At 34.7% G+C, this 50,953-nt stretch carries 53 protein-coding genes and 2 riboswitches; of the genes, 8 read left to right on the top strand and 45 right to left on the bottom strand.

Going from position 1 to position 50,953, the window contains the following annotated elements; translation table 11 throughout:
- Positions 1–194 (top strand): hypothetical protein (locus CWS01_RS22795; RefSeq protein ID WP_205161147.1); only part of this gene is annotated, 194 nt, incomplete at its 5' end.
- An 82-nt stretch (positions 195–276) separates the two neighbouring features.
- On the opposite strand, the gene CWS01_RS10790 is transcribed toward CWS01_RS22795, so the two are convergent.
- Positions 277–744 (bottom strand): SprT family protein, encoded by a 468-nt coding sequence (locus CWS01_RS10790; protein ID WP_101177207.1) that lies wholly within the window; start codon positions 742–744, stop codon positions 277–279.
- Positions 745–1,368: 624 nt separating this feature from the next.
- On the opposite strand from CWS01_RS10790, the gene cmpA reads away from it, so the two are divergent.
- Entirely contained in the window at positions 1,369–1,482 is a 114-nt protein-coding gene (gene cmpA / locus CWS01_RS10785) for a cortex morphogenetic protein CmpA (RefSeq protein WP_101177206.1), read from the top strand.
- A gap of 203 nt (positions 1,483–1,685) precedes the next feature.
- On the opposite strand, the gene CWS01_RS10780 is transcribed toward cmpA, so the two are convergent.
- The 14 genes from CWS01_RS10780 to acpS all read right to left on the bottom strand — a co-directional run bounded on the left by CWS01_RS10780 (position 1,686) and on the right by acpS (position 12,978).
- On the bottom strand, positions 1,686–3,869 hold the full coding sequence (locus tag CWS01_RS10780) for a Tex family protein (protein WP_101177205.1): 2,184 nt from the start codon (positions 3,867–3,869) through the stop codon (positions 1,686–1,688).
- A gap of 170 nt (positions 3,870–4,039) precedes the next feature.
- Complete coding sequence (locus CWS01_RS10775) at positions 4,040–4,636, bottom strand: PP2C family serine/threonine-protein phosphatase (RefSeq protein WP_101177204.1); 597 nt, start codon at positions 4,634–4,636, stop codon at positions 4,040–4,042.
- The gene (gene sigB, locus CWS01_RS10770) at positions 4,633–5,430 is read right to left on the bottom strand and encodes an RNA polymerase sigma factor SigB (RefSeq protein WP_101177203.1); all 798 of its coding nucleotides are present in this window, start codon (positions 5,428–5,430) and stop codon (positions 4,633–4,635) included. Before sigB ends, CWS01_RS10775 begins: the two co-directional genes overlap by 4 nt.
- Entirely contained in the window at positions 5,408–5,881 is a 474-nt protein-coding gene (gene rsbW / locus CWS01_RS10765; RefSeq protein ID WP_101177202.1) for an anti-sigma B factor RsbW, read from the bottom strand. Before rsbW ends, sigB begins: the two co-directional genes overlap by 23 nt.
- The gene (locus CWS01_RS10760) at positions 5,881–6,210 is read right to left on the bottom strand and encodes an anti-sigma factor antagonist (protein ID WP_101177201.1); all 330 of its coding nucleotides are present in this window, start codon (positions 6,208–6,210) and stop codon (positions 5,881–5,883) included. The genes rsbW and CWS01_RS10760 overlap by 1 nt, the downstream gene beginning before the upstream one ends.
- 61 nt (positions 6,211–6,271) lie before the next feature.
- Positions 6,272–7,282, bottom strand: coding sequence for a PP2C family protein-serine/threonine phosphatase (locus CWS01_RS10755; protein ID WP_101177200.1), 1,011 nt, complete (start codon positions 7,280–7,282; stop codon positions 6,272–6,274).
- An 11-nt stretch (positions 7,283–7,293) separates the two neighbouring features.
- Positions 7,294–7,695: an anti-sigma regulatory factor gene (locus tag CWS01_RS10750; protein ID WP_101177199.1), complete on the bottom strand. Its 402-nt coding sequence runs from the start codon at positions 7,693–7,695 to the stop codon at positions 7,294–7,296.
- 3 nt (positions 7,696–7,698) lie between these two features.
- A complete protein-coding gene (locus CWS01_RS10745; protein WP_101177198.1) occupies positions 7,699–8,055 on the bottom strand; it encodes an STAS domain-containing protein in 357 nt (118 codons plus the stop codon).
- Between the two features lie 5 nt (positions 8,056–8,060).
- Entirely contained in the window at positions 8,061–8,885 is an 825-nt protein-coding gene (locus CWS01_RS10740) for an STAS domain-containing protein (protein WP_101177197.1), read from the bottom strand.
- 287 nt (positions 8,886–9,172) lie between these two features.
- Entirely contained in the window at positions 9,173–9,523 is a 351-nt protein-coding gene (gene ndoA / locus CWS01_RS10735) for a type II toxin-antitoxin system endoribonuclease NdoA (RefSeq protein ID WP_019156408.1), read from the bottom strand.
- Positions 9,524–9,527: 4 nt separating this feature from the next.
- Positions 9,528–9,809, bottom strand: a complete 282-nt coding sequence (locus CWS01_RS10730) for a CopG family ribbon-helix-helix protein (RefSeq protein WP_101177210.1) — start codon at positions 9,807–9,809, stop codon at positions 9,528–9,530.
- A 295-nt stretch (positions 9,810–10,104) separates the two neighbouring features.
- The gene (alr, locus tag CWS01_RS10725) at positions 10,105–11,262 is read right to left on the bottom strand and encodes an alanine racemase (RefSeq protein ID WP_101177196.1); all 1,158 of its coding nucleotides are present in this window, start codon (positions 11,260–11,262) and stop codon (positions 10,105–10,107) included.
- Positions 11,263–11,419: 157 nt separating this feature from the next.
- Positions 11,420–12,433, bottom strand: coding sequence for a LolA family protein (locus CWS01_RS10720; protein WP_101177195.1), 1,014 nt, complete (start codon positions 12,431–12,433; stop codon positions 11,420–11,422).
- A 191-nt stretch (positions 12,434–12,624) separates the two neighbouring features.
- On the bottom strand, positions 12,625–12,978 hold the full coding sequence (gene acpS / locus CWS01_RS10715) for a holo-ACP synthase (protein WP_101177194.1): 354 nt from the start codon (positions 12,976–12,978) through the stop codon (positions 12,625–12,627).
- A gap of 103 nt (positions 12,979–13,081) precedes the next feature.
- Here acpS and CWS01_RS10710 point away from each other — a divergent pair, with 103 nt between their 5' ends.
- Positions 13,082–13,804, top strand: coding sequence for a rhomboid family intramembrane serine protease (locus CWS01_RS10710; protein WP_101177193.1), 723 nt, complete (start codon positions 13,082–13,084; stop codon positions 13,802–13,804).
- A 242-nt stretch (positions 13,805–14,046) separates the two neighbouring features.
- Here CWS01_RS10710 and CWS01_RS10705 read toward each other — a convergent pair whose 3' ends face one another.
- From CWS01_RS10705 to CWS01_RS10600, 22 genes are all read right to left on the bottom strand, one after another.
- Complete coding sequence (locus tag CWS01_RS10705) at positions 14,047–15,480, bottom strand: PH domain-containing protein (protein ID WP_101177192.1); 1,434 nt, start codon at positions 15,478–15,480, stop codon at positions 14,047–14,049.
- Positions 15,473–15,952, bottom strand: a complete 480-nt coding sequence (locus tag CWS01_RS10700; RefSeq protein WP_101177191.1) for a PH domain-containing protein — start codon at positions 15,950–15,952, stop codon at positions 15,473–15,475. The genes CWS01_RS10705 and CWS01_RS10700 overlap by 8 nt, the downstream gene beginning before the upstream one ends.
- Positions 15,953–16,092: 140 nt before the next feature.
- Positions 16,093–17,061: a UV DNA damage repair endonuclease UvsE gene (uvsE, locus tag CWS01_RS10695; protein WP_101177190.1), complete on the bottom strand. Its 969-nt coding sequence runs from the start codon at positions 17,059–17,061 to the stop codon at positions 16,093–16,095.
- A gap of 251 nt (positions 17,062–17,312) precedes the next feature.
- Complete coding sequence (locus CWS01_RS10690; RefSeq protein WP_101177189.1) at positions 17,313–18,800, bottom strand: DEAD/DEAH box helicase; 1,488 nt, start codon at positions 18,798–18,800, stop codon at positions 17,313–17,315.
- Positions 18,801–19,765: 965 nt separating this feature from the next.
- Positions 19,766–21,136: a UDP-N-acetylmuramoyl-tripeptide--D-alanyl-D-alanine ligase gene (locus CWS01_RS10685; RefSeq protein WP_101177188.1), complete on the bottom strand. Its 1,371-nt coding sequence runs from the start codon at positions 21,134–21,136 to the stop codon at positions 19,766–19,768.
- A 270-nt stretch (positions 21,137–21,406) separates the two neighbouring features.
- Positions 21,407–22,480 carry a D-alanine--D-alanine ligase gene (locus CWS01_RS10680; RefSeq protein ID WP_101177187.1) on the bottom strand — a complete coding sequence of 358 codons (1,074 nt, stop codon included), beginning with the start codon at positions 22,478–22,480 and terminating at the stop codon, positions 21,407–21,409.
- A 234-nt stretch (positions 22,481–22,714) separates the two neighbouring features.
- Positions 22,715–23,422 carry an ATP-binding protein gene (locus tag CWS01_RS10675; RefSeq protein WP_101177186.1) on the bottom strand — a complete coding sequence of 236 codons (708 nt, stop codon included), beginning with the start codon at positions 23,420–23,422 and terminating at the stop codon, positions 22,715–22,717.
- Positions 23,419–23,901, bottom strand: a complete 483-nt coding sequence (locus CWS01_RS10670) for an ECF transporter S component (protein WP_101177185.1) — start codon at positions 23,899–23,901, stop codon at positions 23,419–23,421. Before CWS01_RS10670 ends, CWS01_RS10675 begins: the two co-directional genes overlap by 4 nt.
- The gene (locus tag CWS01_RS10665; RefSeq protein WP_101177184.1) at positions 23,882–24,487 is read right to left on the bottom strand and encodes a cob(I)yrinic acid a,c-diamide adenosyltransferase; all 606 of its coding nucleotides are present in this window, start codon (positions 24,485–24,487) and stop codon (positions 23,882–23,884) included. Before CWS01_RS10665 ends, CWS01_RS10670 begins: the two co-directional genes overlap by 20 nt.
- Positions 24,488–24,949, bottom strand: coding sequence for a bifunctional adenosylcobinamide kinase/adenosylcobinamide-phosphate guanylyltransferase (locus CWS01_RS10660; protein ID WP_101177183.1), 462 nt, complete (start codon positions 24,947–24,949; stop codon positions 24,488–24,490).
- Positions 24,898–25,524, bottom strand: a complete 627-nt coding sequence (locus tag CWS01_RS10655) for a histidine phosphatase family protein (protein WP_101177209.1) — start codon at positions 25,522–25,524, stop codon at positions 24,898–24,900. Before CWS01_RS10655 ends, CWS01_RS10660 begins: the two co-directional genes overlap by 52 nt.
- Positions 25,482–26,276, bottom strand: coding sequence for an adenosylcobinamide-GDP ribazoletransferase (gene cobS, locus CWS01_RS10650; RefSeq protein WP_101177182.1), 795 nt, complete (start codon positions 26,274–26,276; stop codon positions 25,482–25,484). The genes CWS01_RS10655 and cobS overlap by 43 nt, the downstream gene beginning before the upstream one ends.
- A complete protein-coding gene (locus tag CWS01_RS10645) occupies positions 26,273–27,781 on the bottom strand; it encodes a cobyric acid synthase (protein ID WP_101177181.1) in 1,509 nt (502 codons plus the stop codon). The genes cobS and CWS01_RS10645 overlap by 4 nt, the downstream gene beginning before the upstream one ends.
- Positions 27,778–28,350 (bottom strand): bifunctional adenosylcobinamide kinase/adenosylcobinamide-phosphate guanylyltransferase, encoded by a 573-nt coding sequence (locus tag CWS01_RS10640; protein ID WP_101177180.1) that lies wholly within the window; start codon positions 28,348–28,350, stop codon positions 27,778–27,780. The genes CWS01_RS10645 and CWS01_RS10640 overlap by 4 nt, the downstream gene beginning before the upstream one ends.
- The gene (gene cobD, locus CWS01_RS10635) at positions 28,329–29,408 is read right to left on the bottom strand and encodes a threonine-phosphate decarboxylase CobD (RefSeq protein ID WP_101177179.1); all 1,080 of its coding nucleotides are present in this window, start codon (positions 29,406–29,408) and stop codon (positions 28,329–28,331) included. The genes CWS01_RS10640 and cobD overlap by 22 nt, the downstream gene beginning before the upstream one ends.
- A complete protein-coding gene (gene cbiB / locus CWS01_RS10630) occupies positions 29,383–30,345 on the bottom strand; it encodes an adenosylcobinamide-phosphate synthase CbiB (protein WP_328588907.1) in 963 nt (320 codons plus the stop codon). Before cbiB ends, cobD begins: the two co-directional genes overlap by 26 nt.
- Complete coding sequence (locus CWS01_RS10625) at positions 30,345–31,811, bottom strand: heme ABC transporter ATP-binding protein (RefSeq protein WP_101177177.1); 1,467 nt, start codon at positions 31,809–31,811, stop codon at positions 30,345–30,347. The genes cbiB and CWS01_RS10625 overlap by 1 nt, the downstream gene beginning before the upstream one ends.
- On the bottom strand, positions 31,804–32,871 hold the full coding sequence (locus tag CWS01_RS10620) for a FecCD family ABC transporter permease (protein ID WP_407938558.1): 1,068 nt from the start codon (positions 32,869–32,871) through the stop codon (positions 31,804–31,806). Before CWS01_RS10620 ends, CWS01_RS10625 begins: the two co-directional genes overlap by 8 nt.
- Positions 32,837–33,790: an ABC transporter substrate-binding protein gene (locus CWS01_RS10615; protein ID WP_101177176.1), complete on the bottom strand. Its 954-nt coding sequence runs from the start codon at positions 33,788–33,790 to the stop codon at positions 32,837–32,839. The genes CWS01_RS10620 and CWS01_RS10615 overlap by 35 nt, the downstream gene beginning before the upstream one ends.
- A 127-nt stretch (positions 33,791–33,917) precedes the next feature.
- Positions 33,918–34,123, bottom strand: a riboswitch (cobalamin riboswitch).
- 58 nt (positions 34,124–34,181) lie between these two features.
- Complete coding sequence (gene sfsA / locus CWS01_RS10610; protein ID WP_101177175.1) at positions 34,182–34,913, bottom strand: DNA/RNA nuclease SfsA; 732 nt, start codon at positions 34,911–34,913, stop codon at positions 34,182–34,184.
- Positions 34,914–34,935: 22 nt separating this feature from the next.
- Positions 34,936–35,712 carry a hypothetical protein gene (locus CWS01_RS10605; protein ID WP_101177174.1) on the bottom strand — a complete coding sequence of 259 codons (777 nt, stop codon included), beginning with the start codon at positions 35,710–35,712 and terminating at the stop codon, positions 34,936–34,938.
- A gap of 606 nt (positions 35,713–36,318) precedes the next feature.
- A complete protein-coding gene (locus CWS01_RS10600) occupies positions 36,319–37,653 on the bottom strand; it encodes a 5'-deoxyadenosine deaminase (RefSeq protein WP_101177173.1) in 1,335 nt (444 codons plus the stop codon).
- A gap of 71 nt (positions 37,654–37,724) precedes the next feature.
- Positions 37,725–37,824: riboswitch (purine riboswitch) on the bottom strand.
- Positions 37,825–38,011: 187 nt separating this feature from the next.
- Between CWS01_RS10600 and mgtE the strand changes: the two genes are divergently transcribed.
- The 3 genes from mgtE (at position 38,012) to CWS01_RS10585 (ending at position 41,647) form a co-directional block, all read left to right on the top strand.
- Positions 38,012–39,370: a magnesium transporter gene (mgtE, locus tag CWS01_RS10595; RefSeq protein WP_101177172.1), complete on the top strand. Its 1,359-nt coding sequence runs from the start codon at positions 38,012–38,014 to the stop codon at positions 39,368–39,370.
- A gap of 257 nt (positions 39,371–39,627) precedes the next feature.
- The gene (locus CWS01_RS10590) at positions 39,628–40,794 is read left to right on the top strand and encodes an FtsW/RodA/SpoVE family cell cycle protein (protein ID WP_101177171.1); all 1,167 of its coding nucleotides are present in this window, start codon (positions 39,628–39,630) and stop codon (positions 40,792–40,794) included.
- Positions 40,795–41,194: 400 nt separating this feature from the next.
- Positions 41,195–41,647, top strand: coding sequence for a Dps family protein (locus tag CWS01_RS10585; RefSeq protein ID WP_101177170.1), 453 nt, complete (start codon positions 41,195–41,197; stop codon positions 41,645–41,647).
- A gap of 50 nt (positions 41,648–41,697) precedes the next feature.
- Here CWS01_RS10585 and CWS01_RS10580 read toward each other — a convergent pair whose 3' ends face one another.
- Entirely contained in the window at positions 41,698–42,597 is a 900-nt protein-coding gene (locus CWS01_RS10580) for a diacylglycerol/lipid kinase family protein (RefSeq protein ID WP_157827628.1), read from the bottom strand.
- 161 nt (positions 42,598–42,758) lie between these two features.
- Here CWS01_RS10580 and CWS01_RS10575 point away from each other — a divergent pair, with 161 nt between their 5' ends.
- Positions 42,759–43,415 (top strand): potassium channel family protein, encoded by a 657-nt coding sequence (locus CWS01_RS10575; protein WP_101177168.1) that lies wholly within the window; start codon positions 42,759–42,761, stop codon positions 43,413–43,415.
- A 165-nt stretch (positions 43,416–43,580) separates the two neighbouring features.
- On the top strand, positions 43,581–45,095 hold the full coding sequence (locus tag CWS01_RS10570) for a mechanosensitive ion channel (protein ID WP_101177167.1): 1,515 nt from the start codon (positions 43,581–43,583) through the stop codon (positions 45,093–45,095).
- A gap of 177 nt (positions 45,096–45,272) precedes the next feature.
- On the opposite strand, the gene CWS01_RS10565 is transcribed toward CWS01_RS10570, so the two are convergent.
- From CWS01_RS10565 to CWS01_RS10535, 7 genes are all read right to left on the bottom strand, one after another.
- Positions 45,273–46,043: a divergent polysaccharide deacetylase family protein gene (locus tag CWS01_RS10565; RefSeq protein WP_101177166.1), complete on the bottom strand. Its 771-nt coding sequence runs from the start codon at positions 46,041–46,043 to the stop codon at positions 45,273–45,275.
- A gap of 102 nt (positions 46,044–46,145) precedes the next feature.
- On the bottom strand, positions 46,146–47,219 hold the full coding sequence (locus tag CWS01_RS10560) for an ABC transporter substrate-binding protein (protein ID WP_101177165.1): 1,074 nt from the start codon (positions 47,217–47,219) through the stop codon (positions 46,146–46,148).
- Positions 47,216–48,019 carry an ABC transporter permease gene (locus tag CWS01_RS10555; RefSeq protein ID WP_101177164.1) on the bottom strand — a complete coding sequence of 268 codons (804 nt, stop codon included), beginning with the start codon at positions 48,017–48,019 and terminating at the stop codon, positions 47,216–47,218. Before CWS01_RS10555 ends, CWS01_RS10560 begins: the two co-directional genes overlap by 4 nt.
- The gene (locus CWS01_RS10550; protein WP_101177163.1) at positions 48,019–48,819 is read right to left on the bottom strand and encodes an ABC transporter permease; all 801 of its coding nucleotides are present in this window, start codon (positions 48,817–48,819) and stop codon (positions 48,019–48,021) included. The genes CWS01_RS10555 and CWS01_RS10550 overlap by 1 nt, the downstream gene beginning before the upstream one ends.
- Complete coding sequence (locus CWS01_RS10545; protein ID WP_101177162.1) at positions 48,816–49,916, bottom strand: ABC transporter ATP-binding protein; 1,101 nt, start codon at positions 49,914–49,916, stop codon at positions 48,816–48,818. The genes CWS01_RS10550 and CWS01_RS10545 overlap by 4 nt, the downstream gene beginning before the upstream one ends.
- Before the next feature lie 58 nt (positions 49,917–49,974).
- Positions 49,975–50,514, bottom strand: a complete 540-nt coding sequence (locus CWS01_RS10540; RefSeq protein WP_101177161.1) for a helix-turn-helix domain-containing protein — start codon at positions 50,512–50,514, stop codon at positions 49,975–49,977.
- Positions 50,515–50,701: 187 nt separating this feature from the next.
- Positions 50,702–50,953 (bottom strand): IS3 family transposase (locus CWS01_RS10535; RefSeq protein ID WP_157827627.1); only part of this gene is annotated, 252 nt, incomplete at its 5' end.

Below are 50,953 nucleotides of genomic sequence, written 5' to 3'. Positions count from 1 at the left end.
CACTGAGCTACTGCGGAATAATAGAATTTGTCCATCGAACATTCAAAGCATTTCATCTAGCGCTTTTGTCGACTCTTATTATTATAGGCATCTCTCATAAAAAAGTCAACATACTTTCAAAAAAAATATTCATTTCTTTAAAGGCTAAATTTATTCATTATAAAACAAGTCAGAACCTCTCTTCCTTTGCATAAAATAGAAACATCGCGCATCTATTTATATAGAGAAATACTAACCTTCTTTCGGACCTATCACATTGTCAAATAAATAAATAAGTCAAATCATTTTTATATCATATAGACTTAACTTCCCTCTGCATTTACCGCAAACATACTTTTCTGTATTGACCCTTTTGCTCCTATAAAAAAGCTGAAAGCATGACTGACATTTATAAATGATTACTTTTTTTGTTTTGGACAGTTGCTTTTGTGGTAAATGAGAACAGTAGCGGGGAGCACCTACTTTTTCCAGTAATTGTTTAAAATCCTTATCCCGATGCTGATATCCCATATTTCTCAAATGAAGATGATAATGACATAACTCATGTTTAATAATACCAATCAGTTCATTCATACCAAACTCATCCAAATATGTTTTATTTATTTCTATATTATGGCTCTTTAATAGATATCTTCCGCCGGTCGTTCTCAGCCTGGCATTAAACATTGCATAATGTAAAAACTCTACCCCAAAATGTTCCCTAGAAATATCCTCGACAAGCAGTTGCAGCTCTTTATCTGTCATACTTCTCCTCCTAAACAAGACAAACCATATCAGCATATATTAATATTTGAATAGTATTATTCTTTATTTTATCTTGCTCAACCTCAATATAATACACTTTATAAAAACAGCTTTACGAATGAAGCTTTTACAAACAGCAACTGACCACTAAGAGTTTTTATAGAAAAATCGTTTTCGCTTCACTTATAACTGTCAATCAAACAGCAATAATCCTTTATTATTTATACATGAATAAAAACACACTACTTTTTTATCTGCCTATTATTAAATCCGCCGCTTATTTCTTCAATACATCATTTTATACCATCCTAAAAGCAGCGTCGTCTATTTTCACTCGGCTTGATTCATGAATTTTGCCTATCTATTCATTTTTTTAACCTTAAACAAATAGGACATAAAAAAACTAACCATCAGGGGGGATTGCTGTATCCCCCTAACAGTTAGTTAAAAACTAATCTTTAGCAACTAATTTTCTCTCTGTATCTTAAGAAGTTGGTCTATCTGTCATGGATAGGAATAAATCCTAAAGTAAAATAATCCAACTAAAAATCAACTATGAAATCAGTTGCTTATCTAACAGTAATTCCCTTTAGCAAATTTACTATTTATAAAGGAGGATGACTAATGCCTAGTTGGCTGCAAAATCAAATTAAAAGAGCTTTCTATGAAAAAGACAGATACCAAATAAAGATACTGAATCAATGTTGGTACTATTATAGAAATAAACACTCCTCTTAAATAATCTCAAATATTATTTATGGAAAAAAAGGCAATAAATGATCGTTGTCTCCAATAATATCTCACCTTCTGCATTTTACCACTCATTAGCAGACTTTTGACCCACACCTCAAGGCTATAAGAGAAAACAAAAAATCTAGGTGGGGGATAGCCCCCCACTGATTGAAGTTTCACTTTACTGGAGACAACTTTAACTTTCTTAATTACAATTGTTCACTAGGCTGAAGCATAGTAAGAGACACTCTTCCTTTATTATGATCGACTCCATCGACCCAGACAGTTACTACATCTCCAACACTAACAATGTCTAAAGGGTGCTTCACAAATTTATTACTTAACTTCGAAATATGAACGAGTCCATCTTGTTTTACCCCAATATCAACAAATGCACCGAAATCAACAACATTACGAACCGTTCCTTGCAGTTCCATTCCTTTTTGTAGATCTTCTAGTTTAAGCACGTCTTTTCTTAATAATGGTGCTGGAACTTCATCACGAGGGTCTCTTGAAGGACGAACTAGTGCATCTACTATATCTTTAAGTGTTAATTCACCAATACCTAATTCTTCTGAAGCTGATTTTAAATCGATAGCTGCAAGAGCCTCTTTTAATTCTCTTGTACCAATATCATTAGATGACGATCCCAACTTTTTCAATAGATTTTTTACTTCTTCATAGTTTTCCGGATGAATTCCCGTTCTATCTAATGGCTCTTCGCCATCGAGCACACGCAAAAATCCTATTGCCTGTTCATATGTTTTCGCCCCAAGTCTTGGGATTTTCTTTAGTTGTTTGCGGCTGATAAATTTCCCTTCTTCTTCCCTCTTTTTTACAATATTATTTGCAACCGCCTTAGATAATCCTGCTACATATTGCAAAAGAGAAGGGGATGCTGTATTAACATTCACCCCAACTTTATTTACCGTTGTTTCAACTACAAAAGTTAGAGATTCTGATAACTTTTTTTGTGACACATCATGTTGGTATTGACCCACACCAACAGATTTCGGATCAATTTTTACTAATTCAGCTAACGGGTCTTGAAGTCTTCTAGCAATAGAGACAGCACTTCTTTCTTCTACTTGGAAATTTGGAAACTCTTCCCTTGCAATTTCAGAAGCAGAGTAAACACTTGCCCCAGCTTCGTTTACAATTAAATAGAAGATCTCCCTATTTTGCTGTTTAATCATATCCACTACGAATTGTTCTGTTTCCCTTGATGCTGTACCATTGCCTACCGCAACCATTTCAATTTGATATTTTTGCAGCAGATTTTGAAAAGCAATAGACGCATCTTTTGTTTTAGAGACAGGAGCATGAGGGTATATAACACCTATCTCTAATACTTTTCCTGTTTCATCTACAACAGCTAATTTACAACCTGTTCGATAAGCAGGATCAACACCTAAAACCATCTTTCCTTTTAACGGCGGCTGCAAAAGCAAGTTCCTCAAATTCTCTGAAAAAATATGAATGGCCTGTTCCTCAGCTTTTTCTGTTAATTCACTCCGAATTTCTCTTTCAATGGAGGGCTGTATTAATCGTTTATAGCCGTCTTCAATAGCTTCCTTAATAATTACATAGGATTGCGCTCCCTCTTTAGAAATCCATTTTTTCTCTAAATACTGTATAATTGTTTCACTAGGAACCTTAATCGCTACCTTTAAGATATCTTCCTTTTCTCCGCGATTTAGCGCTAACGTTCGATGTGGCACAACCTTATTCACTGGTTCATCATATTCGTAATACATTTCATATATATTTTTTTCATCTTTTTCTCTATCCTTCACTTGTGAAGAAATAATTCCTAAAGAAAATGTTTTATTGCGAATCCATTTTCTGCTTTCCGCGTTATCGGAAACACGTTCTGCTATAATATCTCTACTGCCATCGATAACTTCTTCTACTGATAATAGTTTCTTTTCTTCTGAAATATACTTTTGGGCTTCCTCTTTTATTGATGATATAACTTTGTTTTCTAGTAGCCAATCAGCAAAAGGTTCCAACCCTTTTTCTTTAGCAATAGTAGCCTTTGTTCGTCTTTTCTGTTTATAAGGACGATAAAGATCTTCTACTTCTTGCAATTTAATTGATTTTAAAATACTTTTATGTAAATCATCTGTTAATTTCCCTTGTTCTTCTATAAGTCTAATTACTTCTTCTTTTCTCTGCTCTAAATTTTGTATATAGTGATAACGATCCATAATTGCTTTTATTTGCACTTCATCTAAAGCGCTAGTTTGCTCTTTACGATAACGGGCAATAAATGGAACTGTATTTCCTTCATCTAATAATGAAATAACATTTTTTACTTGCTTTGCGCTAATAGCTAGCTCATTTGCAATAATAGTTAAATATTCTTGTTTTTTTTCTAATACCTTCTCCATAATAGCCTTTCCCACCCTTTCATAGTCTTTATTCTATTACATTACACTTTCGCTTTAAACTTTTCCAATTTCTAACCAACTAAAATAATAAATCGTAAACTCGCGCTTCCCTATTATTGTATCAAACTCATCTAGTTTATTAATAAAGACAAAAAGAAAAAGCTTACTTTTTAGAGCAAGCTTCCAAGAATGAAGGTAGAATCATCATCATTATTTTTATATTTCGTTATAATAGTATCAGCAATTGTTTCAATGGGAATATAACCTTTGAGCAACGCCTTTACTCCTTGTATGTTAAATCCATCAGAAAAAACAAGGAATTTGGAGTTTGCTTCATATGTAAAACATTGAGTATGGTAAGTTTGAGGTCTGCCTGACAAATAACCAGTAACCGGTAATGGATAAGTTAATTTGCCAGTAGGAGAATATAAAAAGAATCTAATATTGCCTACACTGCTATAGATAACGTTCTTGGACTCATAATCCACTTTAAAAACACAAACAGCCGCGCCTCTTTTTTTCACTAAAACTTTATTACAAAGCTCCATCAATTCCTCTACTGGGGCACCATGAAACTCCTCAATAACATTAATCACAGCAACTGATGCTTCATTAGCAAATTCACCACTTCCAAGCCCATCTGCTAATACACATATAAAGTATTGATCGGTTGATGTGAAAAAGTAGCTATCTCCGCAAAGCAATTTTCCCTTTTTTATCGTTTGATGTGCAAGTACGTGGACATTATTATTTATTAAGGTTGTCATAAAATAATCTCCGAATTATTTGCTTCCGCATGTATAGCTTCTTGCAGTTTTTTTATAGCTCTTCGCTGTAGCCGAGACACATGCATTTGCGAGATGCCCAACTTATCTCCAGCGTCTTTTTGACTCATATTATCTAAATAAGTATATTGAATAATACTTCTTTCTCTTTCTGTTAATACATGAAGAACCTTCTCTAATACTAGCTTTTGATTTACCCGTTCAAAGCCTTTATCCACATCTCCTACAATATCTAAAAGTGTTACCGTTCCACCTTCTGAATCCGCTTCAATAGAATGATCGACCGACAATGCTTGATAACTTTTTCCCATTTCCATTGCTTCAAGCACTTCTTCTTCTGAGACATTGATATAATCTGCAATTTCATCTACACGAGGAGAACGCTGTAATTCCGTTGTTAACTCTTCTACCGTTTTCTTGATTTTCGGGCCTAATTCTTTAATTCTTCTTGGAACATGTACACTCCATGTTTTATCACGCAGAAAACGTTTAATTTCTCCAATTATCGTTGGTACCGCAAAGGCCTCAAAACTTTTTCCAAAACTCTCGTCATATCGCCTTATCGCTCCTAATAGCCCAATAACCCCTACCTGGCTAATATCTTCATGAAACATTCTTCCTTTAGAGTATTTTCGAGCAAGCGTTTCGACTAAACGACGGTAATTTTTGACTAGTTTATCTTGTGCTGTTTCATCTTGGTTTAATTGGTATGCTTTAATTAACTCATGAACTTCTTCTCTGGTTAATTGGTGCTTAGGTTGAGATTGTTTCTGCATCCCTCTCCACCCGCTCTCCTTCAAGGTATTTCGTCATAGAGACAGTTACACCGTCATTATGATAAATTTTAACCTCATCCATTAATGTTTCAATTAAATATAAACCTAATCCGCCTTCACGTAGGAACTCAATAGACTCATCCTGTTCATACGGACCTAGCTCTTTAATAGTAGAATCAAAGTCGAAGCTTTTGCCATCATCTGATACCATTACTTCTAATCGATCACTAAATAATCGAAAACCAATTAAAACTTCCCCAGCTTCGCGATTTTTATAAGCATGTTGTACAGCATTAGTACATGCCTCGCTTGTAGCTATTTTTAAATCTTCAATTTCATCATAGCTAAAACCCATTCGGCTAGCAATTCCAGATAAAGTCAAACGAATTATGCCTACATATTCTGGTTTAGACGGAATTTTCATTTCGATGTATTCAAAATGCTGGCTCATTAAATTCCACCTTCTATCTTACTAGTAATATCAATAATATCTGCTAATCCCGTAATTTCAAAAAGTCTTTTTAAGCGATCTGATAAATTGATCAACTTTAATTCCCCATTATTAGCACGAATATTCTTAAAGACTCCAACAAATACACCTAAACCAGTACTGTCCATATAGTTTACATCTGATAAGTCTACAACCATCTTAATGCTCTGTTTTTCAGAGTAACTATAAATCCTTTCTTTTAGCTTTGGAGCAGTATATGCATCTATTTCCCCACATACCTTTACTTCTATATTTAATTCTTGTTCTTTCACATCTATTATTATATTCATACACGTCCCACCTTTCCCCTTCTTACGTACGTCTATGTTCAATACCCACTATGTAAACTGATTAAACCTCTCTTTTAAAAATAATTAATGTAAAGTCATCTCGAAGCTGAAAATCTTGGACTTTTTCCAATTCCTTATAAATATTTTGCACGATTTCTTGAGCATTTAAATGCATATATTTTTTTATATAGCCAATTAACTTCTCTTTTTCAATGAACCCCTCTTCTGTTCTGCATTCTGTCACACCATCAGACATAAGAATAATCATATCCCCTGTATTTATATGTTGCATGACTTGTTCATATTTTGTTTTTTGATCCACACCCAATAATAACCCTTTTGCAACCAACTCACTGAATTCACCTGATGCTGCATCATAAAATAAGCCAGGCTCATGTCCTGCAGAAGAATAATGAAATGTATGTGACTGAATATCATACATTCCATAAAACATGGTAATAAACATGCTTGGATCTACATTTTGCTCCACCACACGATTTAAATTTTCCAACACATTGCTTGGAAACTTCCTGTTTTCCGGCAGACTATCCATCGCATATTTTATCATGGACATACACAGCGCAGCTGGAATCCCTTTTCCAATTACATCAGCTATTGCAATACTAACTGTTTGAGCCTCATCTTGAACAAAATGAAAATAATCGCCATTCATCATTTTTGCCGGGACACTTATTGCACCAATATCCAGTTCTTTTACATTAGGAATTTCCGTGCTTAAAAGCGTTTGTTGCACATTGGAAGCTATTTCCATTTCGCTTCTCAATTCTTGCTGTACATGGCGTAAGCTCTGGTGTTCTCGGTAAGCAAGTCCATAACCAATCATTACCTCCAGTAAAATGTCGAAGGATTTTATTACATATTCTGGGATATCCGGATATAAATCCACTATTAAGTTTTTATGTAAACTGATAATATCTTCCGGTGACACCTTATGCTCAATTGATTTCCTGCTAAACTTCTGCCCCTGGTAAAGAGCTTGTTCAGATTCATCCTTGATATAACTCACTAGAAGATCCCGATACTTAGAATCCATCATTTCTCGGAAATCCATCTATTCCCCCCCTATCTGAGCCATTTTATTGCCTTTATATCTGTCCCGACACCCACAGAAGTTTCGATATTAAATTCATCCATTAATCGTTTAACACCAGGCAGTCCAGCACCTAAACCACCGGATGTCGAAAATCCATCTTGCATAACTTGCCTTAAATCTTTAATTCCCGGCCCGCTGTCTACCGCACTTAGCTTTAAACCGACTTTTCCATTTTCCATTAGTTTCTCTATACATATTTGTCCTTGCCCAGCATACAAGTATATATTTCTTGCTAATTCGCTTATTGCTGTAGTAATTCGCGCCTGATCAACTGTACCGAATCCTAGTTCTTTTGCAACGTTTCTTCCCAACTGTCGTGCTGCAACTATATCCCATTCATTTACAATTTTTACACAGGATTGGTGTCCCATCGGTCAATCCCCCAATTCCTGTTGTAATTTCTCCAGACCTTTTTCCAAATCTAAGGCTGTTAATACATCATCCAAGCTAATGCCAAGTTCAACTAAGGTAATAGCAACCGCTGGCTGAATTCCTGTTAATACAACCTTTGCTCCCATTAGTTTAGACATACCAATGACATCTCCTAAGACTTTCGCAATAAAGGAGTCAATAAAATCAATAGATGTTAAATCGATTACCACACCATTTGCACTTGTTTCATGTATTTTATTTAATAAGTCTTCTTGAAATTTCAACGCTGTCTGATCGTCCAATTCCCATTGAATAGAGACAAGCAAACAATCATGAAGTTTTAAAATTGGTATTCTCACTTTATTCACCCCAATCCAACCAACTTTCTATTTGTATATTCCAACGCACTTTCCATCCCTTTTTTCAGTGTGTTTTTTGTTTCAAACTGATCTAAATTTATGCCTAGGTTTACAATTGTTTGAGCAATTTCTGGCCTTATGCCAACAATCATGCTTTTTGTTCCCACTAATCGCACCGCATTAGTCGCTTGGATAATATGGTGTGCAACCATCGTATCCACCACAGGGACACCTGTTATATCTATTAACACAACTTCTGATCTATGCTTTACAACACCATTCAGTAAATTTTCCATAATCTGTTTTGCTCTTTGTGTATCTATCGTACCCACTAATGGCATAATTGTTATGCCCTCAAAAACTGGAATTAACGGCGCAGATAATTCTTGCAAAGCAACTTTTTGTATAGAAACCGTTCGTTCCCAAACATTTGAATACATTCGAATAATTTTGTTGCATAAAGGATGCAGCCAACTATGGAAATTTTCTACATATTGTAATTGTTTATTATCATAAAAGGCTTTTTCCTTTTCCATTCCTTGAAAAATAATTTCTTCAAAGATTTGCAAACCTGTTACTAACATGTTTAAATGCCAATTTAAACTAACCGCTTTTTCAATAAATACAATTAGTTGATTATCGGAATCATCCATCAAGCCAAGCGATTCGTTGATAAGTAGATCAATATATTCTTGTGCAGCCGAAGAAATCAAATGATCTTCTTCTAACTTTTTAGCCATCTCCGCTGTCTTCTCGTCAATACGCTGTAGCCAACTAGCTATAATATCTTCACGATGATTCTGAATATAGGTCAAAAATTCCTTTTGCATGGCCTGCCTCCATTTTACCATATTAAAAACATAATTTATTTTATGATTGCTCTTTATATAAAAATCTTTGTTTACTTGCAAAGAATTGTTCTATGACTTTTTTATATACCCTTTTTCCGTCTATCATAAACCATTTTTTATAAGACATCTAAAAAAACTTCCATTATTTACACGATTACAAAAGAATATTTCAGGCTAAATAAAAAAAGCAAGTAGAATTTATACTACTTGCTTCTTGTGCATAGATAATAAAAAAAAGCGCTCCACTAAGAAGCGCTCCATGTTTTTTAGAATTCTATGAGACCTAAACTTATCTGTAAGGCTTCATCCACTTTTTCCATCATTTCATCATCGAGATGAGTGATTTTGTCCGTTAGCCTTTGTTTATCTATTGTGCGAATTTGTTCTAAAAGAATTACGGAATCTCTTTCAAAACCATATCGTTTCGCGTCAATTTCCACATGTGTCGGCAATTTCGCTTTCTGTATCTGAGCCGTAATTGCTGCTATAATGACTGTGGGACTGAACCGATTCCCGATGTCGTTTTGAATGACAAGTACAGGACGGACACCGCCTTGCTCTGAGCCAACAACTGGGGATAGGTCTGCAAAGTAAACGTCACCACGTTTAACAATCAAAGGATTACCCTCCGCTTACAAGACGTTCAACTGTATGCTCTGCCTCATATTCTGCCAAAAAGCTTTCTGATGCAATAGACAAATTTAATTTCGCCATTTCCATATAACCTCGTCTCATGGATTCCCGGATATGTCTCTTTTTCCGTTCACGAAGATACATTTTAGTCGCTTGATAAATAAATTCACTACGATTCACATTTTCCTGCTTTACGAAACCGTCCAATTCAGTTAACAAATGCTTTGGTAATCTTACTAAGATTTCTGTTGTTGCGCTAGATTCAGACACAAACATACACCTCCACCATCACTACACACCATATTTAGCTCTGCTTTTTCAATCATACCATTAATAGAACAATATGCAAAGTACATTCAGTAATTCTACTGTATTATCCACCAAAAAATGTATCTTTTATGCATAGTTACATATTTTTTTAAAATGCACTTTATTTATTGACCATGTTAAATCATCCTATTTTTTTTCATTCCATTAATCAACAAAGTTCAATAACAAAAAATAATAGCTGCATAACTTTGTTCTCACTTACAGATTTTACTGTTCTTTTACCCAATAAACTCTATCACACTAATGGATTAACCACTTCTACATAATTCCCTTCTTTTCTATATAAGCGGGGGACTCTATTAGATATAGAACAGGTTACTTCATAATTAATGGTTTTTAATTTAGCTGCAATCTCATTCACAGAAATCTCACCAAAATCTTGCTCCCCAATCAATGTAACTTTTGTCCCAGGTTCTATATATGACTGTAGCTTGATCATACATTGATCCATACAAATTCTGCCGATAATAGGCACTCTTTCGCCATTTACAAGTACTTCTTGACCACTTAATTTTCTTAGCCACCCATCAGCATACCCAATTGGCAGCGTTCCTATCCATTCATCTTCCATCGCCTCATACGTAGCACCATAACTTACTTTTTCCCCTTTTTTCAGTTTTTTCACTTGGACAATTCGTGTATGAAGGGAAAAGGCCTCCTTCAAAGGAAACGGTAGACTTTGTTCTATTTCTAGGGATGGAGTTAGCCCATACATAGAGATCCCCATTCTAATAGCATTATATTGCAAATCTGGATGAAGCAGGCTACTAGCACTATTGCTGCAATGAATAATCGCTGGTTTTTCAGAGAAACAAGAAAGCAATTCCCGAAAACGATGGAGCTGTTTTTCCATATAAATAGTATTTAATTCGTCTGCTGTAGCGAAGTGTGTAAATACTCCTTCTACTACTATATTCTGATTTTCAGACAATATGTTTTCAACCTCTATAAGTTCTTTTTTCTCCCTCAAGCCAATTCTCCCCATACCTGTATCTAACTTGATATGAACTTTTATTGCATGTTCCCCATTTAAAAAGGAGGCTGTTTTTTTCAGCCAATCTAAATCGAACATAGTAACTGTTATATTATGTTTTACTGCCATTTTCAAATCGGTAAAACGCACTGCTCCAAGCACCAATATCGGGGCATCTATCCCTTTTTGTCTCAATTGAATCGCTTCATCCAAAAAGGCCACGGCTAAGTAATCTGCACCTGCCTCTAAAGCTGTTTGGGCCATTTGAAAAGCACCATGACCATATCCATTCGCTTTTACAACAGCAAATAATTTACTTTCGGCCTCTAATCTTTTTTTCATTTCTGCTACATTATAAAAAATGGCATCCAAATCAATTTCTGCCCATGTATCTCGAAAAAACGTTCCTTCTAATTCCATTAACTTATGACACTTCCTTTAAGGATAAACTTTTTATTAAATTATTCTACTCTCCATACCCCTTGTCAACATACCAATTGCCTTTTTATATACAAAAAACAGCTTCCCTAAAGAAACTGTCTCCATCTTTCCTATTCAACTATCCTGTCATTGCTTTTTATTTAATTGCTTCCCCTTGTACAGAACGGGCGATGCTAACCATTTCATCTTTTGTCAACTCTGTTGAAGCAATAATATAGTCCACTCCCCCAAATGTCCATGTCACTTTATTATCGCTTACTGAACCAATCGTGAATCCAAGATCAATAGGCTCTCCTGTCATTGTTATTGGTCCTGCTGTTGCCGGAGCTATTTCTGCCTTTTCTTGAATAATGGTATAGGACTTCCCGTCTCCTTCATAAGTTAAGACTACACGACTTCCATTTTCTGTTGTCACTTTTTTCTCCTCTACTAAACTTACCCCTTCTATTTGCTCTTCTGGATATTTAACAGAGAATGTTTGATCTTCTACTTCTCCCATAACTGGTACTACAAGTTTTGCAGCTGTCATGCTCTTTTTCAAATCGAAATCGGCCTTATCAAAATCTACGTCAAATTTCACATTGGAAAACTTCACTTTAACTACCGCTGTACCCTCTGTATCTTTTACTTTCACACTAACTGGTGAAAGATCTTTTTTATTTAATGTAATTTCTTGTGTTGGCAGCATTTTATTATTTTGATAGCGTGTTTTCGTTTCAAAAACATAATATTTATCTGTCGCTTGGAACTTTGCTCCTTTATCCTCTTCTATATCTTTGACCAAGGATTCATACAAATATGCCTGACTGCTGTTTTCTGGCCATTCGCTTTGAAATTTAAAGCTTTTGTTTAATGCAGGTGTTAATACATATACACCCTCATCATTTTTCAAAATCATTTGACTCTGATCTTTTTTGGCATTTTTAAGATTTACTCGATAATAAGAAGGATCTTTATGCCAAATTTGTACTTCGTATGTTTGTGGGTCGGTCCCCATTTGCAAGGTCATTTCTGCATCAGCTTTATATCCTTTTGTCGAAACCTTTTCGCTTAAATCTTTTAAGACTTCATCCTTTGACTTTGTCCCACAGGCAGTTAACAAAAGCATGACTGTTAGCCCTACAAATAGCAACCATAACTTCTTGTTCATTTTTTCAACTCCCCTATTCTCATTTCACGTTCAAGAAGAAAAAAACAGAATCAGTTTTATAAGAAAAACTAAATATTTAGTCCATTCTTATCCACTTCTGATTTCCCCGCTTATTTCTCCTATTGCTCTATGAATATATGAGACAACCATAGGAAATATGCTACTAACAATTGAACAAGCTCGCGATTGCTTTATTCTTTTTCAATGATAACTTGTGCACACGCATACTTCCTGCTGTGGGTAATCGATATATGCACTCCACTAGCAACAGGTTTGACAATATAAGGTTTTCCCTGTGCATCTTTATCCACCTCTATATCCTGAAAACTTAAATTTTTTCCTATTCCGGTTCCCATTGCTTTGGAAAAAGCTTCCTTTGCTGCAAATCTGCCAGCAAGATATTCTATTTGTCTATTTCCCTTCAATTTTTTATAGTTTATCAGCTCTTTTTCTGTTAGTATTCGCTCAGCAAATTCTTGTTTTCTTTTTATAAGCTCTTTTATTCTATCTAGTTCAATAATATCGATTCCTATTCCACTAATCATATGACACATCCTTCTAATTTCATGATTTTAAGCATAAATTTAGTACTACTTTCCCCTTACATTGGTTATTATGTAGGAAGAGGCGACAGAGGAGGTTTTTATCATGTTTACAAGAAGAGAGAGTTTTAAAGAATTTATTGCAAAATATCCTATCGTTTCAGCTATTCTGATTATCCATCTTCTATTATATATAGTCACTACTATCTCCATTTTTCCAAATGATTATATCTTAGAGCAAACAATTGGCGTTAATTTATATATTATTCAAGGAGAATGGTGGAGACTAATAACGCCTATTTTCATCCACGGAAGCTTTTCTCATTTTTTATTTAACAGTTTTAGCATTTTTCTATTTGGACCTGCTCTAGAGATAATTTTAGGAAGAATTCGCTTTATGTTTCTATACCTTGCTACAGGCGTACTTGCCAATATTGCTACACTTTTAGTAGAACCATTGACTTATACTCATCTTGGATCAAGCGGTGCCATTTTTGGGCTATTTGGATATTATATTGCGCTGATTGTTTTTAGAAAAGATATTATTTCTAAAAATAATTCCCAAGTTATTGCTACGATTGCCATTTTAAGCTTAATTATGACCTTTTTACAGCCAAATATTAATGTATCTGCCCACCTTTTCGGTTTTTTATGTGGATTAGTGATTGGAAGCATTTCACAAAAGAAAGAAAAAAAAATCTTAAACACATATAAAGAAGAGTTTTCTCATATCAAAAACAGCCTTTCTAGAAGAAAAAGGCCGCCTATCAAAACTATTATCATTTGGGGCATTCTTCTACTACTGGCAATAATCGGATTATTTCGATAAAGTGAAATAATCCGATTATCGGAACCAGCCAGGCTTTTACTCAGCAAGTTTCTCCCCGCCTAGTTTTCTCGTTTTCTCTTATCATCCCTTAGGTGGGGGCCAAAAGCTTGTTAATACTTGATAAAAAAAGATATTTTATTAAATATATAGGAATCATGCATTCTATAGAGCCTATATATTTCTATATAATTAGCAACTCTTTTAAATTTTTGCTCCTTATCCGAAATAGTATGGATCATTTTTTACTTTTTTACAGAATAGGAGTACCAATTATATACTTTGTCTATTTCCTCTTTTCTTAAGTCATAAACAGTACCACCAGATCCTCCAATTCCGGAAGCAACTAAACAGCTTAATGAAGCAAGACCTGCCCCTCTCTGCCAAAACCCTTCTTTATAATCTAATGCTTGAATTCGATTTTTTTTCATAATAAGTGTCGTTTTTTCTAAATGGCGAAACGAAATCGTTAACTGTTTATTTGTTACACCCCATCCAGCAGCACGATATTTAAGGTAGCCCCAGCTAGGCAAAAGCACAAACAAGACAATAGAAATTATGCCCCATAGATGAAAATAATAGAATGACAACCCTGCAATAGGAACTGCAATCCAACTATCGCGAAGCATATATCGAAACCTTGCCTTTTTTGGAGGAGCATGTAAATCATCCACTAACTCATAATCAGGCAATATTTCCAACAAAAGTTTTTTTATTTTCACTTTTTTGCTAACAGGCATTATCACCATACTCGAAGCTTCGTTGTCGTTTAAAGAGCCTCCAGCGCTTTCTAAATAAACGGCCGCTAAACCAAAGGGCTGTCTTAAAATATTCTCCCTTATTCTAACAGCTTGGATACGGCTCAACGGAATCGTAATTTGCTTTTTCTCTAATAATCCTCTCGATACCACTAAATCATTCTCTATTTTAGCTATTGTAAAATTTGCATATTTTAACACAGTAATCAGGAAAGAGACTATCCATAATAGAATAAATAAAATAAAGACAATAGATGTAAGAACAACCATGCCGCTTGAGACAACATGCTGAAATTCACGAAATATTTTTTTATATGGAATTAAGTCATCAAATTGCGAAATAACGGCAATAAGCGCGGAGAACACAACACCAATCCCACCAGAAGTAGTTGCTAATATGAGCAGTTCTTTTGTGGTTATTTTGTATAATTCTTGTTTATTCTCCTCTAAGATTTCATCCTCTAAATCATTCTTTTGATTTTTATGTTTATTAATATAATCCCTTAATTTAATAGCATCTTTCATATGGATAGCTGTGAGCACAGCTTCTGCTTCACCTGCTCCCCCAGCTGTTTCTATTTTTACTTTCACAAGCCCGAATGGTCTATGTAAAATACCTTCTGTAAAATCGATGCTTTGTATTCTTTCAAAAGGAATAAACCGTTTTTTCTTAACAAATACACCATTTTCAATTCTAAGTTCTCCTTGATGCAAATAATAGCGAAAAAAGAACCAAGAAAGCACTCCTCCAACAAGCACAAATATACTAAAAACAATTAAACCTACATGGTAAAAGAAATCCCATTTAGATGAAGTTCCTCCAAATACAAAAATAGCAATGACTGGAAAAATAATTTCCTTTAGCTGTCGAAAAATATTATATAAAATGGTGATAGGATGAAGTTTCTTTTGCTCAAACATCTTCTTTTGCCACCTTTGTTTTGACAGAGATATATGTTCTGATTTCTTCTGCTTCTTCTAAACCGAGTGCAGGGATTTCGTGTACAGTTGCCGCAGTTGAAATAGAAACAGTTGCCAAATGGTATTTCCTAAGCAACGGCCCCTGCTTTGTATCAACATGCTGCACACGAATCATTGGCACAAGCGTTCTTTTTATCACTAGCACACCTTGTTGTATTTCAATCTCATCCTCTCTAATTTCATACCTCCACCTTTTCCATTTCATCTTTGGAAGTATGCCAACAAAAAGCACAAAATAGATAGTGATGATTAAAAAGCTTATGATTGAAAATAATAAATGCCAATGAAATATAACGGTCAATGTAATTACTCCAGCAAATACGACGAATAGAAAAAGACCTGAAATAACCCCCATTATTCTCCATATTTCTACTGATTTTGGCGATAATCGATTATACGGTTCTGCTAACATAAATTTCCCCCTCTAACTCCTTATATTAAATGTCTGCTCTTTGTTTTCCTTGCTGTTTATTTCCCCAATAGTATTGTTTACGAAAAAAAAAGGAAATAGTTTCAAACTAAATCCTCTTTTGCATGCTCTTGGTTACTTCCTCATTTTATAAAGCGAAAAGATGCTTCATCAATAAACACGATATTCTCCTTCTTTTTCAAGTCTTTCACTAACTCAAATAAAGCATCGTCTTTCTTTTTTGCTTCTATCATGCAATCTATTTGGGGAACTGTTCCATCGACCCTTGTAAGAAATTCTAAAAATTGTTCACTATTAATATAATCAGCGTGGGCCCGATCTTTTTCATTTGTACGAGGACTAGAAATATGCATTTTAATTGGCAAAGAGGAATGGCTCCAGGTTTGGACAATCCTTTCCCAATATTCCTCCCAAGAATCCTTTTCATTATGAACAATATGATGATGCAAATCAAATACACAAGGAATACTTAACTTTTCACAGAGGTAAAGAACTTCATTTAAAGTAAAATTAGTATCGTCATTTTCGAGCATAATCATCTTTTGCCATTTAAGAGGAATCAGACCCCAATTGGAGATAAACTGTTCAAGTGCTTGCTCCTTATCATTATAAACCCCACCTACATGAAGTACGCAGCGATGTTCTGTATTTACTTTCATCCCCCGTAACAGCCGTTCATGCATTTGCAGTGTTTTTAAAGAGGTTTTTAAAATGTCCTTATCCTCGTTATTTAAAACAACAAAATGGTCTGGATGAAAATCAATGCGCATATTATGTTTGCTTACAAACTCGCCAAGCTGAAAAAGCAGTGGTTTTAAAGGAAGGATATAATCCCAATTGGGCAAATCAGGATGATTGACCAGAGGAATAAGTTTAGAACTTAATCGAAAAAAGTAAATATCATTAATCGCATTATGCTTTAAAAGACGTAGGCAATTTTGCAAATTACTTATAGCTATTCTTTCTAATTTCTTAATCGCTGCTTCTTCATCTTTTATGGAAGAGAATTGCCGGTATGTCATTGTTTGTGATGGTGAAGCATTTTGCAGATGAACACTCATTGCTACATATCCTAATCTAAATACAGTCACAAAATTGTCCCTCTTTTCTCATTAATTTTTGATTAGTATATGCAAAATTTATGTAACCATCTGTTTCACCAGCAAATAAAGTAAAAATGCAATCAATATGTTTTTTCTACGTCTCTCCCTGATTGATTCTTGAAGCAGGATAATAGGAATGATACCGAACTTTTCTAAAAGACATTGGCGGGAATCAAAAACCAGTTAAACAGGGATAAAAAAAATCCTTGTAAGCATATTCATGCTTACAAGGATTTTTTTTAACGATAGGTGTTGGAATTTGAATTTGATTTAGAATAGCTGCTGCCATTTTGTTGGCCTGTTCGTTTATTGCTGTATCCTTGACGTTGACGAGGATTATGATTTTGTCTATTTCTATCTCTATAGCCATTATTATTTTTGTCGTATGGTTTGCGATCCTGTTTCATTGGCAATGGCTTTTCTTCTGTAAGTCGCACTGGTGTTGTATCAGGCTCTTTTGTCAGCATTTTTAAAACTGCCGCAACAATTGTGTTTGCATCTTTTTGGGCTAATAAATCATCAGCCGCTTCTTTATAAGAATCCAAATTATTTGCATCAATTGTCTGCATAATTTTTTCCATTACTGCTTTTTGTTGCCCTTCTATCGCTTGATCTACTGTTGGAGGAATCATTTTTTCCATTTTTCTTTTTGTTGTTTTCTCCACAACTTGAAGGTATGATCTTTCACGATACGTAATAAATGTAATCGCTACTCCTTCCTTGCCAGCTCTTCCTGTTCTTCCGATGCGGTGAACATAACTTTCTGGATCTTGTGGAATATCAAAGTTATAAACATGCGTTACCCCTGAAATGTCTAATCCACGAGCAGCAACATCTGTAGCAACCAGCACATCAATAGATCCTTCTTTAAACTTTCTAAGCACAGACATACGTTTCGCTTGGCTTAGGTCCCCATGTATTCCCTCTGCCGTATAACCTCTTAAATTAAGCGCTTCTGACAACTCATCGACACGGCGTTTAGTACGGCCAAAGATAATCGCTAATTCTGGGGATTGTATATCTAAAAGTCTTGTCAAAATATCAAATTTTGTTTTTTCCTGTGTTTCAATATAATATTGTTCAATTAGCGGAACAGTCATTTCTTTTGCTTTTACTTTTACTATTTGCGGCTCTTTCATAAAACGCTCTGCCATTTTTCTAATAGGCGTCGGCATTGTAGCTGAAAATAATAAGGTTTGTCTTTCCTCGGGAATTTTAGAAAGAATAGACTCAATATCATCAATAAAGCCCATATTCAGCATTTCATCTGCTTCATCTAAAATGACTGTGTTTACATGATCCAATTTTAATGTTTTTCTATTAATATGATCTAAAATACGCCCTGGTGTTCCAACAATAATATGTGGATTGTTTTTCAATGCGCGGATTTGGCGGTTAATATCTTGACCACCAAAAATAGAAAGGACTCTTGTTCTTTTTCCGAAACCAATTTTATAAAGTTCTTCTGAAACTTGAATAGCCAGTTCTCTTGTTGGAGCAATAATAATCCCTTGGATTACTTCATTTGCTACATCCACTTTGTCAACTAAAGGCACTCCAAAAGCTGCTGTTTTTCCAGTACCAGTTTGTGCTTGCCCAATTAAATCCTTATGTTGAAGACTTAAGGGAATGGTTTCTGCCTGAATAGGCGTAGCTTCTTCAAAGCCCATTCTTTTTAATGATTTCATTGTAGCAGCACTAATACCTAAATCTTGAAACTTAACCAATATATCCAATCTCCTTCTAGTCATTAAAAATATTCACAAATGACAGTGATTTCCATGCACTAACTTTATATATGTACCTCATTTCTTATCAAAGAAACATATTGTTATGGCGTTAGTTTTTATCCACTTTACCGCTATTCCCCAAACAATTATATTAACGCAGAACAAAACAAGTTTAATGTGAAAAGTTTTGTGGGATTTATAAATCCATCATTACTTCATTTGGAGAAACATGAGGTTATATATGCTTATTTGTTAACTAAATAAGATACTGTAAAATTGAGTTTTAACAGAGAGGAAATATTTCAAATGACTTCCAATTTTTTATTTAAGTTTACAGCTAATATTTTCAGTTAGCCAAATACAAAGAAATTTTCGTTGAAATTATGCAATCATTTATATACTTTCATTTTTTTGTCCTAATTAGGAAGAGGCCCCTCTTAATTAACAGAACAAAAAAATTTGCCTAATAAAAAAGGAAAAAATGATTGGAAATAGACTTTGTCGCCCTTCAAAATTTCTCTCTATTCGGCTATTTTCTTTTCTAAGGGACTTACTTGGAATTCATGTTGATATACCACTTTTATTGATTGCTCTGCCCTCCCAAAAGAAAACATTCCATCAGCTATTTTATTGCAATTGCATGTAAAAATAATCTTATCACTTAAAAATAAGGTTTGCAATAATATGACATTTTAAACCAACTATTTCATATAAGTCCTTTTAAATAAGAAAAATATTATCTTTTTAATATATGCACTTTTAATATGCAATAAATCAAAATGAAAATATGATATTATTCAACAAAAATTGATTTAATCATCCGAAAATTATGTTTTTTTTGCTTTTATTCATAAATTTCTACAAATTACTACTTTTGATCAGATTATCTTAGAGGTTCACACACGTAAATATTATAATTAAAAGTATGCAAACCTCATCATTTATAGAAAACTTTCTAACTGCTACTGTAATGCACGAACTACTTCTTCTAATCTCATTCCTCTTGATGCTTTTACTAAAACAACTGTTTCTTGGTCTATTTTTTTGTTTAAAGCTGCGATAAGTTCCTCTTTATCAGTAAATGGAAAAACACGGTTTTCAGGCAAGATTTTTTTTGCTCCTTCTGCAATAAATAATCCGAGTTTCCCATATGTGAATACATAATCGATTTCCTCTGATAAACTTGTTCCAACTTCATGATGGTATCGTTCTTCTTCTGGCCCAAGTTCTAACATATCACCAAATACGATTATTTTTTTCTTAAAGCCAGGGAGATTTTCCAGCACATTTATCGCCGCTAACATAGAAGTAGGGCTGGCATTATATGCGTCATTGATAATGTGGACACCATTTTCCCCTTCCAAAAGCTCCATTCTCATATTCGTTAATGTTAAGTTTTTAAAGCCTTGATCCATCTCTTCAAAAGGTATCTGGAAATATTCTGCAACTAACATAGCTGCCAACGCATTTAAGATATTATGATCACCTAACACTGGCAGCTCAAACTGTTTCGTTAGGCCATTAATTGTAAATGAACTTCCATTTTCCTTCTGTACTATGCTGACAGGATACAAATCATTGCTTAAACTTTTGCCAAACGTTTTAACCTCAGTATCCTTTTTTATTTTTGTTATCCTTTCAGAAAGAAGGGGCTCGTCGCCAAAATAAATAATTCTTCCACCATTTTGTAATCCATTGATGATTTCTAGCTTTGCTTCTGCAATTCCTTCTCTAGATCCTAAATCAAGAAGATGAGATTCTCCAATATTTGTAATTACCACAACATCCGGTTCTGCTAGTCTAGTTAAAAAATCAATTTCCCCGCGTCCGCTCATTCCCATTTCTAATACAGCAATATCTGTATCTTCTTCTAGATTGAGAACAGTCAAAGGAAGCCCAAGATGATTATTATAGTTTCCTTCTGTTTTTTGCACTTTATATTTTAATGAAAGAAGATTTGTTGTTATATCCTTTGTAGATGTTTTTCCATTGCTTCCTGTAATTCCCACTACTTTGATTGACAGTTCATCCCGATAACTTTTCGCTAATGTCTGGATGCCTTTTAATGTATCCTCTACATAAATAAGCGGAAGATGTTTAGGGGGATTAGGCACATCCTTTTGCCAGAAGGATGCTGCTGCTCCCCTTTTAATGGCATCTTCAACATATTGATGCCCATCTGTTTTTTCCCCTTTAAAAGGCACAAATAAATTTCCTTTTTCTATCTTTCGTGAATCAATCGTAACACCTTTTATTTCTATCGCCTTTGCAAATTCAGCTATATCTTCTGCACCAGCCATTTTTGCTACTTCTTCTAAGGTTCGTTTTATCATCAAGACCCCTCCATCCATATGTATAACTCCGCTCCGTTGACAGGCAATAAGCGCTGCCTAAAAAATATAAACACCATATAATAGGCAAGCATAGCCTAGAAAAGCACGAGATAAAAATTCTCATTAGACGATGGAAAAACGCTTGCTCATCAAAGCCCTCCTTTTGTTCTCCCGTTTAAAAAACGAAAAAATAAACAAAGCAACCTTTTTGATGGTCAAACGTTTTTATCCGTCCAATCAGCTAAAAATAACCGGTCTTACATCTTATATTTACATCGTATATTTAATCGTTTGCTTCTCTGCATGTCTTTCAAGAGCAAGATCAACTAATCTTTCAATTAAAGCAGAATACTCTAAGCCACTTTCCTGCCATAAAAGTGGGAACATACTAAATGGAGTAAAGCCAGGCATCGTGTTTACTTCGTTTATAAATACATTACCCTCTTTAGTCAAAAAGAAATCTGCACGAACTAGTCCTGAGCAATCTAATGCTTTAAATGCCTTAATCGCTTCTTTTTTTATTAGGTTATACTCCCCTTCTGAAACTTCAGCAGGAATAATTAATGCTGTATTCCCATCCTCATATTTTGCTTTATAGTCATAGAAATCTTTTTTCGCAACAATTTCACCAGCAACAGAAACTTGAGGGTCATCATTCCCAAGTACAGCCACTTCTATTTCTCTTGCTATAACGCCCTCTTCAACAATAACTTTTCTATCAAACTGAAATGCCTCTACAAATGCCGATTCTAGTTCTTCCTGATTCGTACATTTGCTGATTCCTACACTTGACCCTAAGTTGGCAGGCTTCACAAAGCATGGAAATCCAAGCTCTTGTTCTACTTTTTGATAGGCTTTTTCTTTATTGTTTTGCCAATCTTTTCGGATAAAAGAAGTATATTTAACTTGCTTTAATCCTGCTACCTCAAAGATATTTTTCATAATTACTTTATCCATTCCAGCTGAAGAAGCTAACACTCCGTTGCCGACATATGGCAAATTCAAAAGCTCTAATAATCCTTGAACTGTCCCATCTTCTCCATTCGGTCCATGTAAAAGGGGAAAAATAACATCAAAATTATTATTTTCGGATGCTTCAAAAAGGCTGGAAGAAAGCGCCGTTGATTGAATTTCCTCCATGTTTGCAAATGCCAGCTGATCGACATTTTCAACTGGACCTGTCAATTGCGGCCCTTTTATCCATTCTCCTTTTTCTGATATGTAAATAGGATAAATATCGAATTTATTTGTATCTAATGCTTTAATAACCGCCATTGCTGTTTGCATGCTAACTTTATGTTCAGCAGATTTACCACCATATAATAAACCAAGCTTTTTTTTCATTTTATGTTCCTCCAATTTATCAATCATACCTATTTTATTCTACCACTAGATGATGTCTATTCAAAAGCAGAATCCCTATATTCCTTTATCTTTTCATCAAAATGTAATAGTCTCTTCATGTTTGTTATTAATCTATGTTATATCCTTTAAACTGGAAGCTTATTTTATGCATAATATTTTGCCATAAAAAAAAGAACAAACTTACTTGTTCTTTAGAGTGATCCTGCCTTTTCACTATTTTTCTATAAAAGAAATGGAATGGAAATAAGGACCGGCTAAGTTCCGCAGTGTTTGTTCTTCTTCCTCCTCGTACTCTATTAGAAAACAGGTAGAAGGACCAGCAGATTTATTTATATCCAATGCACAATGAATTTCTCTCTCTTCCATTTTTCCTAACAGCACAGAAAGCTCTGCTAGAATCCCCTTTGATCCAACAGGAAGCAAATTATATTTCCTTGCCCTTACTAATGGATAAAATAAAGATAATGGAGCAATTTTTTCTTTTTCCTCCATTACTTCATTTCCAACAAGAGGGCTGCCGATTACTGCAACCTTGCTCTTTTTCATATCCAAGCTCTTATGCTTGCTACCTTTCTTTCCAAGCACTGTTAATCCAACGGCAGATTGATTTAGTGCAAAATTACTCTCTGTGCTCCCAGTAATAGCCAACTCCTCTAATCCTGCCTCTTTTATACTTTTTTTTATTCCTACTACAAGCTTATTCCAGGCAATTTCTCCACAAAAATTTTGCAAAATAACAGAAAAAGGAATCCCTCCAGCCGCCATACATTCCATACATGCGACACGAAAAGAAAAATAGGCAACTGTCTCATAATCAACTTTTACTACATCCTGTTCTTTTAAGCCTATTCCCCCACTATTATCTGCTGCTATAACAATTTCTTCCTTTTTATTAAAGAGCAAAATTTGTACATCTCTCATTCCCTGCTTTTCCCCCACATTTTTATCGACTGCAATCTAGGCAACAATACTGCGGCAACTCCCCCATTAAGCACCGCCGCTATAAATAAAGATGGAATAGCAGCAAAATAAAACTTCTCGCTGATTACATACAGAAATGGAAGCGGCAAAAGAACACTGTTTGCGATAATAAACATAATGCTTGCGATATAGATCGAGTATTTTTTATGGAGCCATGAATAAACAACAACCAATAAAAACATTTCTAATCCGATGACTACATGAAAAGGCCCCAGAGGGAAACCTCCGAGAGAAGCAGATAAAATATGGCCAATACCTGCTATGATCCCGCCGCTAATGCCTCCTAAAAGTACGCCTGCTATCAAACTAGGAAAACTGTCTAGCCCAATGCTGCCAACAGAGGATGGGATTTTTAAGGCCGCACCTACAGCTGATAAAGCAATAAATAGTGCATAAACACTAATTTTTCTGCTGATCATTTATTTTATCTCCTTTTCTTTTTCCTCCACGAAATACTTTGGCACTTCTTATATATTCTATGTCCCCTACTTGGCTGCGGAAATTAACAACACGTGCTAATGCAAAAAAGTAATCAGATAAACGATTTAAATATTGCAAAGATAAATCTGATACATTTTCATCCGCTTTTTTCAGAGTTACAACTAGCCGCTCTGCTCTTCTTGTCACAGTCCTTGCGATATGAATGCTCGCTGCTGCAAGATGGCCACCTGGGAGAATAAAGCGCTCTAAAGGTGGAGCTTCTTCAGTAAATTGATCAATTCTTGTTTCTAAATAGGAAATGCACTCTGTCGTAAGTTTGACTGGATGATTTGGCAAAATATTTGCCAAGTCGCCGCCACAATCAAAAAGTTCATGCTGAATTTTTTCCAAATCATCAATAATATCCGCAAACAATTCTTTTTCCAATTGAGCGATTGCCTGTCCAACAAAACAATTCACTTCATCCACTGTCCCATAGCTTTCCACACGAATGTCATCCTTATCTACTCTGCCTCCAATGATACTCGTTTGTCCTTTATCCCCTGTTTTTGTATATATGCGCATTTATACCCCTTCTTCCCATTTTTTTAGCAGATCATTTACTCCATACCAAATAACATCTACTCTTGTAGAACGTTGTGCTGCCTCTTGATAAATCCAGCCAACTGCATCTCGCCACTCTCTATCCTTTTTATCAATAGGCACAATCCCTTTTGTAATATCGCTGCCAATCACTATTACCTGATTCTTTTCTTTTTGTTTCTCCCAGCTGATTAATTCTTTAAATAACTGGCGAAAATAGCAAATTGTTTTCTCTATCCCCATAGTTATTAACTGTTGCTGAATAAAGTATTCTAATCCTTCTAACATAAATACAGGCTTCTCTAAGGGAGCTATATTCTCCATAGCAGTAGTCTTTTCATAAAAACTAAGCAACTGGAGTGCTTCACTTTGTATGGTAAGCTGGTAGAAATTTAGTGCCCATTTCCTTTTTCCATTAAAGCTGCCTCCTGTAATGAAGTGCATCGTTTTCGCCTCCTAAACTGGTCCATATCATTCCAAATAAGCTCAAATCCACTTTCCGTTTCTACAGAATTCTCAAAAAAACCTTTGTTGACGTCCGGTCCATAACATTGCAGCAAATAACGAATTACTCCACCATGCGCAACAACAGCTGCTTTTTCTGCACTTTCACTTGCTTCTATTAATAGATCCCATCCCTTTTCCACTCTTTTTGCAAAGTCTGTGAAACTTTCGCCATTTGGAGGTTGTATGGCAAAAGGATTAGAAATCCATTCACAATAGACTTGGTCATTCTTTAGCTGTTCATATGTTTTTCCTTCCCATTCGCCAAAATGCATTTCTCGAAACATGGAAGTAGTGATTGCTTTTCTATTCGGAAAAATACTCGTTACGGTCTGTTTGGCACGCAAAAGATCACTGGAGAAAATTTGATCATATTGTTTATTCACTTTTTTGTTCATTAATTGATATCGGCCTTTTTCGCTTAAAGGACTATCCAGCCAACCGATATAAGCCCTCTGTTCATTTTCTTTTGTTAAGCCATGACGAAATAATGCAACAACCATAGACTTGCCCATAATACCAGTTCCGTCCCTTCTACAGATGCTCCTAACAAATCGCCTGTTAACCCGCCAAACCACTTGACCATTTTTTTGGATAGAAATAAATAGCTGAAAGCACTAGCTGTGAGTAATATCAGGACAGCTGCAAGTACATCCTGATAAAAGAAAAAAAGACCTAAAAAACAAAAGCTGATATACCCTAAATAAATAACCGTGATATAAGGATAAGCTGCACGCTTAAAAAAAGAACCAAGCCCGCTGTCCTTAGCTTCTGGTACATAAATCAGCAATAATCCCATTACCATTTTCGAAAAGAATGGCAAAAGTAATAGGAGAGCATAGTCTTTCGTCTGCCAATTCTGCAGGATCTCATAAATAAATAAAAATTTTGCACTTAATAATAAAAGAACGGATAAAACCCCAAACGCGCCTATCCGAGGATCTTTCATTATTTCCAGTCGTTTTTCCTGATCTTGATAAGAAAAAAAAGCATCACTTGCATCCATCCATCCGTCTAGATGCAGCCCTCCAGTCAAACAGATTATCCCTAGCCATAAAAGAAACGATACGGCCAATAAGGAAAAAGGCGAAAAATTCAGCAATATATAAACAAAACTGCTGTATATCAATCCTTGAATAATCCCTAAAATAGGAAAAGTGCGCACACTGCTAGTTATAAACTCTTTTTCCATCGGCAGGGATGAACGAATTGGGATGGCAGTGAAAAATTGAATATTTATTAATATTCCTATCCATAATTTTTTCATTTGTCCGCACCTTGGAAAATGATTTTCTCCAACATATCCCAATCTACGTGGCTTTTCATTATTTCCGCTATTAAGTCAAAACGCTTATCTTTCATTTTGCTGATAAAATTTGTTTCTTTAATAGAATAACCCTTTTGTACTCGCAAACGATTCAGCCATATGCTTCTGAATTCATCATTATGGAAAAGATGATGCATATATGTTCCTATAACCCGCCCATTATCTACGTAACAGCCATCCTCCTTGCCATTGTCCAATAAGAGAAATGGCATAATTCCTTCTTTTTTATTTATTGTTGTTTGGCCTATATGTATTTCATATCCTGTTATTTTTTCCCCTTTTAAGCCTGTTGCCGGAAAAAACTCACCTTTTGACAAGATTGTCTGTTTGTTTTGCTGAAAAGTGGTGGATGCAGGAATGACATTTAGTCCCATCATCTGCAGCCCTTTTTTTCCAGTATCCGCGCCAAAGGGATCTTCAAGCGTCGTACAAAGCATCTGGAAACCGCCGCATATTCCGATAATCGTTCCAGACTGTTGATTATATTGCTTTAGTGCCTCTGCCAATCCAACTTTTTGCAATTGAGCTAAATCAGAAAGGGTACTTTTTGTGCCTGGAATAATAACGGCATCTGGATTTCCCAATTCTGTTCCCGTTTCTACAAAACGTATACTGACATCTTCTTCATAATAAAATGGCTCCATATCACTATAATTCGAAATAAAAGGGAGTTTAACCACCGCAATATCTAGCACATTTTTATTTGCCGTTATTCTTTTTTCATGAAAAGATAAAGAATCTTCCCCATCAATCATATGATCTTCTATATACGGCAAAACACCTAACACAGGAATCTTTGTATGTTCTTCTAGCCAATCGATTCCATCTGTAAATAAATCGATATCCCCGCGAAATTTATTAATAATAATTCCTTTTATACGACTGCGTTCTTCCGAGCTTAAAAGAGCCAATGTACCGACAATGCTTGCAAAAACTCCTCCACGATCGATGTCAGCGACTAAAATAACCGGAACGTCAGCCATTTCAGCAACCTTCATATTTACAAGCTCACGCGATTTTAAATTAATCTCAACAGGACTTCCCGCCCCTTCCATTACAATCGCATCATACTTGTCTTTCAAATAATCCAAGGATTCTTGAATAACAGCCAAACCTTGTTCATAAAATTGGTCACGGTAGTTTTTTCCTGATAAAACTTTTAAAACTCTTCCTAAAAGCACAACTTCTGCTTCCATATTAGAACGAGGCTTTAATAAAATCGGATTCATCCATACAGATGCTTTTGTTCTTGCTGCCTCTGCCTGTATCCCTTGTGCTCTGCCAATTTCCTTTCCATCTATTGTCACATAGGAGTTATTGGACATATTTTGTGATTTAAATGGAGCAACTCTTATGCCGCTATTGGACAATATGCGACAAATCGCTGTTGCTATAAAACTTTTTCCTACATCAGAGGAAGTCCCTGTCACCATAATCCCCTTCATATATGCCATCCTTTCTTTATTGCCAAACCATTTTCCACTAAATAGGCCTCCGTTGCTATTTCTACAAAGGTTTGATGCAAATTTCCAAGAAGCCAGCTGTAAGCGATAAGCAAGGGAGTTTGCATTGGTTCATAGGAAACCTCATTGCTGACTATAATTAAATATTTACATTTTTTACTTAACACTATAACTGCAGCTGCTATCTCCTGCTTAAGACTCTCGAGAAAAGATTTCGACCAATCAGCTTGTTCCTTCAAAAAAAGCTCATTGCTGACTAATGTTGTTAAGCAATCAAATAAAACAACATCCTTTTTACAAAATCTCTGCTGTAATGTATGTAAGTTTGTCTCCTGCTCCACTGTTTTCCACTGTCGCTGATAATTAGCTCTTATTTCTTGATGACGTTCTACTCTCTTTCGCATTTCAGTATCTGTCACAACTCCTGTAGCTAAATAATGCAGCTGCAAATCTTCCTTTTCCGCAAACTGTGCAGCTAATTGCTCTGCAAAGGAGGTTTTGCCGCTTCTGACACCACCTGTTATAAAAATCAGCGTTGAGTTTTCATCCATTTTGTCATAACTCCCTGCAATCTTTCATTTTCCTGCCTATTTTTTATGGCAAAACGCAGCCATCTTCCATCTAAGCCAGGATAATTATAAGTATGTCTTGCAACGATTCCCTCTTTTAATAGAAAATGAAGAAAATCATGCTGCTTATCATATAGAGGATCTTTTAATAAGTAAAAGTTCGACTGTGAATTTGTTATAGTAAATCCCATTTTGGCATAAAAAGGAACTAATACTTGTTTTTCCTTTTCTACATACTGAATAGTTTCGGCTACAAATGCTTTCTCTTCAAGCAATAATTCTCCTGTTTTTAGTGCAATGCTGTTTAAGCTCCAATGAGGCTGAAGTTCTGCCATTTTTTTGATAACAGAAGCATTTGCTACCATATAGCCTAAGCGAATGCCTGGGATGCTGAACATCTTGGTCATGGATCGAACAATGATTAAGAAAGGATAATTCTTTTGTTCTGGAATCATATTTTCATAGAAAGGCACAAAATCATAAAATGCTTCATCTAAAATAAAATAGCAATTATGTTTCACACATGCTTTCAGCAAAACAAGAAGCGCCTCTTTTTTATAATAAATCCCTGTTGGATTATTCGGATTGCATAAAAAAACGGCATCCACATGTTTGATTATCTCTGTTATTTTTTCGAGATCCAGCTGCCAATTTAGATCGTTCATTATATAATAATGAATTTCACACCCGTTCGCTCTGCATATTTTTTCGTACTCTGAAAATGTTGGCTGGATTAAAAGTACCTTTTTACCCGCAAGCATTCTTCCGACTAAAGCAAGCAGTTCAGCTGCCCCATTTCCTAGTAGTACTTCCTGTTCGCTGATTTTTTCATTTTCGGCAATTTGTCTCTTTAAGATTCTTCCTTCTGGATCTGGGTAAACTTGCATCTGTTCATAAAAGCTATTCCAATGTTCTTTTAATATGCCTGGTGGTCCTAATGGATTGATATTAGCGCTAAAGTCGATTATATTTTTTGGCATCGCTAACCCAATTTTTTCATATAAATAATGGGGATTAGCCCCATGAGATGGCAAATTCAATTATTGAACCTCCTATCCATAAAAACAGCAAAAAGAGTAGTATTGCTTTTTCCATTAATGTATTGCTTGCAATAATATGTGCCTTATTTCTCTTTACTTTAGGCAATCCCATTTTGGCACGGTTGGAAATTTTCCCTTTATAATAATTAACCCCACCCAATTGGATACCTAAAATAATGGCAGTTGCAGATTCTCCCCACCCACTGTTTGGTGAGGGATGCTTTTTCGCATCAGAAAATAATAATCCCCATGCTTCTCTTTTAGAATAACAAACGGGTTTGCTAAAAAGAAGAAGCAGGATGGCGGTTATACGGCTTGGCAATAAATTGACAACATCATCAACTTTTGCCGAAAAATAGCCAAACTGTGCAAATTTACTATTTTGATAGCCTACCATAGAATCACTTGTATTAATCGCACGATAAACTAAACTGAGAGGTGCTCCGCCAATTAAAGCCCAAAACAATGGGGCGGTAATGCCATCACTTGTATTTTCAGCAACCGTTTCAACGGTTGCCCGTACTATTTCATCCTCTGTTAGCTTGTCTGTATCTCTGCCTACAATATAAGAGAGCTTTAATCTGGCAGTCGCCAAATCTTTTTTCATTAATGGTTCATATACATCAAGAGCGGCTGTTTTTAAGCTTTTTTGTGCAATCGTTGTTGCCATTAAACAGCTTTCCACTAAGATGCCTACAAGAAAATGCAGAGAATAGCTAATCGAAATGATACAAGCTGATACTAAATATGTGACAAAAATAACAGAAAGAAGCATGTATAATCCCTTCAATTTTCGCTTTTTCCCCTTGTTGCCAAGATTCTCTAGTGCTGCTATCATGCTGCCCATCCATTTTACAGGATGAGGCCAATTCGGTGGATCTCCAACTATTTTATCGATAATTACCGCAAGTGTTATGCTAATAAGATGATAGAACATTATTTTTTCATCCTGTCATTTCGTTTCTTTAAACTTTCTGTTAGACATTCCGTTACACCTGCTGCGATTAACTTTCCTAAAGGTGCAATCGTTCCGGCAAATTCTGCTCGTGCTCCTTCTTGTGTTGCAGCAATTAAAATGCTATCTGTTGAAGTGCCTGTCGCTATTGTGCCGGTTATTGGATCCATTATTTTCTGGCAGCGAAGCACACTTGCTTTTGCTTCTGTTGCAGTCATCACACTTTGTATATAGGCCTCTTCTGACAATTCTCCATTTACAAATATCCATATATTAATTGTTCCCGGCAAAAGCTCTGAGGAATGATCCATTGCTCTAGCTGCATCAACAGCATTTCCTACGCCAGCAGTCACTACAATAAAAACAGATAAATCTTTGCAAACAACACTTTTATATGCCGCATCTTCTATATAAACTGCTGTCATCATCCCGACTGTTTGTTCTGGAATAAAATGATTAGCTCGCAAATAACTCCTCATTTCTTGTTGGTAATCATCACACCTATAACTTTTATCAACATGACGATTAACAAAATTCGTGTACCAGCCAACACCTGCTCCCGTAACCCCAGAAGAGAGGGTTTTTAATGGTTTCGGCACTGTCATTGCCAAATGGTTTTTGCTTGCTGTTAAGTAACTTTCATCAATAATTAGCTGCTTGCCACTATGTTCTATTTTTGGTAAAAGAGCAATTTGAGGAGCAGCAAGTTTTGGATGCGGGATTTGCTTTACATCTGTTTGGTAAACTTTTTTTACCATCTTTTCTTGGAGGACTTGCTGGGGACTAGAAATAGCTTCCGCCATCCCCTCATGAAGCATTAACAGCCTATCACAATAAAGTCCTGCTAAATTCAAATCGTGAAAAATGCTGATGACTGTCAGGTTGTTTTTTTTGCTCCATTCTTTCAAATTATCCAAAAGCTCTTTTTGATGGGATAAATCAAGGTGGTTGGTCGGTTCGTCCAATAATAAAATTTCTGGTTGTTGAGCCAAAGCCTGTGCTAAATATACTCTTTGCTTTTCACCGCCAGAAAGCTCATGGATAGTAGCATCCTGCAAATGGCTGACACCTGTTATTTCCATAGCCCCTTGCACAATCTCTTGGTCTTCTTTGCTTTGGGATTGGAGCCAATTTTTCTGATGAGCATATCTTCCAAGGGCTACCACTTCTTTCACCTGATAAGAAAAGGATTCTTCCGCATGTTGAGAGAGAACGGCCACAATTTTAGCCAATTCTTTTTGCTTATAGTTTTGAATTTGTTTACCTTTTAAATAAATTTCTCCGCTTTTACATGGATAAATTCCGCTAATTAACTTTAGCAAGGTTGTTTTTCCACTGCCATTTGGACCCATTATTCCAAAAAGCTCTCCCTTTTTCACTGAAAAGGAAACATCTGAAAGGATGGTTCGCCCACCATATTGAAAAAAAATATTATCTACTTTAAGCATTCTGTTTATTCCTTCCTTTGCGGCGATTTAATAGCAAAACTGCAAAAACCGGCGCTCCTATTAAGGCTGTTATCACCCCAATTGGAAGTTCTGTTGGGGAAATAATCATTCTTGCAAACAAATCCGCCAATATAAGAAACCCGCTGCCAATTAGCATAGATAACCCCAACAAATGTGAATGATTTGGTCCTGTTGCTATCCTCACTAAGTGAGGAATAACTAAGCCAACAAACCCAATAGTCCCTGAAACAGCCACCGCTGCACCAGTTAATATGGCGCCTGCAATTAATATTAACAGCTTCCTTTTATGGACATTTACACCTAAGTGCTTTGCTCTTTCCTCTCCAAATGCTAGTGCGTTCAATTCTTTTCCTTGTGCTAAAAGGATAATGGAACCTACTATAAAAAACGGCAGAATAATTTTAATGTATGCCCACCCTCTCATTGACACACTTCCAAGGAGCCAGCTAATAATCTGGCGAAGTTCCTCACCTGTTAAAGCAATCATCAACGAAATAAATGCACTTAAAAAAGAACTAAATATAATTCCTGTTAAGATAATGGTTTCTACCCGCATCATTGGATCCATTTTTTTCGCAAAAAGAAGTACGAAAAAAATTGTAAGAAGAGAGAAAACTACACTTAATAGAGGAAGCGTGTAGCCCCCAACAAAAGGAATGCTTATTTGAAAAAACAAGGTAATTACTGCTCCTACAGATGCACCAGAAGATACTCCCAATGTATAAGGATCTGCCAAGGGATTTCTTAAGAGGCCTTGAAATGCAGCACCTGCTATAGAAAGACTGGCACCAACAAGTCCGGCTAATAAAACTCTTGGAAGTCTAATATTTTGAACAATATTAATATGCATTGGGTCAACATTTTTTACTACTGACTCAGGAAGAATACTGCTTGCCAGAATTTTGATGACATCTAGTGGGGGAACAGAAACAGTGCCGACAGCAATTCCTGTAATAATGGAAAAAAGGAGAAAAAAAGCGGCAAATAAATACGCCGCTCCAGTTTTATTTAAATTCATTCGGATATACTGCTTTTGCAAGTTCCTCTACTCCTTCTACTAAACGAGGGCCAGATCGAGTTACCGTATCAGAATCTACATCTGCTACTGCTTTTTCTTTCACAGCTGTAACATCTTCCCATCCTTTGCGGTCAAGCACTTTTTCAACAGGATTTTCTGTTGCATAGCTGCCATATGTAGTGATAATCACATCTGGATTTGCTTTAATAATTGCTTCTTGATCAACTTGAATCCAGCCCTCTTCTGTTACAACATTTTTGGCATTAATCGTATCTAGCATTTCTTGCATGAATGTATTTTTTCCTGTTGTATAAATGCTAGGTTCGCCACTAACCTCAATATAAACCGACTTTTGGTCTTTTTCAGCTATTTTTGCTGCTTTATCTTTAATATCTGTCATTTTTTCTTTCATATCATCTACTAACTCGTTTGCTTCCTTCGTTTCTCCAGTGGCTTTACCAATCATATCAATGCTTTCATATACACCAGCAAAATTTGTGGCATCATTTACAACCAACACATCTATTCCTGCATCACGAAGCTGCTGCAAACCTTCTGTTGAATTATGGGCGCTAGACGCATGTGCCAACACTAAATCTGGTTTTAATGAAATAATTTTCTCTACATTAAATTCTGTTCCACCGATTTTTTCAATATCTGCTGTTTCTTTTGGATAGTTGTCATAGTCTGAAACACCGACCATTTCATCACCTAAACCTAAAGCAAAAGCAATTTCTGTATTGCTAGGAATTAAGGAAACAATTTTCTCTGGCTTGTCATCAATTACGACTTCTTTATCAACCGCATCTTTAATTGTTACAGGAAATGCAACTTCTGTTTGAGTTGCATTTTCTTTTTCTTCTGTTTTTGTTTCTCCACACCCTGCAAGGACACCTACTGCAAGCATTAATGCAAATAATATTGAATAAAGCTTCTTCATTATCTATTCCATCCTTTTTAAAATAGTTGCCAAAAAACAAAAAACATCTCCACATAAATAGAGATGTTGGGATCACTTTCATAAAAGCTAAAGTTTGCTCCACACCCTCCTATCCTCGTAGGTTTTTAGGTGCATAGAAAATATGGCAGGTCTCCTGACTCATGATACATGTTCCCTGAACCTTCCCGTACATTTTGTACAGTGGCATTTTTCAGTTTACAATCATTTACAGTGGCGGGACCGTGTCGGATTTTCACCAACTTCCCTTTTAAGTCTTTACGAGCTTGATTTTTACATCATTCTGTATAAGACACCATTTCCTATCTATTTTATTTTTTAAGCCGTTTTGATTATACACTATTTTTACCGAAAACTGCTTAATTATCAGAAATTATAATTTTTTTTTTGCAATAACAGGCACAGCTTGATTCCAGCTGATTTTTTCTTTTGTCAGAATGCAGTTATAACCAATTAAATGTACTCCAGCATTTTCTGCTTCTACTAATGCTTCTGCAAATTCGGCATCAATATGCGGAGCTGATGTAATTAGCTTAATATCTTCTCTTTGAGCGATAAACAAAATAGCAGTCTTCAGCTGTCCTCTTTGGTGGATTTCAGTAATTTCCTGAACATGTTTTTTCCCTCTTTTTGTTACTGCATCGGGAAACATCCCAATGCCTTTCTCCGTTAAAGTAACACTTTTCACTTCAAGGAGCAATGACGTTCCATCCTTATGTTCCAGCAAAAAATCCCATCTTGAATTTCCTAGCATATATTCTGACTTTACCCACTTATATTCAGCCAGTTCTGGAATAATTTCTTCCTTTAGCATCTTTTCTGCCAGCTTATTCGGATAGGCTGTATTAACGGAAACAAACACTCCACAAGATTCCACCAGCATTGCTGTCCACTTTGTCTTTCGATTAGGATTTGCACTCGGCAAAACATATACAATTGTATCTTCTAACAATAGTTCCTTTAATCTCCCTGGATCTGCTAAATGAACAACCTCTAGTGAATTCGTTTCTTCTGAATAACAATGGAGAATAAATCGATTTGGCCTGCTTTTAAAAATCATTTTTGATAACAGAACTGGAAATTCAATAGAAATATTTTCTTTCATTTATACTCCTCTTAAAAGCTTTTTAAAGAATAACTACTTGCCATTCCTTTGTTTTTTTATCTAAAATAAGCTTCGCATCGCAATTCTGCTTACTCTTTTTTTCATACTCCTCATACATGCTATCCATATTGGCAAAATCTCCAATAATCCAAATGGGAATTTCAAGGCGAAATCTGTTTTGAATGATATTTTGTATGGAGATAACCATTCCTTCTTTCATAAAATCCTTTAATGCCATCATTGTTTGCTTTGGAAGTGGTGTATATACTCTTTTTTTCTTGATTCCAAACAATACTTTGTCTATTTTCAAATGGGATAGTTTATTTGTTATCACTTCACAAATCAAACCATAAAATGTTTCAAGATTTTTATAGTATGTTTTGTTAAACCAACCATCTTCATGCGCCAAGTAAGCATACTTATTATTTAGCTGCTGATAAAAGGGCACTCTCAGATGATCTTTTATATGACCAAGATATAAAAGCTCTGCAATTGTTTGCCCTTCTAACAAATCAAGAGCTTCGGTCTCTTCAAAGTCAATCCATGAAAAATCACCATAATCTTCAACATCTTGTCTGCTAAGTTTATCTAATTTCTGCTTTGGAACATAATCAAGCATAGTATGGGGATGAAATTCTCCATCTTCAAATTGATGTTTTAATAATAAAATGGAGGAAATAGTATCCTTTAGAAAATGATAAAATTCCTTAAACTCTATTCCATATGAAATGACAAATCGTTCCTTTTCATGTAAATGAACATATATTAAATCGCGCATATCAGCATTGCCTTTTTTCATCATTTACCCCCAACCCTTATAGCAAAAAGATTAATATATTCCCTGTTAATACCTTCTATTGCTGAAAAAATCCTGCTTACCTAACAAATATTTTTCAATTATCTATTATATTTAACTATCACTAGAACAAATTTCCATAAAACAAATTTCAGTCAGTGTGGTTTTTTCCATCCCCGCTGATTGTTAGTTGAACCAATTGAGCTTTTACGGACAAGTTTTTCTACCCATCTAAATTCTCTTGACCTCTCCTAATGTTAAGGTGGAGTCTTGCTTACCGTTAGCACCGGTTAAATAAAAGATCAAAGGGCTTTATTTATTGCACCTTTTTTCATCAAGTAATTTGATTACCATAAAAATTCCAGCTCATTATATAAAGATATAATCATTATCTTTTTCTCCCACCTTAGTTTATCAAAGTTAAAGGAAAATATCTTATTAAATATTTATTGCAAAGTAATTTTTTTAGTAAAGGAAATGCAAAAAAGCAAACTTGATTGTTTTGACTCGATCAAGTCTGCTGATACCTGCAAAAGGATGCTTTTATTCCTATCACTTTTCTGTATTTAGTCTACATTCACGGACAGCAACATCCCCAATATAGTTGCTTTATCTTATATTTGATCGTCTTAGCAGCCGTTTAATACTGGTATTTGATTCTTTTAAAATTATCTCTTTGTCTAATGTCTTCATCATTTTATTCTCCATGACAATTTTCCCATCAATTATCGTAGTTTCTACATCTGCTCGGGTAGCAGAATAAACAATGCGTGAAATAGGATCTACGTCATAGGAAGGGTACGTATGAAAATTATGAAGATTTAAGATGGCTAAATCTGCTCGTTTCCCCACTTCAATGCTGCCTATTTCTTTCTCCATGCCAACTGCCCTTGCTCCTCCAATTGTAGCCATTCGAAATACAGTTTTTGCATCCATAGCAGTTGGTCCATGTATTGGTTTTTGAATAAGGGCCGCTAGTCTCATTTCATTAAACATATCTAAATTATTGTTGCACGGTGCCCCATCTGCCCCTAAGCTGACAGACGCATGATTACAAACTAGGTAAGGTGTATCAGCAATCCCTGATGCAAGCTTTAAATTAGAACCTGGGCAATGGCTGACATGAACTCCTTTTTCTTTAATAATTCGTTTTTCTTCCTCATCCAGCCAAATGCAATGCGCCAATATTAACCGATCGTTCGCCAAACCTAAATGATCCAAATAGACAACATTACGCATCCCTGTTTCTTTCTGTACTATTTGAATTTCTCCTTGGTTTTCTGACGCATGGGTATGGACTTTAACATGATAGTGGTCTGATAAACTTTTCACCTCTTTTAATAATTCCTCTGTACAAGAAACGACAAATCGAGGAGAAAAGGCATATTGTATTCTGCCATTATCAAACCCATTCCATTTCTCTAATAACTCAACACTTTTGCTAATAGACTCTGTCGTTTTTTCTTGAAGAGGAAGAGGAACTTCATCCCCTTTATCCATCATCACTTTTCCTGAAAGAGCACGTATCCCGCTTTCTGCAATTGCTCGAAAAGCATGTTCTGTATGATGTACCGTTTCCATGTCCACAATGGTTGTTGTTCCACTTTCAATCAGTTCGCCAATGCCAAGCATGGCAGAATAATAAATTGATTCTTCATCATGGGCAGCCTCCAGTGGCCAAATACGATTACGAAGCCAATCCATCAGCTCCAAATCGTCTCCTTTTCCTCTAAATAATGTTTGGCATAGATGAATATGTGTCTGAACAAATCCTGGAATAATGGTACGATTAGTGCCATCAATAATTTTATCTGCAGTATTTACATTTAAATTCGTTCCAATTTGTTTAATCTTATTATTTTCAATCAGCAAATCACCAATGAATATTTCTTCCTTCCTATTCATTGTGATAATTTGGATGTTTTTTATCAGTATAGTCGTCATGAAAACTCCTCCTTTAATTCTTAGCCCTTTTAATTGCCAATACCAACAAAAAAGCTACGAAAAATATGCAAAAATTATTGCACATTTTTCGTAGCTAGAAATTTACGGTTTCTAAGTAGAGACCCTTAAACCAATTTTTAAGGATATACGAATGAGATATGAAAGCTTATATTCTCATTGTAAATAATAAAAATTTTTTCGCAATTAAATTGTCAGAAAATATAACAAACTTTTTATTCTAGAATTTCTTTTTTATTTAAGAATTCATAAATTTATCCATTTCATTCTATTGATTTATTACATATAATAATACAGGGTATACACCTATGATCTTTTCTTGGAAGGGAGCGTGAGAAGTATGATTCAAAACATGACAGAAAATCAAATCACACTTCACATCATTAATGCATTAAAAGAAAATGAAAAATCAACTTTTGACTCTATCGTTGATGAATTACAGCCATACGATATTGCTCAAATATACGAAAGTCTCCCCGATGAGCATAGGACCCATTTTTTGCTCTTTTTAAATATGGACTTACTTGCAAACCTACTAGAAGAATTAAATAAAGAAGAGCAATTAGAAGTCTTAAATAAACTTGGCATCGAAAAAACCGGGAAAGTCCTTGATTTAATGGATAATGATGATTTAGCGTCATTACTGAATGAATTGTCGCCTAAACGTATTGAACAGCTTCTTTCAGGAATGAAAAAAGAAGAATCGTTAATTGTTCAAAACTTAATGAACTATCCAGACGAAACAGCGGGGCGTCTAATGACGAACCGTTTTGTATGGATTCGCGACTACTATACAATAAGAGAAGCGGTTGACAAACTGAAATCATTCGCCGATTTCGCAGAAACGCTCAGTTATTTATATGTTGTGGATCAAAAAAGAAAACTTGTAGGCGTTGTCTCCTATAGAGACCTATTAATTGCAGAACCGCAAGAGAAAATCCGCAACATTATGTATGAACGAGTTATTAGCGTATCAGTTGACCAAGATCAGGAAGATGTAGCACAAACTATTCAAAAATATGATTTTTTAGCTATTCCAGTTGTAAATGAAGAAAATGTTCTTATGGGAATTGTAACAATTGATGATATGATTGATGTTGTCATACAAGAAGCGGATGAAGATATTCAAAAACTTTCAGCTGCTGGTAAAGCCATTGATTTTGATACAAAAGCAATTGTTGCGGCATACAGAAGACTGCCTTGGTTAATTTTACTTTTATTTATAGGGGTTGTATCTGGAAGCATCATCAGCAATTATTCTGATATTTTAAGCAAAGTTGTCGCACTTTCCTTTTTTATGCCGATGATTTCTGGCATGACTGGAAATACAGGTACTCAATCATTGGCAGTAATCGTTCGTGGACTTATCTCCAATGATATTAACAAAAAAATAGTTACGCATGTAATTATAAGAGAACTTGCCGTAGGATTGATTATTGGATTAACTTGCGGAATTTTCATTACATTAATCGCCTATTTTTGGCAAGGTGATCCAATATTAGGGTTTGTTGTTGGCAGCTCTTTATTTTTCACACTAATCATTGGTACACTGTCTGGAACCATTATTCCATTGATTTTGTATCGATTAAAGATTGACCCAGCAGTTGCATCTGGCCCGCTTATTACAACATTAAATGATATTTTTTCCTTATTTATCTATTTTGGAATTGCGAAAATTTTCCTGACTCATTTGTTATAGAAAGAGCGGCTTTTATCGATGCGAGCTTTCCAATAGGAAAGCTCGCATCGATGAAGTCACTCTTTTCTTATTTTTGGAAAGTTTTGCACCATCTTCCCTTATCCTCTTAAGCATTCTCATAAAAAAATTCTAATTTTAAGCAAGTCTTAATCTATCTGTCATAAAATAAAAAAATCGAAACAATATTGTATCGTTTATCGTCTAAGTTATGTGGACTTTTTACAATAGCAATCTAATGCATTAAGGAGTTTAATAGTATGCAACGTAGTAAAGATAGTTTTTCAGATAAATTTGATTGGACATTATGCCTTCTTTTACTAATATTTTGTTTAATTAGCTGCTTTTCTATTTTCAGTGCCCAAAAAGAAGGAGCATCTTTTTTAACATCGCAAATTTTCTGGTATGTCATCGGATCAGGAGCAGTTGCTTTATGCCTCTATTTCGATAATGAACAGTTTAGAAAAATGACTTGGTATCTTTATGGATTTGGACTATTTCTGCTTATAGGGCTTCTTATCTTGCCAGCATCCAATTTTACCCCCATCATTAATGGGGCAAAAAGCTGGTATGTCATCCCAGGCATCGGGAGCATTCAACCCTCTGAATATATGAAAATATTTTATATACTCGCATTATCAAAAGTCATGTCCCTTCATAACGAGGAAACTATTTATAAAACCATAAAAACCGACTTTATTTTATTAAGCAAAATAAGTTTAGTTGCTTTTTTTCCCATCGCTTTAGTTATTAAGCAGGATTTGGGTACAACTCTTGTTCTCATCGCTATACTTGCCGGCATGATACTGGTGTCCGGAATAACGTGGAAAATTATTCTCCCGATATTCAGCGGTATTGCAGCATTTGCTTCCCTTGTATTATATTTAGCAATTTTCGCCAGAGAATTTTTAAAAAAATACTTAGGCATTAAAGAATACCAATTTGCCCGCATTAATTCCTGGTTAGATCCAGAAAAGGCTGGCGATGATGGCCTACAGCTTGTCAAATCCCTAAGAGCGATAGGATCAGGTCTTGTTTCGGGCAAAGGGATTGGCAATATTGATGTATATATTCCAGAGAGGCACACCGATTTTGTGTTTACTGTTATTGGGGAAGAGTACGGTTTTATCGGAAGCAGCTTAGTCATCATTCTGTATTTTCTATTAATTTACCATTTAATTCGCACTGCATTTTCAGCAACTGATGCGTACAGCATTTATATTTGTGTAGGCGTCATCAGCATGATTACTTTTCATGTATTCGAAAATGTCGGCATGACCATCCAACTGCTTCCTATCACAGGAATACCACTGCCCTTTATCAGTTATGGCGGCAGTTCTCTTATGACGAATATGCTGGCAATGGGTCTAATTTTCAGTATACGTTATCATCATAAAAGCTATATGTTTTCTTCTAAATCATATTGATATAACGGAAGGTGAGAAAATAGTCTTTCTCATCTTTTTTATTATTTTTACTACCTCGATCTTTACTACGATATATATCACTCCTTTTTATTTTTTTATAAAGTAATCGTTTAGTATTAAAAATGTAGGGAACTATTATCACTATATATGTCCTTCGTTCTCAATAATAACAATCGAATATTATTAATATTATTGTAAATAATAAAAAGATGAATTTGAATATTCTATGAAAAATAAAGAATAATCTACCATTTTTTTGCTTACTATGCTATTTTTTTAGTAACACATAGCGTTTAAATTTATAATAAGATTTAAATTAAAATAATTATAAATAAGTATTGATTTTAATTTAGAATTTGTTATAATTAATTTATAAATTACTTGAAGGGAGTTTTTAAAAATGGGATTACAAACAAAAGTAGAATTAGAAAAAGAATTAAATGTACAAATTGCTAACTGGAGCGTTCTTTACACAAAACTTCATCAGCATCACTGGTATGTGAAAGGTCCTTTGTTCTTTACATTGCATGAAAAATTTGAGGAATTGTACAATGAAGCAGCCGCAGCTGTTGATGAAATTGCTGAAAGATTATTAGCAATCGGAGGAAAACCTGTTTCTACTTTAAAAGAATTTATAGAAACTTCCACTCTAACAGAAACAACAGAAAAATTAACAGCTTCTGAAATGGTTCGTTCTTTAGTAGAAGACTTCAGCCAAGTTAATACACAATTAAAAGCACTTGCAGAGCATGCAGATCAATTAGATGATACGATTACAAATGATCTTGCTGTAAGTCTAATCGGCAACATCGAAAAACATGTTTGGATGTTAACTGCTTACCTATCTGAATAAGCTATAAAGACCGTCTAAAGTGATAAAATAGACGGTCTTTTCTATAAGCTTTATGCTATCCCAACAGGTTTAAGGAAACGAAGATGCCCTGGAAGCACTTTTATATCACTTGGTGTCGTTGTATAAATTTCTCCATCCATATCCACATCTAAGTTTTCTTCTGCCGTGATTTTCACTTCTTTTACTCTGTAATAAATAATTTCCTCTTGCACAATTTCATCAGAAGCAACTTTTCTCATAGAAAAAATATCTTTCACTGCTTGAAAATTTGGGTTTTTAATAATAAATACATCTAAATATCCATCCATATAATCAATAGCTTGAAAGGGAAGCATTTTCCCTCCCAGATACTTTCCATTGGCTACTAATACCATAGCGGCTTGCAATTCTATGACTTTTCCATCCGCTTCTATCTTTAGAAAAAACAGATCTGCTTGCTTTAACGTCCTAACAGCACTTAATAAATAGCTTGCTTTTCCTAATACGTTTTTTTCTCCCAATTTTATATTATTAGAGGTTTCCGCAACTAAGCCAATTCCAAAAAAGTTCAAAAAATAATCTTTATTCACTTTTCCTATATCTACAAGCACTTCCTCTCCACGTATTAGCTCCTCTATAGCCATTTCAATATTTTGTGATATATTTAATGATCTAGAAAAGTCATTGCAAGTTCCTCCAGGCAAAATCGCAAGTGTTGGTCTTTTTAGAAGATTAGATAATCCATTAATGCACTCATGGATAGTCCCATCCCCTCCTAGTATAATTACTAGATCAACTTGCTCCCCAAATGTTCGGCATAATTCTTTTGCGTGTTGAGCATAAAATGTTTGATATACATGCACTTCTTCTAATTCTCTTGATAATGTTTGCATAATACTACCTATTAAAGAGTGTATCTCTTGGTTCCCTGAATTCCCATTATATAGAAGTAATCCTTTTTTATATTTCATTCCTTTCATCCTCTCTTAACTTGCTATTCTTTACCCATTTTGTCAAAAAATAATGCGGGGAAAGAGGGAAAAACATAAGGAATCAAAGGCTATTCCTCCCATTCCCAACTAATTCTCTTTATAATAATGATATAACTGCATTATAAATTGGAGGTTTATAGATGAATAAACAATTTGTTGTCATTGGCCTAGGGAATTTTGGAGGAAGTCTTGTAGAAGTATTTTATGAAATGAAAGCAGAAGTGATGGCCATAGATCAATCTATTGAAAGAGTAGAAAAATATCAAGGACTTGCTACACATTGTGTTCAGCTTAAAACCTTGTCGATGGAATCTTTTGCTCAACTTGGTCTTAGAAATATGGACCATGCCTTTGTTTCATTTGGAGATGATGTAGAGTCAAGTATACTCGCAACCCTTATTTTGAAGGAACTAGGAATTAGTCAAGTATGGGTAAAGGCTTCGGATAATTATCATAAAAGAGTGCTAGAAAAAATAGGAGCCGATCGCGTTATTCATCCAGAAAAAGATATGGCAAAAAGAATAGCTCATCATGTTGTTTCCGAAAAAATGATTGATTATATCGAACTGTCTAAAGAACATGGAATAGTGGAAATGGTTGCCTCTAAAAAGGTTCATCAAAAGACACTTTTAGAACTAGATATACGTGCAAAATTTGGCTGTACGATTATTGGCATTCAAAGAAAAGGAGAGACCATTGTATCTCCTTCTGCGGATGAATATATACAAAAAGGCGATACATTAATAGTGATCGGTAAAAACGAAGATATATATAAATTTGAAGAAGAGGGTCTTTAAGAAAGAGGGAGTATTTTTCCCTCTTTTTTTGTACAGTAAACTTATTTTCTCAATTCTTTCTCCTTTTTTTCCTAAAGGGTCATTTTTTCATTTTTTTCCGTTTATTCAAATAATGTGGGGGTAAATGTTAATTAATCTACTAGGAATATAAGGAGTGATAATTGTATGAACAATACAAATTTTTGGAATGGGTGGGGCTATTATTTAGATAGACTTCCTGACTTTCTATTAGCAATTTTAGTATTAATCATTGGATGGATTATTGCTAAATTTATTGAAAAGGCAATTCTTAAAGGGTTACAAAAAACAAATCTTGATAATAAGCTTTTCAGAGAAGGCACAAAACCTAATCGAAAATACTCTTCTGAAAAAATTATAAGCAAAGTAATTTATTATATCTTATTGGTATTTGTATTTACATTATTTTTTAATATATTAAATTTAACGGCATTTACTGCTCCATTAGTTAATATGCTTTCCTCTCTGTTAGGAGCAATACCAAATATCCTAAAAGCTGCTATTATTTTAATATTTGCTTGGATTGTCGCCTCAAGCTTAAAGTTTATCATCAAAAAAGCCGGCAGCACTTTACAAGCCCATGAAAAACTTCAAAAGTGGAATGTTACAGAAGGAAAAAATCATACCAATATAGTGGACAAAGTTGCTGCTATTAGTTTTTACTTTGTACTATTATTATTTTTGCCTGCCGTATTAGGTGCTTTAAACCTTCAAGGTGTTTCGGAACCATTTACTAATATGCTTCATAATATTCTAGCATTTTTGCCAAAATTATTAGCTGCTGCCTTAATTGTATTAGTTGGATATTTTGTTGCAAAAATCGTCCGTACCATTGTTACAAACCTTCTCCAAAGCATTGGCATAGAAAATTTAGTGCAGCGCATTGGTTTAAATAAGTTATTTGAAAATACTAGTTTATCTTCTATTATTGGCAATATCGTTTTTATTTTCATTATGATTCCAACTATTATATCTGCATTAGATAAGCTGGATATTCAAGGGATTTCTGATCCTGCTATTAAGATGCTAAATGATATTCTAACAATGATTCCAAATATAGCTGTTGCGATTTTCTTAATTTTAATTGGTGTTTGGTTAGGAAAATGGGTAAAACAAATGGTTGTTGCCTTATTAGTAAACTTAGGATTAGATTCTTATGTACGTAAAATGGGCATTAAAGCAACATCAAATATTTCATCCATCATCGGTTCTATTGTACAAGTATTAATTGTATTCTTGCTTGCCGTACAAGCTCTAAATTTAGTAGGATTACAATTTTTAGTAACTCTTTCTACTGCTGTTGTAGCCTATTTGCCGCAAGTTATTGCAGCTATCGCTATTATCGGAGTAGGTTTATGGTTAGGCTATTTAGTTCAAAGGATTTTAGGCGGATTCTTACAAGGCGCTCATTTCCGCTTGCTTCCTGCAATTGCTAAATATGCAATTATCACTATTTCTATCTTTATGGCACTAGATCAATTACGCGTTGCTTCATCTATTGTCAACTCTGCCTTTATTCTCATACTCGGTGGATTAGCATTAGCTTTTGGACTTGCCTTTGGACTTGGCGGAAAAGATTTTGCTGCCAAACATTTGCGCAAATTAGATACCGCAATGGAAAATACAAAAGTCAATAAAAATAATGATGAAAAAAATATCTAAGCTTGGTAAAGAAAATTGATATGAAACCCGTTTCATAGTTTACACTTAAAAAGAAGAAGGATATATCAGCGTTATGTATAAACAATTTATACAGCGTGATGATATATTCTTCTTTTTTATGGCATTTTTTTATTTATCACTATTTAACTGGCAATAAAATCTCCACTAATTAAAGCTTCACTTTATTAATTCATAACCATCTACCAGTTTAGACAGCGGTACAATATCTGCCTCTTGCTGGAAAACAGGAATATATTCTTTTAAAACATTTACCACCATTGGCCCTGAGACTCCTACATGACCAATAGCAATTAACTTCTCTTGATCATCCAGTTCATTTGCTACTTTATTTGCCTGTTTGACAATATGCTGATTAGAATAAACATGATCAAAAAATAAATTATTTTCTAAATAAGGTACATGCATTTCTTCTGCTAATTTTTTGATCACACTATTTCCCGTTGTTTTGCTGTCTAAATAGAATAAATTATGTTTTAGACATTCGTCTAAAATGATGCGCATTACTCTTTCATCTTCTGTCGCTTTGGATCCCATATGATGGTTCATACCGACCGCAAATGGAATACTCTCTATTGCATCTTTTGTTCTTTTTCTTATTTCCTTGTCACTTAAATCTGTTGTGATAGCCCCAGGTCCCAGCCAACTTTTTTTCCCTTTTTTTGGCTCCAATGGCAAATGTACAATAACTTCATGCCCTTTTTTATGCGCTCTAACTGCATCCTCCTTGCTCGTTGGCAAAAATGGCATAATAGCTGCTGTTATAGGAACAGGAAGATTCAGCATATCTTCTGTTCCCTTCATGTTATTGCCAAAATCATCAATAACAATTGCCAATGCTTTTTTGCTTTCTTTTTCTTTTGCATGGATAGCTGCATTCATAGGAAAGGAAAAGAACAGCAAAATTATTAACATGACTTTTTTTATCATAACTTTCACCTCTTTTTTATAGTATTTTCTAATCTGAATTTCTTCATCCTATAAAAAGAAAATGAATAGCAAAAAGCTGGGCATCTTATGCCCAGCTTTTTGCTACTTACGATGCATTTTAAATTCTAAAAACAAATCATTATATTCTGCAAGTGATTTTTGGCCAAGATTTTCGTACACTTCCAATTTAGCAGTCATTGCTTCATCTAAATAAAAGCGTTTATCTTCTATAGTCTCTTTCGGCAAATATTTCATTGCTGCTTTATTTGGCGTAGAATAACCCACATATTCTGTATTTTGCGCAGCATTTTTTGCATCTAGCATAAAATTGATAAACTTATGTGCTCCGTTAATATTTTTAGCAGTTTTAGGAATTACCATATTATCAAACCAAAGATTTGACCCCTCTTTTGGAACTACATATTCCACCTCTTCATTTTCCCACATAATCTCTGAGGCCATGCCAGACCATAAGACGCCTACTGATGCTTCACCATTTTCAATCAACATTCTAATTTCATCACCAACAATTGCTTTTACATTAGGGGTTAACGTATCCAATTTTTCTTTTGCTTCTCTTAAATGCTGATGGTTTTTATCATTTAAAGAATAATGTAGACTATTTAAACTCATCCCCATTATTTCTCTTGCACCGTCCACCAATAATATTTGGTTTTTTAAATCTTTATCCCATAAATCTTCCCACGAAGTTATTTTTTTGCCGTTTAACATATTAGAATTATACACAATTCCCACTGTTCCCCAAAAGTATGGAATAGAATATTTGTTTTCCGGATCAAAAGATAAATCCATAAATCGCCGATCAATATTTTTTACATTTGGTATCTTCGAATAATCAATTGGAAGAAGCAAGTTTTCTTCTTTCATCTTATCTATCATATATTCAGATGGAATAGCGATATCATAATTTGTTCCACCTTGTTGGATTTTTGTCATCATCGCTTCATTTGAATCAAATGTCTCATAAACTACTTTTATTCCTGTTTCCTTTTCGAACTTCTTAATTAAGTCAGCATCTATATAATCTCCCCAATTATAAACGGTTAACGTATTGCCGCTTTTGTAGCCACTCGATGAATTCAATTTATCCACTATAACCAAAAGTGCAATGGCTAATACTACTATAATAATAAGCCCACGCAGGAGTGATTTCATTTGTTCACCCCCATATTAGACCCTTTACTTGTTCTTCTATTAATGAAGTAGTAGCCTACAACAAGCAATAACGTGAACAGAAATAATATTGCCGACAATGCATTAATATTTAAAGAAACGCCTCTCCTAGCTAATGAATAGATTTCAACAGATAATGTGGTAAATCCATTTCCTGTAACAAAAAAAGTTACGGCGAAATCATCTAATGAATAGGTTAATGCCATAAAAAAGCCTGCATAAATTCCTGGAGAAATATATGGCAAAATAACTTTCGTAAGAACGTCCTTCCAACTTGCTCCCAAATCAAGTGCTGCATCCACTAAGTTCACACTCATCTCTTGAAGCTTTGGCAATACCATAATAACTACTATAGGAATAGAAAAAGCAATATGGGATAATAAAACAGATACAAAACCTAGTTTTATTCCTATAATTGTAAATAAAATAAGGAAGGATGCCCCAATAATAACATCAGGACTAACAATTAATACGTTGTTTAAAGAAAGAATTCCATTCTTCCATTTCTTCTTTTGGAACATCGAAATGCTAATTGCTCCAAGCACACCAATAATTGTTGCGATAAATGCAGATAACAAAGCAACAATTATCGTATTTAGCACAATGATGAATAGCCTCATATCATCAAACAATTCTTTATACCACTTTAAAGTAAATCCTTCAAAATGGTGCATCATGCCTCCGCTATTAAAGGAGTAAAAAATAAGGTAAAAAATAGGAGCATATAAAACAACAAAAACAAGTACTAAATAAGCAATAGAAAATCCAGATAATTTTTTCATTATTTATGCTCCCTCCTTTTACTCCCAGTAAGAATCATTATTAATATCATGATCATAATAAGGAATACCGCAATAGTGGAGCCCATACCCCAATCTTGTGTAATTAAAAAATGTTGTTCGATGGCCGTTCCAAGGGTTATAACCCGGTTTCCTGCAATCAATCTTGTAATCATAAATAAAGATAATGCTGGGATAAAAACAGCTTGGCACCCTGACTTTACTCCATCAATCGTTAACGGAAAGATAACCCGTTTAAACGTAACCCAAGTTGAAGCTCCTAAATCTTGCGATGCATCTAAAAGACTCCCATTCAGCTTTTCCAGCGAATTGAAAATAGGCAAAATCATAAATGGGATAAAAATATAAACACTTACAAATAAAAAACTGAAATCAGTAAACAAAATTTGCTTTTTACCAATGCCAACAAATTCTAGCAGTTCATTTGCTTCTCCATATGTTCCAAAAATACCTAAAAATGCATATGCTTTTAATAATAGATTAATCCATGAAGGCAGGATAATTAATAATAGCCACAATTGTTTATGTTTTGTTTTGGTTAAAAAGTAGGCTGTTGGATAGGCAATAAGCAAAGAAAAAAGTGTAATTAAAAATGCATACCAAAAGGAACTTAAGGTCATTTTTATATAAACAGGTGTAAAGAACTTCTGATAATTAACTAAAGTGAAATTCCCTTCGATATCAAAAAAAGAATAATAAATAATTAGTGCCACTGGCGCTATAACAAATAAAGCAATCCAAAGATAATAGGGTATTGTATACCACTTCACTCTATTTTTCATTTTGTCACTCCGTCATATGCTTCTAAACGACGATCAAACTCTTCTTCTGTTTCTCCAATTCGCATAACATGAATAGCTTCTGGTTCAAAGTTCAGCCCGATTTCTTCTCCTACCGCAGCTTTTTTTGTCGAATGAACAAGCCATTCATTTCCTTCTTCATCGTAACAGCAAATTTCATAGTGAACCCCTCTAAACAATTGACTATCAACCTTTACTTTTAATTTCCCCTTATCCATAGAAGTAATCTCTAAATCTTCAGGGCGTATAACCACTTCTACTTGTTCATTCGAATGAAATCCTTGATCTACACATTCGAATGTTTTACTGCCAAATTGTAAAAGAAAATCCTCTTTCATAAATGCGGAAACAATATTAGACTCGCCAATAAAGTCTGCTACAAAACGATTAATTGGCTCGTCATAAATATCTATCGGTGTTCCGCTTTGTTCTACCTTTCCTTTATTTAAAACAAAAATTTCATCAGACATGGCTAACGCCTCTTCTTGATCATGTGTAACAAAAATAAAGGTAATGCCTAATCTTCTTTGCAGTTCTCGTAATTCATATTGCATCTCTGTTCGCAATTTTAAATCTAAAGCTGAAAGAGGCTCATCTAATAGAATGACTTCTGGTTCATTAACAATTGCTCTAGCAATCGCCACACGCTGTCTTTGACCACCTGACATTTCATTAATTTCTCTATATTCATAGCCTTCTAAGTTTACAAACCGTAATGCTTCTTCCACTTTTTTTTCAATCGCCTTCTTTTTCCACTTTTTTATTTTAAGTCCAAAAGCAATATTTTCAAAAACATTTAAATGGGGGAATAAAGCATAATCTTGAAATACTGTATTTACTTGCCTTTTATTTGCAGGTATTTTATTAATAATAGATCCATTAAAAAAAATGCTGCCTTTTGAGGGCTGCATAAAACCTGCGATCAATCGCAATATAGTAGTTTTCCCACATCCAGATGGTCCAAGTAGGGTATAAAACTTTCCTCGCTCTATTTCAAAGCTAACATCGTCTAATACAAGCGTATTTTGATCATATACCTTCGATACGTTTTCAAATCGTATAATGGGTTGATCCGGCATAATATCCTCCTTTAATTACATTTTTTTATTATTTTTCTCTCTTTATGCAAAAGCAAACCTATAAGTAAGATTCTGTTGCAACAAGAATTAGTTCAGAAGCTCCATCAAATACATTTATTAGCTGATGTTCATCTATTGCATGGAAATAAAAGGATTCATTTTGTTTTGCTTTATATAATTCTCGTCCTAATCTTAAAGCTACTTCTCCTTTTAATATATAAATAAAGGTTTCAGACCTTGATGGTTCAAATTTTTTAAATTCACCTTTTGCTGAAAAAATTAACTTGATCGGCTCCATTTCTTTTTCATTAGACTCTGGAACAAGCCACTTCACATGATAGCCGCGTTCTTCCTCATAAAAATCTGTCATATCTTCTTCTCGATAGACCACTTTCTGCTTAGAATCTTCATTAAAAAATTCTGTTGGAGAACATCCTAATACTTCAAGAATATCAAATAATGTTTCAATAGAAGGAGAGCTTAAATCTCGTTCTAACTGAGATATATAGCCTTTGCTTAAATCTGTTCTTTCTCCTAATTCCTCTTGTGTTAATCCCTTTTTTAATCGTAAATTTTTTATTTTTTTGCCAATATCCATTTTTCTACCTACTTTTTGTTTAGAAATAGTAAACTTTCAATCAATATTGTTTAGTATTTTTAAACATAATGTTTAATTTAGCATTATTTATTATACAATAAACGAAATAGAGTGCAATATATACTAATAAAAAATAAAAAAGCTAGAAATCTGGTCTTACCCCTGTCAAGTAGACAGCACAAAAAAACTATGCAACTAACGCGTGTCGGTACTCAACTGGCGCGCGTTGTTTTAGTCTTTTTTGAAAACGTTTATAATTATAATGATAAATATATTCCTCAATTGCTTGTTTAATTTCTTCTTCTGATTTACACTCTATCCTATACAACTTCTCTGTTTTGAGATGTGAAAAGAAGGATTCAATGCAGGCGTTATCCAGGCAGTTTCCTTTGCGAGAGTGGCTGCCTTTAATGCCGTATTCCTCTAATCGTTTGTTGTA

The sequence above is a fragment of the Niallia nealsonii genome, assembly GCF_002835805.1.
In the GTDB taxonomy this organism is placed as follows: Bacteria; Bacillota; Bacilli; order Bacillales; family Cytobacillaceae; genus Niallia; species Niallia nealsonii.
Note: the sequence above shows the minus strand (reverse complement) of the source record. Positions and strands in the feature narration are given on the sequence as shown.

Excerpts from the sequence above, each read along its gene's own strand:
- CWS01_RS10790 (WP_101177207.1), bottom strand. The coding sequence starts at position 744 with ATGACAGATAAAGAGCTGCAACTGCTTGTCGAGGATATTTCTAGGGAA.
- cmpA (WP_101177206.1), top strand. The coding sequence starts at position 1,369 with ATGCCTAGTTGGCTGCAAAATCAAATTAAAAGAGCTTTCTATGAAAAA.
- CWS01_RS10780 (WP_101177205.1), bottom strand. The coding sequence starts at position 3,869 with ATGGAGAAGGTATTAGAAAAAAAACAAGAATATTTAACTATTATTGCA.
- CWS01_RS10775 (WP_101177204.1), bottom strand. The coding sequence starts at position 4,636 with ATGACAACCTTAATAAATAATAATGTCCACGTACTTGCACATCAAACG.
- sigB (WP_101177203.1), bottom strand. The coding sequence starts at position 5,430 with ATGCAGAAACAATCTCAACCTAAGCACCAATTAACCAGAGAAGAAGTT.
- rsbW (WP_101177202.1), bottom strand. The coding sequence starts at position 5,881 with ATGAGCCAGCATTTTGAATACATCGAAATGAAAATTCCGTCTAAACCA.
- CWS01_RS10760 (WP_101177201.1), bottom strand. The coding sequence starts at position 6,210 with ATGAATATAATAATAGATGTGAAAGAACAAGAATTAAATATAGAAGTA.
- CWS01_RS10755 (WP_101177200.1), bottom strand. The coding sequence starts at position 7,282 with ATGGATTTCCGAGAAATGATGGATTCTAAGTATCGGGATCTTCTAGTG.
- CWS01_RS10750 (WP_101177199.1), bottom strand. The coding sequence starts at position 7,695 with ATGGGACACCAATCCTGTGTAAAAATTGTAAATGAATGGGATATAGTT.
- CWS01_RS10740 (WP_101177197.1), bottom strand. The coding sequence starts at position 8,885 with ATGCAAAAGGAATTTTTGACCTATATTCAGAATCATCGTGAAGATATT.
- alr (WP_101177196.1), bottom strand. The coding sequence starts at position 11,262 with ATGGAATTAGAAGGAACGTTTTTTCGAGATACATGGGCAGAAATTGAT.
- CWS01_RS10720 (WP_101177195.1), bottom strand. The coding sequence starts at position 12,433 with ATGAACAAGAAGTTATGGTTGCTATTTGTAGGGCTAACAGTCATGCTT.
- acpS (WP_101177194.1), bottom strand. The coding sequence starts at position 12,978 with ATGATTAGTGGAATAGGAATCGATATTATTGAACTAGATAGAATAAAA.
- CWS01_RS10710 (WP_101177193.1), top strand. The coding sequence starts at position 13,082 with ATGTTTACAAGAAGAGAGAGTTTTAAAGAATTTATTGCAAAATATCCT.
- CWS01_RS10705 (WP_101177192.1), bottom strand. The coding sequence starts at position 15,480 with ATGTTTGAGCAAAAGAAACTTCATCCTATCACCATTTTATATAATATT.
- CWS01_RS10700 (WP_101177191.1), bottom strand. The coding sequence starts at position 15,952 with ATGTTAGCAGAACCGTATAATCGATTATCGCCAAAATCAGTAGAAATA.
- CWS01_RS10685 (WP_101177188.1), bottom strand. The coding sequence starts at position 21,136 with ATGATAAAACGAACCTTAGAAGAAGTAGCAAAAATGGCTGGTGCAGAA.
- CWS01_RS10680 (WP_101177187.1), bottom strand. The coding sequence starts at position 22,480 with ATGAAAAAAAAGCTTGGTTTATTATATGGTGGTAAATCTGCTGAACAT.
- CWS01_RS10675 (WP_101177186.1), bottom strand. The coding sequence starts at position 23,422 with ATGAGAGATGTACAAATTTTGCTCTTTAATAAAAAGGAAGAAATTGTT.
- CWS01_RS10670 (WP_101177185.1), bottom strand. The coding sequence starts at position 23,901 with ATGATCAGCAGAAAAATTAGTGTTTATGCACTATTTATTGCTTTATCA.
- CWS01_RS10665 (WP_101177184.1), bottom strand. The coding sequence starts at position 24,487 with ATGCGCATATATACAAAAACAGGGGATAAAGGACAAACGAGTATCATT.
- CWS01_RS10660 (WP_101177183.1), bottom strand. The coding sequence starts at position 24,949 with ATGCACTTCATTACAGGAGGCAGCTTTAATGGAAAAAGGAAATGGGCA.
- CWS01_RS10655 (WP_101177209.1), bottom strand. The coding sequence starts at position 25,524 with ATGGGCAAGTCTATGGTTGTTGCATTATTTCGTCATGGCTTAACAAAA.
- cobS (WP_101177182.1), bottom strand. The coding sequence starts at position 26,276 with ATGAAAAAATTATGGATAGGAATATTAATAAATATTCAATTTTTCACT.
- CWS01_RS10645 (WP_101177181.1), bottom strand. The coding sequence starts at position 27,781 with ATGAAGGGGATTATGGTGACAGGGACTTCCTCTGATGTAGGAAAAAGT.
- CWS01_RS10640 (WP_101177180.1), bottom strand. The coding sequence starts at position 28,350 with ATGGATGAAAACTCAACGCTGATTTTTATAACAGGTGGTGTCAGAAGC.
- cbiB (WP_328588907.1), bottom strand. The coding sequence starts at position 30,345 with ATGTTCTATCATCTTATTAGCATAACACTTGCGGTAATTATCGATAAA.
- CWS01_RS10625 (WP_101177177.1), bottom strand. The coding sequence starts at position 31,811 with ATGCTTAAAGTAGATAATATTTTTTTTCAATATGGTGGGCGAACCATC.
- CWS01_RS10615 (WP_101177176.1), bottom strand. The coding sequence starts at position 33,790 with ATGAAGAAGCTTTATTCAATATTATTTGCATTAATGCTTGCAGTAGGT.
- sfsA (WP_101177175.1), bottom strand. The coding sequence starts at position 34,913 with ATGAAAGAAAATATTTCTATTGAATTTCCAGTTCTGTTATCAAAAATG.
- CWS01_RS10605 (WP_101177174.1), bottom strand. The coding sequence starts at position 35,712 with ATGAAAAAAGGCAATGCTGATATGCGCGATTTAATATATGTTCATTTA.
- CWS01_RS10600 (WP_101177173.1), bottom strand. The coding sequence starts at position 37,653 with ATGACGACTATACTGATAAAAAACATCCAAATTATCACAATGAATAGG.
- mgtE (WP_101177172.1), top strand. The coding sequence starts at position 38,012 with ATGATTCAAAACATGACAGAAAATCAAATCACACTTCACATCATTAAT.
- CWS01_RS10590 (WP_101177171.1), top strand. The coding sequence starts at position 39,628 with ATGCAACGTAGTAAAGATAGTTTTTCAGATAAATTTGATTGGACATTA.
- CWS01_RS10585 (WP_101177170.1), top strand. The coding sequence starts at position 41,195 with ATGGGATTACAAACAAAAGTAGAATTAGAAAAAGAATTAAATGTACAA.
- CWS01_RS10580 (WP_157827628.1), bottom strand. The coding sequence starts at position 42,597 with ATGAAATATAAAAAAGGATTACTTCTATATAATGGGAATTCAGGGAAC.
- CWS01_RS10575 (WP_101177168.1), top strand. The coding sequence starts at position 42,759 with ATGAATAAACAATTTGTTGTCATTGGCCTAGGGAATTTTGGAGGAAGT.
- CWS01_RS10570 (WP_101177167.1), top strand. The coding sequence starts at position 43,581 with ATGAACAATACAAATTTTTGGAATGGGTGGGGCTATTATTTAGATAGA.
- CWS01_RS10565 (WP_101177166.1), bottom strand. The coding sequence starts at position 46,043 with ATGATAAAAAAAGTCATGTTAATAATTTTGCTGTTCTTTTCCTTTCCT.
- CWS01_RS10560 (WP_101177165.1), bottom strand. The coding sequence starts at position 47,219 with ATGAAATCACTCCTGCGTGGGCTTATTATTATAGTAGTATTAGCCATT.
- CWS01_RS10555 (WP_101177164.1), bottom strand. The coding sequence starts at position 48,019 with ATGAAAAAATTATCTGGATTTTCTATTGCTTATTTAGTACTTGTTTTT.
- CWS01_RS10550 (WP_101177163.1), bottom strand. The coding sequence starts at position 48,819 with ATGAAAAATAGAGTGAAGTGGTATACAATACCCTATTATCTTTGGATT.
- CWS01_RS10545 (WP_101177162.1), bottom strand. The coding sequence starts at position 49,916 with ATGCCGGATCAACCCATTATACGATTTGAAAACGTATCGAAGGTATAT.
- CWS01_RS10540 (WP_101177161.1), bottom strand. The coding sequence starts at position 50,514 with ATGGATATTGGCAAAAAAATAAAAAATTTACGATTAAAAAAGGGATTA.